Below are 53,514 nucleotides of genomic sequence, written 5' to 3'. Positions count from 1 at the left end.
TAAAGACGGGCAAACTAAATCCCACCCTTAAAAGCGGTGGGCTTTGTTTGCAGATATCTGTAAACCTGAGTTCGGAGTTAGGAATTCAGTCTTGAAATTTTCTTATATCGAACTCAGGTTGTAAAGTTTTATCATTAGTTAAAAGAAAAATTTAGGCAACCTAACCTAACATAGTTTGAACAAGCTGTAAAGCTGGTTTAACTAATTTCATTTCCTCATCTTTTAATTGTTTACTCATTACTTGACCCATCATTTTATAAGTAAAATTAGATGGATTTTCATCTTGGAAAGCTCTCATTATTATGCTTTGCCACAAAAGGGTGCCACGTAACTTATCTTGTTCGTTGAATAACATAGCTGTGGCTAAAAAACGCATCGTATGTTTTCGATCTCGTTCGCAAATAGATGAGAAATCTTTTCCGCATTTATGAAATACGTCCGGGTTTTCAGACTTAAGTTGAACGTCTATTTGTTCGGTAATTTCCTTCTCATTGTCTCGTATGGTACTGTACGCATCAATACGACTATCAATTTCTTCTAGATAGTCTTTCAGAAATTCTAATTCTGCATCATTAGCGTAGCGTCCTTCGCATTCTTGAGCAAGTTTTGTCAGTTGAGTTAACATTGTTCTAACCATAGGTTACGGGAGGTTATCTCTATCTTTCCCAAATTCCTAATATTCTTAGACATTTTCGGTTAATAAATTTAATTAACTGTTGACCACGTTGTATAAGGATGTTTAGTTAAGTTAACATTATAGTATCTCGAATCATGGCTAACTTCTTCGCCAACCCAGGTAGGAATATTGATGATTTGATTTTCATTTTGTAATTCTACCTCTGCCATAATTAGTCCTTGATTTTCCCCTTGAAATTCATCAATCTCCCAAACTAAATTATCATAGTTTACTTTATAACGAATTTTCTCAATTAAAGGGCGATCGCATAAAGTATCCACCATAATTTGAGCGTCTTCTAAAGGGATAGGATACTCAAATTCATTGCGACTAATTCCTTCGCTTTTACTTTTAATCGTTAAATAAGCTTCATGGCCAACAATTCTGACTCGGATGGTTGTCATTCTATCTGCTGCTGCGATGTAACCTTGTTTATACACCTTTCCTGTTCCTAAACAACGCCAATCATCATTAATTACTAAGAATTTACGCTCAATTTCAATCGCCATAATTGTCAACTAAAAGTAAAGAATATTAATAGTTTAAACTTTCTGCAACCGATTTAATCTAATATACAGCTAAGCCCTCAACTAATATTATCTCAATGTTTACCGATTTTCAAAACCTAACGGTAGAAACATCAGACCTTAAAATCAATCTACTTAAAGGAGGAGAAGGATACCCAATTTTATTGCTACATGGTTATCCTCAAAATCGTATGATGTGGCATAAAATTGCTCCAAGATTAGCCAAATATTTTGCTGTCATTATACCTGATCTAAGAGGTTATGGAGACAGCGACAAACCATCAGGAATGCCCAATCATTATAATTACTCTAAACGGGTGATGGCACAAGATCAAATAGAAGTTATGGAGCAATTGGGATACAAAGAATTTTACCTAGTGGGACACGATCGCGGCGGAAGGGTTGCTCATCGTTTAACCTTGGATTATCCTCATAAAGTTAAAAAGTTAGCTTTATTAGATATTGCCCCAACATATCAAATGTACAGCGAAACCGATCAAGAATTTGCTACTGCTTACTATCACTGGTTTTTTCTTATTCAACCTTTTCCTTTTCCTGAAACTTTAATTAATAACAATTCTGACTTTTTTTTGACCCATTGTTTACGCAGTTGGAGTAAAACTGAATCGGCGTTTACTCCAGAAGCAATGGCGGACTATTTAAGATGTTTTCGTGATCCTCGAACCGTTCACGGAACCTGCGAAGATTATCGAGCCTCTGCTACCATTGATTTAGAACACGATCGCCAAGATCAAGAAAAAAAAATAGAATGTCCCCTATTAATATTATGGGGAAATAAAGGAGTTATGGAAAAAAAATACGATGTTGTGAAAAGTTGGCAAAAAAAAGCTGTCAATGTTCGAGGAAAAGCACTAAACTGTGGACATTTTTTACCTGAAGAATCCCCAGAAGAAACCTATAAATCTCTGGACAAATTTTTAAGAATAGATTAATAATCTGAATATTGAAAGAGACGCTATAGTTAGCGTCTCTGGTAAAGTGTCATGGTATATAGACTAGAGATACAAGCTTTTAGAAGCCCATACCCATGCCGCCCATGCCGCCCATGCCACCCATGCCGCCCATGCCACCCATGCCGCCCATGCCGCCCATATCGGGGGCTGCAGGGGGTTCTGGTTCAGGTTTTTCTACCACTAAAGCTTCTGTGGTTAAGACCATACCAGCAATAGAAGCCGCATTTTGTAAAGCAGAACGAACCACCTTAGCCGGGTCAATAATACCACCTGCTATCATGTCTTCAAACTCGCCGGTTAGGGCATTGTAGCCGATGTTAAAGTCCGTTTCTCTGACTCGTTCGACAATGACAGAACCCTCTAAACCAGCGTTATTAGCCAATTGACGCAAGGGTGCTTCTAAAGCCTTCCCTACTAAATCAGCAGCTACTTTTTCCTCAGCATTAGTGAGGCTATTTTTGTATTCGGCTACTTTAGAAGCTAAGTAAATTAAGGTAGTACCACCCCCAGGAACGATCCCTTCGTCTACCGCTGCTTTAGTAGCATTGAGGGCATCCTCGATGCGTAGTTTACGATCCTTTAACTCGGTTTCTGTGGCAGCACCCACTTTAATCACAGCAACCCCACCGGCTAACTTAGCGATACGTTTTTGTAGTTGTTCGGTGTCAAAACTAGAGTCTGTGGCGGCCAGTTCTTTACGAAGTTGATCAGTGCGTTTTTGTACCGCAGCTTTGATTCTTTCATCGGTACTGGCAACGATAGTGGTGTTATCCTTATCAATGTTAATTTTGGTGGCTTGTCCCAACATATCCAAGTCCACGGTATCTAGACTTAAGCCTACTTCTTCGGAGATAACGCTACCACCTGTCAGAATGGCAATATCTTGTAAGACTGCTTTACGTCTTTGCCCAAAAGAAGGGGCTTTGATAGCAGCCACGTTTAATACCCCTCTGGCCTTGTTGACAACTAGGGTGGCTAAAGCTTCCCCTTCTATGTCTTCAGCGATGATTAATAGGGGTTTACCCGCCCGAGCAACATTTTCTAAAATGGGAACTAAATCGGCGATCGCACTAATTTTTTTATCGGTGATCAAGATTAAAGCATCTTCAAATTCCACTTGCTGCCGTTCTTGATCGGTGATGAAATAGGGGGAGAGATAGCCGCGATCGATCTGCATCCCTTCCACTACATCCAACTCTGTACTCAGAGACTTGGATTCTTCTACGGTGATCACCCCATCTTTGGTGACTTTATCCATAGCCAAAGCGATCATGTCGCCTACTTCTTGATCGTTACCAGCAGAAACACTAGCTACTTGGGCGATGGCTTCCCCTTCTACGGGTTTAGCAATATTTTCGATTTCTTTGACCAAATAAGCCATGGTTTTTTCCATACCACGACGTAGGGCTACAGGGTTAGCCCCTGCGATAACGTTTTTCAACCCTTCTTTGATCAAAGCTTGACCAATAACTGTAGCGGTGGTTGTTCCGTCGCCGGCAACTTCTTTGGTTTTCGAGGCAATTTCTTGGATTAATCTTGCCCCTGTATTTTCTAGGGGATCTTCTAGTTCAATTTCTTTGGCAACGGTGATCCCGTCGTTAACAATTTGGGGTGCGCCAAATTTTTTCTCCAATAATACGTTACGGCCTTTGGGACCGAGGGTAATTTTTACGGCATCAGCTAGGGAGTTAACCCCTTGTTCTAATGCGCGTCTCGATTCATCACTAAATGAGACAATTTTTGCCATCTTTGTCTAGTTACTCCTATAACGCCTTCTAATGGGACTTCTGGCAATGATTCAGACCAGGGTTGCTTTTTTCCCACTTATGTTAATTTAGCACTCTTATGTTATGAGTGCTAAGGGTCTAGGTCAAAGAATGGGAAAGTTTTTCTTAAGGAATGGAGGTAAGGTGTGGAAGTTTAGGTAATTAAGGTGAGGATATCTAGAAACCTGAGTTAGGTGTGCGGCGATTTCCGGCCAAAAGGAGGTTAAAATCCAGGTGAAAAGCGGGAGTGCATTCCACACTCTTCATAATTTCACTCAAAGATAAACTTTTCGCTGGTTGACCAGTTTGAGGAGCATGAGAAATTAACTGTTTGTGCTATTGGGGTTCAGATATTTGGCAAAAATCATCTAAGTGGCAAAACAAAGCATCTATACTCAACATAGGCAGGATTTAGTGACACTCCTCCCGACGCTGATCCAGTGGGTACAGCGCGGGGCTTCTCGCAGGGAAGCTAAATCATTTAGTTATTTTCAGCTTACTACTACTTACTTTTCTTATACCAAACTCAGGTTCTAGCTAATTAACCAGATTTGATATGATGAGTTTACTTATAGTGTTAATAGCTGAAAAATCATGAATAAACCGAGTTTTTTTATTGTCGGAGCCCCTAAGTGTGGTACTACTTCCCTATGTAAATACTTAGAACAACATCCAGATATTTTTATTCCTTCTATTAAAGAATTGTATTATTTCTGCACAGATTCAACTGGAAAAAAAAGAGCGAATACCCTTGAAGAATACTTGAGTTTTTTTGAGGGTGGAAAAGGAAAATTATGTGGCGAAGGTAGTGTTTGGTATCTCTTTTCTAAGGAAGCCGCCTCAGAAATATATAAGTTCAACCCAGAAGCTAAAATCATCATCATGCTCAGGGAACCTGTGTCTCTAATGTATTCCTTACACAGTATGCACCTAGCCAACGGTTCTAATGAAGATATCTTAGACTTTAAACTTGCCCTGGAAGCAGAAGAGGATAGAAAGCAAGGTAAAAGAATCCCAGAAAAGTGTTTTCGCCTAGAAGAACTATTGTATCGGGAAGTAGTTAAATTCACAGATCAAGTCAAAAGATACTTTGATACTTTCGGTCGGAATCGGATACATGTAATCATTTTTGATGATTTCCAAGTTGATACAGCGAAGGCATATAGGGAGACTCTTGAATTCCTTGATGTTGAACCTGATTTTGTCCCTAACTTAACTCCCAGAAATACTAACAGACAAGTGCGTAACGCCTTTTTGCAACAGCTTACTATCAAGCCACCTACAAATGTTCTGGAAATTGGCAAGTATTTTCTCCCTTTTCCTCGTTCTGTGCGTCGGAATCTACTTAAGAAGTTCAAAAAGTCTATAAGACGTTCCAATATCCAGAAAGCATCTCGTCCACCTTTAGATCCAAAACTACGCCAGAGTTTGCAACAAGAATTTGCCGCAGAAATAGAAAGGCTTAGTGCTTTGCTGGGGCGCGACTTAACTTACTGGAGCAAGGATTAAGGATTAAAAAGAATTGTTTTCGGTAACTTGACTTGACTTTTTTTGAATAATTTAAAATTGCTGTCTCATTGTGGAGATCGCTGTTTTATGAAGCTTTCCTGGCTGAAGATCGGGAGATTTATATTGTCACTCATTACCATAACTTCTACCTCGCCATTGTTTGGGGGTTTGTAAAGAGGATAAAAAGATTCTCAATACAGCGAAGGGATCGGCTAAAGGCGATAACCAAAATAATAATGATTTAACAGATAAAGACTTATCTTTGTAATAGGAAGGAAAGACAGCAAACAGTAAGGAAAAACGAATAATAACTAAGAGAAGATTTAATGCGATCGCTAATTCTAAACTGAGGAAATGATAACCCACCAACCAAAAACTAAGGAAAATAACTAACAAAAATAAAGGTAACCCTTGAGTTAATGATAATAAAGCTACATCACCCCAAACTTGAGGAGTGGAAGCTGCATCTTTGAGATCCAGCGATCGCCCCCATTCTTTCCAGGTTTCTTTAATCCCTTCGTACATCCTCACCCGGATCAGGTTTTTCCCGTCCAAAAAACCCACCTTAAATCCCTGTTTAGCTGCCTCACGGGCTAAAGTAACGTCATCGCAGAAAGAACCCGCAGCGCAGGTATAACCGTCTAATGCGGCTAAAACAGAACGACGAGAAAGAAAACATTGACCATTGGCCATTACCCTTTCTGGTTTTTGGTTTCTCACCCCGGCCGAATCAAAACGATACAATAATGTCATCAATAAAGCCGGTTGTAACCACCATTCCCCTGCATCTTTGAGGATAAACTGAGGGGATAAGGAGACAAGATCGTAACCCTCTTCCTCCGCAGCTTTGACTAAACTAGCCACTAACCCCCGTTGGGGTTGGGTATCGGCATCGATGCCTAATACCCATTCGCTACGGGGAGAACTGTACAAAAATCCATTATGTAATGCCCAAGGGCGGCCAACCCATCCTGAAGGCAAAGGATCATCGGTGATCAGACGAAAACGAGGATCTTTCACTCCTGCGTTTTTTACTAGTTCTTGGGTGCCATCTTGAGAATGACTATCGACAACGATAATTTCTCGCACTTCATAAGTTTGTTGTCCTAACCCCTCTAAACAGGGTGAAATACGTTCTACTTCGTTGAGAGTAGGAACCACCACACTTACTTTGCCCAGCATTTCAGGATTGGCTGGTTGGGGTTTTAGGGGTGGACGACGTATAGCTCCTTTGAGCAAACGGGACAATAAAATTAAGGTTGCTGTTCCCTGGAACAGTAATACAAGCAAGGAAATAACGCCGATAACCGTATCATTCAACAAAATAGAAGACTCCATGATCCATAATCTATTGTCAATTATCCGTTATTGAATGACACCTTTACCAAATTTTCTGGGATAGTGTCTGTTTGCTTATCCGCAATACGGTACAGTACCACAACAGGAAGTAAACCGACGATCAACCCCAACAAAACAGGGATGTAGATGCCGGCTGCTAAACTCATGATCATGGCAAAGGCAAAATTGCTAACATATATGGCTAGGGGTAGTCCTAGGTTGCTTTGAGGGAAATTAAAGGGTTTGACTTTCCAAATTAAAGTAGCAACGCTCATAAACACTGCACCAGTACCGAACCAACCGGCAAAGTTTTGGTAGGGCATACCAAAAAATGCTCCAGGTTGTTCCCAGATCCAGAAGGGCATGGTAGTTTGACTCATGGCTGGATCTAAAACAAAATCCCAAGCAGTCAAGAAAATAGCACCGAGGATAATGGAAGCCAATAGCTTCAACCAATTTTGAGAAATTTTATTATTTAATCCTGCTCTAGCGATTAAATAAGCACTAAATCCTAAATAAAACCAAGATAAGGGGATTGTGAAAGGAACTAAACCGGCAATTTTGTACCCTAGCCCCGTTAAATATCGATATTCACCAAAGGGAAATCCTGTACTGGTTCCGAGTAATTCGCTGGTGAGGGAAATACCTAGGGCTGGCAACATAAAGCCTAAGAAATGCCAAGTCCCAAGGGTACGATAGGCATACACGGCAACTGCCGACATTCCCAATAACATATACATTACGCCACCGCCAGCCATAGACCAAGCAAAGGCAGTTTTGCCAATAGGCGGTAAACTAGCAATAAAATCAGGATTGGGTAACACTAACAATAATCCGGCTAAACCAAAGGCCATAGATAAAATGTGGCCTATTGCAAGGGTGCGTTCTACGCGGGTAAGGGTAGTCATGAGTTTTCTATGAATGTCTATGAGCTAAACTCTAGTTTACAAAACTTTACGAAAAAAAGATAATACCTAATAGTTCAGTTGGGATGAGATTAACTGCGATGCGCAAGAAACTGAGTTAGGTGTTGGGAGTTTGCAGTTAAATCTTTTTCAAGGAGAGAATCAGTGTTTGATACTCCTGAACTTAAGAAGAGACTCTGGGGAGGAAACCTCGGCGACAGATTTTCTCTAAATCTTCTCATATCGAACCCAGGTATTCAATAGTTATTCCATTTGAAATAGTCTACTTTTTTGGCTTCTCTAAAAATAGACCAAACCTAATAATCGTCGTAATAATTATCCTCATAATCATTCTGATACCTCTGTTTCGTATTTTGACGATTTTGGATTTTTTCTTTGATAATTCTCCAGAGTTTCTTAAGGCGCAAATCTAGGGAAAATCCTCGTTTTGTTTGGACAACAATGGTGTTACTAACTCGATCGTGTAAGGTTTGATTATATTCTTCGTCTCCGATGGCAAATCCAAAATTCATAATTAAAGGGGTGATAAATATTAACATAGATAAGCCATTTTTAAAGTTAATGTTTAATCCTACCATGGCCAACATGGCAGCAAAACCGACAATGGCTTCTCGTTTGGTTAATTCTTTTAAGCCAGGAACTCGGAAAAATCTCAGATCAATTACTTTAATATCAAAACACCAACTTCCTAAACTTTGTCCTTTATTTTTTTCTACAATAATCACCCTCAAAATTAACCAAACAACAAAAAAAACGAGGTCTTTAATCAATCCTTTAAAGAAAGAACTCAAAAACCATACTGTTACAAAGTCGAGTAAAAAAGCATAGGCACGACGATCCAAGGGAACTTTGGGAAACCTTCGATAGCTGGGTGGTAATTGATTAGAATCCATACATTTTTTGCTCAGTTAAACATCCCTTGAAAGGCTTTTACTTTTAAATCAATTCCCGTAATTGCAGTTCCTACAACAACAGAATAGGCACCATATTCTAAGGCTTTTTTGGCATCTTCGGGGGTGGAAATTCCTCCTTCTGCAATGATAGGAACGGTTAATTTTTGACTCATTTCTTCTAACAGGGAAAACCCTGGAGGGTGACAATTTTCGGTTTCTTTAGTGTATCCATAAAGGGTGGTTCCGACAAAATCTGCCCCTGCTTGGGCTGAAGCTACGGCACTTTCTATTGTATCAACATCAGCCATGACTAATTTCCCTAATTTTTGGTGAATATTGTTGATTAAATCGGCTAATTTTTCTTCTTGGGGACGCTTTCTTAATGTGCCATCAATAGCGATGATGTCTGCTCCTGCTGAGGCTATAGCTACCGCATCTTGATAACAGGGAGTTATGTAAATATCATACCCTAAATAGTCTTGTTTCCACAATCCAATAATAGGAATATTGGGCAATTCTTTTCTCACTGCTTTAACATGCTCGGGGGTATTTATTCTTACTCCTTTTGCTCCTTGATTGATGGAAGCTTTGGCCATAGCGGCAATAATTTTGGGTTCAAATAATGGAGAGTAAATGGGTGCTTGACAGGAAACAATTAAACTAGATTTTGGGATAATCATAAGGTCAAATAAATAACTAATAATTAATAATTAATTTTCTGATTCATTATTACTAAAAACTAGAGCATTAACTCGTTTTAATAATAAACTGGGTTGAATGGGTTTAATTAGGTAGTCGTCGATGCCCATTCTAGAAATTTCTGTCCATTCTTTTGATGTTATTTCTTCCCTGAGAACTAACATTTTTGTATCTTTGGTTTTGGGGGATTGTTTTAAGGATTCATTAATTTTTAGTACCTCTGATAAATGCTGATCTAAAATGAGTACTGATGGTTCGAGGAGTTCAATTTTTTGAATTACTTTTGACCCATCCATCAACCAGATAAAATGGTAGTTAGCGGCGGTTAATAACTCGCCGATTAAAGTGGCAATTTCTTCGTTACTTTCTACTAAGACAATGGTTTTATTTTTGGTAAATAAGGCTTGATTATGGTTTAAATGATTGATTAATTTGCCTTTACTTTGAATCTGGTTAGGGATTCTCACGGTGAAGGTAGAACCGAGATTGATGATAGATTCTACTTCGATGGTTCCCCCGTGAAGTTCTACTAATTGTTTAGTTAATGCTAACCCTAAACCTGTTCCTCCATAAACCCGTTTACGAGAATTTTCTAGTTGTTGAAATGATTCAAATAGTAAGGGAATTTGTTCTTCTTTTATTCCTATTCCTGTGTCTTCTACTTGAAGGGCAACTTGATTCTTTTCTCGCCACACTCTTAGGGTTACAGTTCCATTTTCTGGGGTAAATTTTAGAGCATTATTGAGTAAATGGTAGAGGATTTGTTGTACCCTTTCGGGATCAGCAGAAAAATCATCTTGTTGGGCTCTAATTTGGATATCAAGTTCTAGATTTATACGGCGATGTTCTGCTTCATCACTTACTCTTTGCATCACATTTCTAGAAACTTTTGTCAAGGAAAATTCTCGAATAGCTAAGACATATTTACCTGATTGTAAATTGGAATATTCTAGAATTTCGTTGATCATATCTAGTAAATGTTTCCCGCTATTTTGAATAGTTTGTAAATACTTTTTCTGTTTATCTATGGATAGATTTAAACCTTCTTGTGACCAATGTAATAAAGTTCCCGATAAACCAATGATACAGGTTAAAGGAGTCCGTAATTCATGACTCATATTTCCTAAAAATTCGCTTTTAGAATGATTAGCTGCTTGAGAAGCGAGTAAGGTGTCACGAAGTTCTTGAGTTCTTTCAATTACCCGTTGTTCAAAAGTATTTTTTTGTTCTTGCACTTGAGCATATAATTGCGCTTGATAAATAGCAACAGCTAAATGTTGTCCTATTTGTCCTAAAAATGCTTTTTCGCTTTCTAACCATTGTCTTTTCTTAAAGCATTGATGGGCTATTAATAATCCCCATAATTGACCATCTACTACAATAGGAGCAATTAATTTAGATAGTACCCAATATTTTTCGAGAAATTGACTCAAGCAGATAGAAAATGAGTATTTTCTTTCTACATCGTTGATGGCAACAATTTCCCCTTGATGATATTTATGTTTGTATTCAGGAATAGTAGCAAAACAAGTGTCTTCTGCTGTTATATTTAACAGGGAGGGAATACTTCCAGAAACCCTTGATTCGTAAATCACTAAACCTCCGTTTTCTTGAGAATTTCCCGAAGCAGAAGTTGAAACATTTTTTTCTTTAAATTCGTAGATAACTAAACGATCAACCTGTAAAAAACTGCGTAATTGTCTAACTGCTGTTTGTAAAATAACTGACAGTTCTAAACTTTGACGAATTTGACCAATAACTTGGTTTAATAACCTTTCTTGAGCAACTTGTTGATGCAGTGCTTCTTCTACGGGTTCACAAGTTCTCAGTCCTTCGTACATAACTTCCGATGTTTCTGAAAACTCAGGTACTAAAATGTCCCACAGACGACCGTTAAAATAGGATTCTAGGGGGTTTGATTCGGGAAAATGAGGTTCAAGATATAAAGTCAAGTGATCGCACCAAGGAGAACCTTTTTTGAGGTGTTGCTGTAAAGTCTGAGTAAATTCTGCGATCGCTTGGGGGTCACAGGTAATGCTAACTTGATAGGATAAGGATGAAGCATTGAGTGTACCTTGCAATAAGGCACACAACTGGGATGATAACAGCAGGTGAAAATTTTTTGCACCTAAAATCTCAGAAATATTGCTTATTTCTGGATCAATTAGGGAATCGTCTAGTAATATTGCCGTAGAACCTTCCATTTCCACTAGCTCTCGCCAAAGAGAACACAGTTTTTCAAATATACTTATAGGTAAAGTTCGACGTAAAATAGATTTTGAAACAGAATTCATCACATTGGACAAGGCTATAGGAAAAGAGGCGTAATTCTTAGGTAGAATCTCTCCATTTTCCTATCCTATCCTGAAAGTTCGTTTTCTTTAAATGTTAAGGAGTTGTAATGCACCGCATAGCTGCTACCCCTGGAGGTTGGAATGCTGATCAAGACGGGGTTATCTTTATTGAACAAAACTCAGCACCCATTGTCTTTTTAAGCGCAGCGGATACGGATATTCAAAGTTTAGCGTCTTGTTTGCCTTCTCTACCTAGTAATTTTCCGGCAATACGTGCTACAAATATTCTTCAATTACAACAACAATTAAGTATTGATGCTTATGCTGAGACGGTATTATCGGAAGCTAAAGTTATTATTTTAAGATTATTGGGGGGTCAATCTTATTGGTCTTACGGGTTAGAAATTATCAAAGAAGTTGCTGAATTAAATCAGATTACTCTCTTTATCTTACCAGGGGACGATCGTTTAGATGAAACCTTAATTAGTCATTCTACTGTTACTTTTTCTCATAGTCATAAATTATGGAGTTATTTAACCCAAGGTGGTCATAAGAATTGGCTCAATGCTTTAAAATTTATTGCTGATATTTGTTTTGAAACTAATTATAATCCCGACAGTCCTAATATTGTTCCTGAGTTTGGTATTTATGAAAAATATCTAGAAAATAATGTTGATTTTGATAACGCTGTTATACTTTTTTATCGTTCCCACTATTTAGCAGGAAATTTACAACCAATTAATGCTTTATGTGAAAGTTTGTTAAACAAGCAAATTAACCCCATTCCTATTTTTGTTTCTTCTTTACGGGATCTAGATATTCAAAGTCAATTGGTTGATTATTTTCAATCTTTATCTGCTCATCCTATCCGTTTAGTTTTGAATACAACCAGTTTTTCTTTGAGCAAAATAGAGGATAATTCTTGTAGTAGTTTATGGCAAACTCTAGACATTCCTATCTTACAAGTTATATTTAGTAGTGGCACAAAAGAACAGTGGGAAAATAGCTTTCAAGGTTTAAATCCTAGAGATGTGGCTATGAATGTCGCTTTGCCGGAAGTGGATGGTAAAATAATCACTCGTGCTATTTCATTTAAGTCTGTAAAAACCTGGAATCAACAGTTAGAGACAGATGTTATTATTTATGAATCTGTGCAAGATAGAATTGATTTTGTGACTGAACTTTCTGCTAATCTTATCAAGCTTAAAAATACGCAGAATAATGACAAAAAAATTGCTGTAATTTTAGCCAACTATCCCAATAAAGATGGTAGAATCGCCAATGGAGTTGGTTTAGATACCCCTGCTAGTTGCATCAAAATTTTACAAGCATTAAAACAAGAAGGATACAATATTAAAGACATACCAAAAACAGGAGATGAACTCATCCAAAGATTAACAAGAGGTATCACCAATGATCCTGAAAGTAAAGAGTTACGTCCTATTAATCAATCCGTTCCTTATCAAGAATATGAACAATATTTTCAAACTTTACCCCTAGAAGTCCAACAACAAATTACACAGCGTTGGCATAATATTCCTGAAGTTAATAACGTTGAATCTTATCCCGTTTCTGGTATTCAATTAGGTAACATTTTTATTGGTATTCAACCCTCTAGAGGTTACGATTTTGATCCTAGTTTAAACTACCATGCACCAGACTTAGAACCAACACCCCATTATTTAGCTTATTATTATTGGCTAAAACATTATTTTCAAGCAGTTGCCATAATTCATGTCGGTAAACATGGCAACTTAGAATGGCTACCGGGTAAAAGTTTAGCTTTATCATCGAATTGTTACCCAGAAATTGCCTTAAATACTATTCCTAACTTTTATCCTTTTATTGTTAATGATCCAGGGGAAGGTTCCCAAGCAAAACGCCGCTCTCACGCAACAATTATAGACCATTTAACACCTCCTTTAACCCGTGCAGAATTATACGGCGATTTGGAACAGTTGGAAACTTTAATAGATGAATATTACGAAGCACAAACTTTAGATCCTAAACGTTTAAAAATAATTAGCGATCGCATCACAAATTTGGTGCGACAAACCAATCTAAATCAAGATTTAGGAGCAAGTAGTATAGATAATGATAATCTGGCTCAATTTTTAACTCTTGCAGACGGTTATTTATGTGAACTAAAAGAAGCGCAAATAAGAGATGGTTTACACATCTTAGGAACTTGTCCCCAAGCAACACAGTTGAGAGATTTGGTTATCTCTATCACTCGTTATCCTAGTTTAGATAGAATGGGATTAATTACAGCGATCGCTAAGGATTTTAATTTAGATATTAATCCCTTAACTACTAACTTATCTGAACCATTTTCTTTTTCAAAATTCTCTAACAATATACCTCAAGACACCTGTATTAAATTAAAACAATGTCGTATCATTGGGGATGTTATAGATGTCTTAGAAAGCTACGCTCAAATCTTAGTAGATACTTTGATTCATACTGACTCTATAGAAGGATTTAGTGACTTAACCTGCACAACAAAAGAATTAAATTGGATCAAAAATTTTTTGCTACCAAAACTATACGAAACACCTCAAGAAATCACCAACTTATTGAGAGGTTTAAAAGGAAAATATGTTCCTAGTGGTGCATCCGGCGCACCCACCAGAGGTAGATCAGAAGTATTACCCACCGGACGTAACTTTTATTCTGTGGACATCCGCGCCATACCTACCCAAACAGCTTGGGATGTGGGGAGAAAAGCGGCAGAAGCCCTCATTGAGCGTTATACTCAAGATAACGGAGAATACCCCCAAACTCTTGCGATTTCTATCTGGGGAACTTCTACCATGCGAACCGGAGGGGATGATATTGCCCAGGTATTGGCTTTATTAGGGGTGCAACCCATTTGGGATGGGTTATCCCGTCGCATTGTGGACTATGAAATACTTAAACCTTCTGTGTTAGGACGACCCCGTGTGGATGTAACGGTACGGGTATCAGGGTTTTTTAGAGACGGTTTTCCTAACTTACTATCCTTATTGTATAAAGTGATCAAAGATGTGTCAAGTTTACCAGAATCAAAAAGTATCAATCCTTTAGCAGCAAAAGTACAGGAAGAACAGGCATTTTTGCAGCTACAGGGACTGAGTGAAGAAGAAGCAAAATTGAAGTCAGGTTATCGAATTTTTGGCTCAAAACCTGGAGCTTATGGTGCCGGTTTACAGGGATTAATTGAGGCACAAAATTGGCAAAACGAGCAAGATTTAGCTAATGCTTACATTAACTGGAGTTGTTATGCCTATGATCAAAATGGAATTGGTCATGGGGTTCCAGAAGTATTTAAAAGACGATTAGAACAGCTACAAATTGTCTTACATAACCAAGATAATCGAGAACATGATCTCTTAGATTCTGACGATTACTATCAGTTTCAAGGTGGTTTAACCGTTGCTGTAAAAGCGTTAACAGGGAAGCATCCTGAAACTTATTTTGGAGATAATGCAATTGCTACTAATCCGAAAGTGAGACGATTAAAAGAAGAAATAGCTAGGGTATATCGTTCTCGTGTAATTAACCCGAAATGGATTAAAGGTGTCATGAGACATGGTTATAAAGGTGCGTTTGAGATGTCAGCAACTGTAGATTATTTATTTGCTTATGATGCAACAGCAAACTGTGTAGAAGATTTTATGTATCAAGGAGTAGCAGATGCTTACTTATTTGATGAAACGGTGCAACAATTTATTCAAGATAAAAATCCTTGGGCCTTGCGAGATATGGCTGAAAGATTATTAGAAGCAAATCAAAGAGGATTATGGCAAGATGTTGATAGTAATACCCTAGATAATTTAAGAAATATTGTGCATTATGCAGAAAGAAAAATTGAAGAAAATTGATGATTTTGGTAAACTTTTAATTCATAGGTTACTGAAGGAGTATAGTTATCTTCCCTATAGATATTAGAGAGCTACTTTTATTCACAATACAAATTTATAAATAAATTCTTACTTTTACATTACAGTTTCATTAAAGTAATTGCAATGTTTCCTGAGAAACAAACATCAACATCTGTTCCTGGCGATCGCTGCCTTTTGGCGTATTCTCCCTGATAATACAATAAGTCTCCTTCTACCCGATAATCAACTGGTAAAGGATCGGTACTATGTTCACAAAAAACAATTTCTGGATCTGGAGAATTGATTTCTAAATGAGGTAAATTAACATTCCAGAAACTGCCTTTTTCTAATGGTTTATCCCAAAGAAGATTCAAAACTTTTGCTGTCCATTTACTTGCTAATTCCCAGTTAATTGTTAATGGCCGTTTGATCCAATGGGAAATAGCAATACCAGGAATACCGTGTATAGCTGCTTCTCTAACTGCCGCCACAGTTCCAGAAATATAGATATCTACTCCTAAGTTTCCCCCTGCATTGATACCAGAAAGAACCCATTTAGTCTCTTTTTCAAGATGTTTTACAGCAATTCTGGTACAATCTGCTGGTGTCCCATCTACTGAATATTCCGTCGAGGAACGCTTTTCTAAATGAATGGGTTTATAGGTAGTTACACGATGTCCACAACCAGAATGGGGTTCTTTTGGTGCAACAATTATTCCTTCTCCTCCTAATGCTTTTGATAAGGCACGAATTCCAGGTGCATCAATCCCATCGTCGTTGGTTAAAATAATTGTCATAATGGTAATTTACTGGTTATTTTTTCGGGTAAATAAATAAACGTCGTCTTTTTCATAGGTTAGATCAAATTGAGAATTTTGTCCAACTTTATTTTTAATAGTTTCAATCAATTCTGGTGAACTTTCTCGACCTGGATGTCGTTGATTTAGTAAGATATAATCGAATTCATTAAAATCAAAAGATTCTGCTCCATCTTCTGCCAATTTTACCATAGAACGTTGACTTAAATGGGGAGCTATGTAAGTAGAGGTTAAGACATTTCCTTTACGATAAATCTTGCTAATTGCTTCGTTGTTTGCTTTCCAAGTATCTATAGACTCTAAATAACGAGAGGTAAAATAACCGTATTTAGCTAAAGCTAAAAACCCAATTAATGACCAAATTATAATGTATTTATTTTGACGAAACCAGCTTTTTTTTGCCGCTACAGTCATAATCACAACAAGCATTAGGAAAGGAATAACCGGTAAAGAATATTGATGGAGTAAATCTTTTTGTAGTCCATTTTGAGATAATAGATTCATTGCTAAAGTAGGAAATGCACCAATTAAGGGTGCAAGATATTGCCAGGATAATCCCCAGATAATAGGAATCAATAATAGTAGTAAATACTCCAAATTAGGTAAATTAAATAATCCTTGAAATAATAACCAAGGTTTAAAAATTAAGTTTTGAGCAATTTCTAAGAAAGAATTACCTAAATAATTAAATCTTTCTAGATGACGATTAATATTAGCAGTATTCTCACTAAAAATAGGGATGATTAACCTGGTACTAATAACAAACCAACTTATACTAAAGACTATAGAAATAGCTCCTAATTTATATTTCTTCTGGAAAAAGAATAGCCATAATCCCATGAAAAGTATGGTTAAAGACAAAACACTTTTACAACTCAAAGTAATTATAATCGCAATAATAAACAATCCTAAGTTATTCCAAAAAGCAGCTAAAATTGACCATAAAATAGAGTCCACAGCAATAACATCAGGGTGAAAATCAAATAAATTAATATTGAATATCAAAGGATATAGTAAATAGACTAAACTCAGGGTTAATGATTTGGATTGAGTTAAACCATGATATTGACTTAAATAGTAGACAGGTAATGCACCAAAACACAAAACAAATGCTTGTATTAATAATAGCCAATAAACAGAGGGATGAATTTTATAAAATAAGGATAGAGGATAAAAAATAAATGCAGCATGATCTCCCAAAATATGGATATTTAGAAAAGAAGAAATAGGTATTTTTCCCTGACTGATTAAATACACTGCTTGATCGAAAATTGCTAAATCCCAAGCTGTTGATTGAAATAGAATATGTTTTAAACTACTACATATAAAAAGTATGACAGAACTAATCCCAATGATAAATAAGATTGGATTGGATTCTAAAAAAAATAATTTGATTGCTTTTTTATACATAAAATATTCTAGATGCTATGGGAATTATCCATTCTTTGAGAAGGTGGATAAGCTGTTTTGATGGGGAAAGGAATTTCAATACCCTCTGCTTTATATCGCTTATGGAGTTCTTTTAAAAATTGATGTTTTACTTCTAAATGTTCAAAAAACTCTTGTTCATATATTTTTAAATAAATGGTTAGATTAATACTGAAGTAATCAAAATTATTGTAAAGTATAGATGGTTTAATAATATTCTCTTCCTCAGATTCTTCTAGAGATTTATCTTCTACTGTTTTCTCTTTTAGTAGATTATTAGCTACTTCGAGAGTAACTTTTTCCACGGTTTCTAGATCACTATCGTAAGCTACATCTAGGGTGACAGGAAGAACAAAAACCTTATCAGGTAAACTAAAATTTTTAAAACTACCTGAAATAATTTTAGAGTTAGGAATGACCAATAAATTATCGGTTATTTCCTTTAAAACAGTGTACTTTAATTCTACATCTACAACGTAACCGCTTTCCCCACTTGCTAAGCTAATATAGTTCCCTGGTTGTACCTTACCTGACATAACAATACTTACCCCAGATATCAGGTTTGCTAAGGGGGTTTGCAATGCTAAACCAATAGAAACACCACCCACTCCCAATGCAGTTAATAAAGGAGTTATTCTAATACCAATGGATTGTAATATGATTAAAACACCCAGACTATAAATAACAATTTTCGTAAGCAACTAAAACAAAGAAGTTAATGGAGAAATTCCCTGTTCATTGGTGGTGTAAGCTTTCAATAAACCCACCAATAAACGAGAAATAACTAGGGTTGCTGAAGCAAGAAAAGTAGCAATGAGGGATTTGTTAATCAAAACCTCAATTGCTTTAGGGATAGGATAAACATAGTTAGCAATAGCTATTCCTCCCAAAGAAAACCAGAGAATACTAAAACCCTGTATAGAATCAATAATTATTTTGTCATATTTCCAGTTAGTTTGGGCAGCTAGTTTCCTAATGTTCTTGATAACTCGCTTTTCAAATACAATTCCTAAAATAAAACCACATAGGATAGCCAATAAGGGACTAACCATTTTAATAACATCTTGTATAGTAATATCAAAAGGGAGATTCATGATTTCATATAAGTTAACTCCCCAGAAATTATAATACTGATTTTATAATTTATCAAGTTAATCCTTATAAACTATATTGGCCATTATTCTTAAGTTTGATATTTTACTAATAAAAGCTAACAAATTCATTAATCGAATTTCGGTAGTTTTAAGCGTTTAGATCTTGTACCAACACAATCATCTTTTAGTTTGGGGGGCAAAACTTGTCCATATTTACGAAAATGAAAAGAAAATGGTTGAGAATGCGGTTTAGGTTCGGGGAGTTGTAAATTAGAATGTTTGCTATTTATTCTCTCTGCAAATTCTAGATCAAAAGTGTAACTATCTTTTGTTTCAGTATCCATTAGTTCAATGGTACAGTTTATGGAATGATAATAGTTAGTTATAATAGTGAAAGAAGAATGGTTTATCGGGTATCCCGTAGCGGTTTCTATAATTAACTCCCCCACAATAAAATCCTCATCAATATCATCAGGAATGACTAAAGTATGATTAAATCGATAAGGTAACTTTTCTTCCGATAAAGGGTAGTCAACCTTGAGTAAAGTTTCCTCCGTTTCAGGGTGGATTAATTCGTAAATTAGCTTAGCATTTAAAGCAATGTCACTTTGCCCATTAACTGTATCTATCTTCCCTGATAAATCAATTCTTTCCCCTGTATTGATCAGAAACTCGTCTTGTTCTAAACTAAGGTCAATTAAAGATTCTATTCCCAAAGGATGATAATTAATATTTTTTGGCTTTTCTGCTGTACTGTTGCTGAAACAGGGTTTTATTTTTTCTTTTAAAAGTTGTTGTATTTGCTGCAAATATCCTTGTGCTTTCTTACAGTTATTCACAGGAGTTTGTCTGGGAGGAAAAGAATTCTTTGATGGATTCTGTTTAGTAACTGATAAGACTCTAATAGTGAGACTTTCAGTCCATCTTTCCCCCAAAAACTCCGAGAAAACATCTCCATGACAACATATATGCCAAGAACTTTCTGGAGTCAATTCCGTAAAAGGAAGAATCATCACCAACCCTTGGGAATTAGTGCGACGTTGATAACACTTTTTGTCTTGATTCGGGGGACTAATACCCACATCAACCGCACTATTAAAACGACTCGATTTGGCTAATATTCGGTATTTTCCAGGCTCTAATTCTAGAGTAGAAGAAGTAGCAGGATACCATTTGATGTCGTCGTCTTTTTGTACTAAAAATTCCCAAGATGTCATGATCTTTCTTGTGTGGAGTTGTTTACAGCAGTTTTGACTTAGTGTGGTACAAGAAGTTAAGGCTTGAGGCAGGAGGCAGAAGGCAGGAGGCAGAAGTAAAATGTACTTTAATAACTCGCAAAGTGCTGTAGATAGATTCTTGCACCTATGAGGTAAACCTACTAACCTGAGTTCGGTGTTAGGAGTTTGTAATTAAGTCTTATATCGAACTCAGGTTACTAATTAATCTGTAACTCCGAACCCTCACCACTAATAAATTCCATACCTCATAAGTACAGAAAAGGATCTATTGTTTTCTATGTCTGCCTAGTTGTTCCCTAAGTTCCCCAACTTGGTTGAATAATTCTGTTTGTGTCATTGTTTGCTGTTCTTTTGTTTGCAACCATTTCAGTTGTACTGTTTGATTAACCGCTTCTTCCTCACCCAAAATGAGACAAGCGATCGCCCCACTACGATCAGCGCGCTTGAACTGCTTCCCAAAAGCACTCCCACTCATGTCTAATTCCACCGTTAAGCCCTCTGCGCGCAACTTTTGGGCTAAAATCAACCCCTGTGCCTCTGCAGCCTCTCCTCGAGAAACTAGGTAGATATCAGGAACCCTTACAGGAGAAGATTGTAATTGCTTCAAGAGAATAATTAATCTCTCCATACCGATGGCCCAACCCACAGCAGGGGTTGAGTTTCCTCCCAACTCCTCTACTAACCCGTCGTAGCGGCCTCCACCGCATACCGTTGCTTGGGCCCCCAAATCATCGGATATTATTTCAAAAGCGGTATGGGTGTAGTAATCTAAACCCCTCACCAAACAAGGGTTGATGTTGTATTCAATACCGAGATCCCCCAGCAGTTGCTGTACTTGTTCAAAGTGTATTTGGGAATTATCTCCCAAATACTGCAAAATATTGGGAGCATTTTGATTTATTTCCTTAGTGCGCTCATTTTTACTGTCAAGTATGCGCAACGGGTTTCTTTCGAGACGATCTTGAGAGTCTGGATCTAACTCCTCTTTGTAGGGGAGAAAATATTCCACTAACGCTTCTCTATATCGTTGTCGATCACTTCGATCGCCCACGGAATTAATGTCTAGTTTCAGACTCCGTAATCCTAAACTTTTCAGGATATTACTAGCTAGAGCAATCGCTTCTACATCCCCTCTAGGATCCCCTGTACCGACCAATTCTAACCCAATTTGATGAAATTGTCGTTGACGACCCGCTTGGGGTCTTTCGTAGCGAAACATGGGGCCACAATACCAGAGACGTTGTACCCCACCGGCTGCATAGAGGTTGTTTTGTAGATAAGCACGGACAACCCCTGCAGTTCCTTCCGGACGTAGGGTTAACGAGCGATCGCCGCGATCGGTAAAAGTATACATTTCTTTGCCCACAACATCAGTCGCTTCTCCTATCCCTCTCTCAAATAAAGAGGTTTGCTCAAAGATAGGGGGACGTATTTCCTGATACATAGCACGACTGAGGATTTGTGTCGCTATATTTTCTACATATTGCCAGTAACCGATTTCTTCTGGCAGAATATCTCTTGTTCCTGGTGGTGTTTGAATAGTACCCATTGGGGTGTGTTTCGCCTAAAAATTTCCTAAGCTAGATGATAACTTGTTTTGTACTAAAAAATTAACTGCTCACTGCTAACTGGTAACTGGTAACTGCTAACTGTTCACTACTTGAATAATAGCCCAATTCCTGCTATGGCCACACACACTCCCAAAAAAGCTCTTAAAGATATTTTTTGTCCCATTGCCAAAGCAAAAGGTAAGACAAATAAAGGACTTGTTGCCAACAAAGTTTGAGCGATGGCCGTAGGAGAAAATTTGAGTGCTGTTTGCTGTAGCCAAATCCCTAAATAGGTACTCCCAAATGCGGTTAAACTAATAAATCCCATGAGTTTTAAAGATAACCGAGGATATTTTTTTTCCTTTTTCTTGTTGGTAGTTAATAATAAACTAATCACAATTATTAATCCTCCCATTAATCTAATTAATGCACTCTCTAAAGGAGATAAATCTGATTCCACAAAAGCAAAACGAGCTAAAATCGCCCCTATTGCTTGAGACAATGAAGCCAAACCACCCCAGAATATTCCTTTCTTAAAGTTGTTATAACTAATCACTGTATCGGGTGTTCTTTCTGTAATCACCCATGCTATTCCCAACAGAGTTAAAATAATCCCTAAACAGGATATTAATGCTAAATTTTCTGATAAAAAAATGAAAGCTAAAATAGCTGAAGTTGGAGTTGATAGAGTTTCCGTTAATAAAGTTCGTCTAGCTCCCAAATAATTTAAAGTATTAAAATAAGCCGTATCTCCTATCCCTATACCGATCATGCCACTCAACAGTAAAATTCCTGTGGGTAGCAAAGGTAAGTCAGGAATTGCATCACGGGTCAGCAATAAAGTGATAATAATCAAAAATATTGCTACAATTCCTTTAAATAAATTAAGTTTCAAAGGAGAAATTTTTTGTCCTAGTATTTGATAAATAACCGATGAGGCTGCCCATAAAAAGGCTCCGCCTAACGCGGCTATTTCTCCTACATATTGATTTGTTATCATTGTTGAAAATAACCTAGTAAGCTGCTGTGCATTTAAAACACTTATTGGGCATTTTAGTACAAACCCTCAAAGCTTTTCTCCTTCCACGTTCCCCTGCGACCTCAAGTGGAACTCACATCTTAATAAAAACCTTAACGATTCACTATCGACCAGAAAACCGTGCTATGTTGGGAAGGTATTTGGACACGTAGCTCAGTGGATAGAGCACCAGGTTCCGGTCCTGGGTGTCGGGGGTTCAAATCCCTCCGTGTTCGTGTCAAGTAGTACATTGTTTGTTATATTTACCCATTAGCTTCTTAGCTTTCGGGTTATATTCGTGCGTAAAAGTAAATATTCAAAGCTTTTATCACCCCTTCGGGGCAAGGAGTTCCTGACTCCTGACTCCTGTATTCTGACTCCTTTTTCAAGACAGTTTCATCCCTTGCTTTGAGGTTTATAAACCCCTATCCTGTTTGCAGCTATCCCTTTTTGTGTGAAAATAATGGGAAATTCAGCCATTATCTTTATTGAATCATTTGCCATGAAACCCATAAAATACCTTATAGGATTCCTATGTTGTTTGGCGATCGCTCTGACTACAGCTATCGCTCCTGCCGTTGCTACTGGGGTCTATGACCTCCCTATGTTAACTCAAGGGGCAGATACTTGGGTAGTAGATCAAGCCGATGCCATTAGTTTTGCCAACGAAAACCGTCTAGGTGGTAAGTTAAAGCAATTAGCCAATGAAAATGGTACCGAAGTTAGATTAGTTGCTGTGCGTCGCTTGGATTACGGGGTGACAATGGAGGGGTTAGCTGATGATATTTTCAGTAAATGGTATCCCTCTCCCGAAGAACAAGCTAACCAAGTGATTCTGGTGGTAGATACTTTCACCAATAAAACGGCACTCCGTCAGGGAGAAGATACCAAGTCATTATTAACCGATGATATTGCTACAAGCGTCCTCAAGGAGACAGTTGCGGTTCCTTTACGTCAGGGAGCAAAGTATAACGAAGCTTTTCTTGAAGCTGGCGATCGCTTGGTTGCTGTCTTGTCTGGGAACCCCGATCCCGGTCCACCCCAAGTTCAGCAGCTAAATATCGAAAGTACCTTCACCAGTGCAGAAGATACGGACGATACCAGCGCAACTATTTGGGTTGTGGTTCTTATGGTTTTAGCAACGGTTATTCCTATGGCCACTTATTTCTGGTATGTAGGCATTCCTGGACGTTAAAACCTCATAAACTTTCCATTCCAACTAGGGGTTAACAGTTGTTGACCCCTAGTTAATTTATATTCATATAATCTAAATCTTGAAAAAGGAGTCAGGAGTCAGGAGTCAGGAGTCAGGAGTCAGGAGAGAAATAGAATGAGGATTCAAACCCCAATCTATTTCTAAGCAACTTGTAGAATATGGGGTATTAAAACGCCAGTTGCTCCACTTGGGGTGATCAATCCCTATCATCTACTGTGAGTAAGATTAAAGGAATGCTGAACGCTGTGCGATAGCGCCGGAACGGAGTGAGGAACTGCTGACTAATTTAACTTTATTTTTACAGGTAATTTTAAACTATCCCAGAAAATTCAAGAGGTAAAAAGTAAATGACTAAATTAGTATTATTTGATCACGATGGTGCAATCGATGATTTTTTAGCAACTTTATTATTGATGACTATGCCGGAAATGGAAGTGCTGGGAATTATTGTTACTCCTGCTGATTGTTACATCAAGGCAGCTTTAAATGTGACTAGAAAACTCCTGGATTTTATGGGATGTGATCATATTCCCGTAGCAGAAAGTACAGTAAGAGGTATTAACCCATTTCCAGCTTTATACCGTCGTGATTGTTTGATCATCGATAATTTTCCTATTCTTAATCAAACAGATACCATCAAAACCCCGCTAGTTTCCCAAAGCGGACAACAGTTTATGGTGGAAACTTTACAAGGTGCGTCTGAAGCAGTTACCCTGATGGTAACAGGTCCATTGACTACCGTTGCGGCCGCTTTAGAGCGCGATCGCAGCATAGAAAGCAAAATTAAAGAAATTGTTTGGATGGGGGGTGCCTTAAACGTTTCGGGGAACGTAGAGAAAGAGTTTGCTCCCGAACACGATGGCAGCGCAGAATGGAACGCTTATTGGGATGCGATCGCAGTGCATAGGGTTTGGCAAAGTAATATTCCTCTAGTTATTTGTCCTTTGGATATTACTAACACCGTCCCCGTTACCCCTCAATTTATCCGTAAGTTAGCCCAACAAAGGCAGTATCAACTGTCAGATTTAGCAGGATTGTGTTACGCTTTGGCAATTCCCCAAGACTATTATTGTTGGGATGTTTTAGCTACTGCTTATTTACATTGTTCCGATTTATTTTCCCTTAAATCTTGGTCAACAGAGGTAATAATAACAGGAAGTTCTCAAGGCAGAATTAAGGTGGTTGAAAAGGGACGCAACATCTTGGCCATGGATAGAATTGATAAAGACCAATTTTATAAATATATTCTCAAACAATGGTCACAGTTTTAGAGAAAAACTATCTCAGGTTTGTGGAAACCGAAGTGTCTCACACAAGAATTAGTTTTCTTCTTAACTTATCCAAAGCGGTACAACTGCTTAAGTAGCGAATAATATCCCGACTGCGATCGCCAAAAGTACACTCAATACTCTCCACTTTATCACTGGGACCGGCTATTCCTATATAAACCAAACCCACAGGTTTAAGATCAGTTCCCCCACCAGGCCCAGCTATCCCGGTAATACCAATACCCCAATCAACCCCTAAACGTTTTTTGATTCCTAAAGCCATCTGTTGCGCCACAATATCGCATACTGCCCCTCTTTCTTCCAAAACCTCCCCACTTACCTCTAAAAGAGACATTTTCACCCGATTATCATAAGCAATCACCCCACCCCAAAAATATTCCGAACTACCGGCAATATCCGTTAACATCGCGCCTAAACCACCACCGGTACAAGATTCAGCTACCCCAACGCTTTCCCCTCTCTTGCGCAATAATTCCCCTACCGTTTTGGGTAAGGTATCATCATCCTGACCAAAATAGTCATCTCCAGCAATTTTAATAATCTCCTGCGCTACCGGTTCGATGATAGCGTTGGCCTCGGTTTCCGAGGTAGTTTTAGTGGAGATGCGTAAACGAACTTCTCCCATAGAAGCGTAGGGAGCAACTGTTGGGTTCGTCAAGTCAAACAGATGGTTTACTTTGGTGGCCAAAGCTGATTCACCAATGCCCCTAAAACGCAACATTCTACTAAAAATGATTTCTTTGCCCCAACCTTGGCTTTTGAGGTGAGGAACTGCCGTTTCTATCCACATCCGCCTCATTTCAGAAGGGACTCCAGGGAATGTCATAATGGTTAAATTGGTTTTTGGCTGCCAAATCATCCCTGGAGCGGTTCCGGTGGGGTTAGGAAGAATATCTGCAGTTTCGGGAATTAGAGCTTGTTTCCGGTTATTGTCGCTCATTAAACTCCCCCTGAGTTGAAATTTGGCCTGAATGTCTTCAACAATTTCTGGTTTTTCTATTAGGGGGGTATTAAAATGTTGGGCGATGGTTTCGGTGGTGAGGTCATCGGGAGTGGGTCCGAGTCCCCCAGTGAATAGCAGAATAGAAGCTCGTTGACTGGCAATATTAATCACTTCTTTGAGACGAGTGGGATTATCTCCTACGACGGTTTGATAGTAATGGGGAATACCCAAAATAGCTAATTCTTTGGCTAAAAATTGAACATTGGTGTTAACAATGTCCCCTAGTAAAAGTTCTGTCCCAACGCAAATAATTTCTGCACTCATTCTCTATTTAGTAGTAAGGCCATTTAACAATTCTACGGCATCGCGGCCATCGGTTTCTTGTAAATAAACCCTGATTTGTTCATTGGAAGAGGTGGGTAATTTTTTGCCGGTAAAATCTGGATGAATGGGTAATTCTCGATGTCCGCGATCCACTAATACTAACAAGCGGATCATTTTCGGTCTTCCATACTCGGTTACTGCGTTTAGAGCAGCGCGAATGGTTCTTCCTTTATAGATTACATCGTCTACTAAAATTACGGTTTTTCCTGTTAAATCAAAAGGTACTTTTGTTTTGGCTGGAGTTCGAGTTTTGATGCGATCTAAATCATCCCGATAAAAAGTTACATCCACAGCTCCCACTGGGACTTTTATGTTTTCTAATAATTCGATTTGTTGCGCCAACATATACGCTAAAGGGACTCCTCTTGTATGAATTCCCAATAAAATAATATCTGATAAGTTTCCAGATTTTTCGATAACTTGAGATGCTAAACGAGTTATTACCCGTCGTATTTTTTCTGATGAAAGTATTTTTTTAACCATTCTCGTGCTAATCCTATCATTATTTTATTATTCTACAAGCCATAACCTTATATACGAATGAAAATTGCGACAGTAACTCACCCGATGGGATCACCCTTTTGGGTGAAGATTTCAAGAATGGATTATCCTTCAATGGGGTATAAGTTGCTAAAATTAAAAAGGATAGAACTTGAAGAGTCCAACAGCAATCAGGCAATCGCCAGAAAATCAGATAAAACCTGTTTGTCTTTATGCTAAGCATTGTCCTTCTCTTCAGGCGATGAAGGAGAAAGAGGATACTGACAGGTTATTGAGTGAAAAGTCCCATCAAGAAACGAGTTTCGTGCAGGATTTTTTGAGTTATCTTGCTTTGTCTGCTCTCTGTATTGTTTTGGGGCTTTTGATTGGGGTTGTGGGTTATCATTGTACAGCCCATCTTAGTTGGCTGGATGCCACGGTTGAAGCTTCCATGATTCTTAGTGGTATGGGGCCAGTTAACCCTTTACTGACCAATAGTGCTAAATTATTTGCATCCCTTTATGCCCTATTTAGCGGTCTAGTTTTTGTCTTGGCTATGGGTGTAGTTTTATCTCCTCTAATTTACAGTTTGACCAAACAGTTACGCCTTAACCGGTGCTACAAAGATTAAATGGTCAGCAATGCTTCGTATCTCGTTTCTACTTGAGCGATTAATTCTCTTAAACTGCGATCGTTCTCTAATCTTTCCCATACCTGAAATATATAATCATCGGATACTTCTTCTAACCGACAGTTTCGCTGCGGTAGTAGAGATAAATATTGTTCTAATAAAACAGTTGTCCCTAATAACCACTGTCCTTTTTCCTCATCTTCTATAGTTTGATATAATTTTTTGCCATTTTTTAAAGCAGTTTCGATACGAGTTAGTTTTATTTTTTCTTGTTCAATCATCCACTGTTGCATATCAGCTGGATATTGTTTAAATTTCTCTTGGATTTTCATATCTAAAGTGATAAATTAATAGCTAATTGTTTCATCCACTGATGTTAACTTCTATTTTAGTCAATAAGAATAAAACATCAGGAATAATTAAGCTTTAAAAACTTGTAATCATTAGACTACAGTTAAGTGTTGCAAGTATATTAATAAAATGATTATAAGCAAAACCTTTATTCATTATCTTCACTTCTTTTTTTAGGGTTTTTCTAATCTGAAAATTTATTAAGTATAGGTTATGAAACCTATTGTAATCTATGATTTATTCTCATTGTTTTGGGTTCTTCATATAACTTTATAAAAAATATCTTTTGGCTGATTTTCCTCATATTTGCCTTAAAATCAAATCTTGAAGTTATGTAAATTTTCTAGATGTGTTACTATACAGTAAGATAGGATAGCTATATGCAAAAACAAAACTAAATTTCTTGTAACCCTATATTTTTGGTACTTTGAGTCCCAAAATAACGGAAAAAATGAAGCAAAAGAAATAATTAATACATAGTAACTATAATTAATTTTTGTAAACTTATATTGACTAATATCGAAAGAAGTATTAGAGAGATTTAGGGATTAAAATTTTCTAAAAAACATCTACCCAAACAAAAAATACCGATTCAATAGAAGCAGATATAATCAACTTATTCTATGCACGAACTTGGTATTACTCAAAACATTGTTGCTATTGTCTGTGAAGAAGCGAAAGGGGCGCACGTTAAGCGTGTTACCTTAGAAATCGGGAAACTATCGGCTATTATGCCAGAAGCTATTCGTTTTTGTTTTGATATTTGTTGTGAAAATACGGTTTTACAAGGAGCAACTTTAGAGATTATCGAAACAGAAGGAAAGGGACAATGTCGTCATTGTGGACACAAAATCAACCTCTCTCAACCCTTCGGAAAATGCGATCGCTGCGATAGTTTTGAGTTAGATATTATTCAAGGACAGGAATTACAAATTAAAGAAATGGAGGTAGAGGAATTATGTGTGTAACCTGCGGTTGTTCTGATAGTAGTAGTGTTACTTTAACCAACATTGAAACAGGAAAAACTACTGCAATTAATGGTCATCATAGCCATACTTTAGCAGATGGAAGAGTGATTAATCATTCTCACGAAGATGATTATCAAGAGCATAAACATCATCATAACAATGCTTCAGAGATTCACGCTAAGATGCACGGTACTACTATAACCTTAGAAGAGAAGATACTGCAAAAAAACGATTTAATTGCGGCTGAAAATAGAGGTTATTTTAAAGGTCGTAATATTTTAGCCTTAAACTTAGTGAGTTCCCCCGGTTCAGGAAAAACCACCCTATTAACACGGACTATTAATGAGTTAAAAAGTAAGCTAAAAATCAATGTAATTGAGGGAGATCAAGAAACAGCTAATGATGCTCAAAGAATTAAAGAAACAGGTTGCAAAGTAGTTCAAATTAACACAGGTACAGGATGTCATTTAGAAGCATCAATGGTCAAAAAGGGATATACAGAATTACACCCTGAACCCAACTCAATTTTAATGATTGAAAATGTAGGTAATCTAGTTTGCCCTGCCTTATTTGACCTGGGGGAAGCCGCAAAAGTAGCCATTCTTTCTGTAACAGAAGGAGAAGATAAACCCATCAAATATCCCCATATGTTTCGCAAAAGTAAGGTCATGATTTTGACTAAAATCGATTTACTTCCCCATGTCTCTTTTAATGTAGAAAAGTGTCTTGAATATGCTAAACAGGTTAATCCATCTCTCCAAGTATTTCAAGTTTCTTCGGTAACAGGGGAAGGGTTATCTTCCTGGTACGATTGGTTAGAAATGAATGTAAGTACCTAGGAAAAATAAACGTTACAGTTGAGAAGAGGCAGAGGGCAGGAGGCAGAAGGCAGGAGTAGGGTTGCAGCTATGCTTACTTATTCATTCAATAAAGCTTCGACAAATTCATAACTAGAAAAAGGTCGTAAATCTTCAATTCCTTCCCCAACGCCGATAAAACGAATAGGTAAGTCTAATTGTTGGGCAACTGCTAAAGCCACACCACCTTTTGCGGTTCCATCTAATTTTGTTAAAACCACCCCACTTAAGTTAGCGGCTTCCGAGAAAACTTTTGCTTGACGTAAGCCATTTTGCCCTAAAGTTGCATCCAAAACTAACAAAGATTCCACTTGAGCATTATCTGCTTTCTTATCAATAATGCGACGAATTTTTGCTAATTCTGCCATCAAATTCTTTTTATTTTGTAGCCTTCCTGCCGTATCTACTAATAATAAATCAGCGTGACGGGCTTGGGCTGCGGAAATACCGTCAAACACCACTGCCGCCGGGTCGGTATTTTTGCCAGGGTTAGCAATAACAGTAGTGTTAGTTCTTTCCCCCCAAACCTGCACTTGTTGAACCGCAGCCGCCCTAAAAGTATCCGCAGCCGCAATAATACAGTTGTAGCCAGATTGTTGTGCTAGATGGGACAATTTACCGATGGTGGTGGTTTTTCCTGCACCATTGACCCCTGTTAATAGCCATACGTTTAAAACACCTTTTTCTGGGGCAAAACCAGGATTAATTACTTTTTTTAAAGGACGGTCCAATATCTCCCGTAAAATGCTTTTCAGATATTCCAATGCTTGTTCTGGGGGCAAAGCCTCTTCTAAAAGTTTATTTTGTAGGGTAGAAATGATGTAATCTGTGGCTTCGATGCCGGTATCTGCTTGTAATAAGATGGCTTCGATTTCCATTACAGCATCTTCGTTTAGAGGCCCCTGGCCAACAATAGATTTTAGTTGGTTGACTAAACCGCGCCGGCTTTTTCCTAACCCTTGACGCAGACGTTTTAACCAGTTAATTTCTTCTTGAGAAACATCGTCCGGGGCGCGACCTTGGGCTGCTAATACTTTAGCAGACCAGACAAACTCTTCGTCGAAGGTTAAGGGGGTTGTGTCTTCAACTGTGGCCTTTTCCATAGCCGTTTCTTTGAGAGCTTCTAGGCGATTAGATTTTTGCATCCACGCCGGCACTTTTTCCGCTTCAGTCTCTGTGGAAGGGGGTTCAGCAACTTCCTGGGGTTCTGGTTCAACATCCGCGGTAACGTCCTCTGGAGGGCTTTCTGGAGGGGTTTCTGTTGATGGTTTATTTTGTTGAATATTTTTATAAGCAGTTTTTGCCCAAGCTAAATAATCTTCTTGGGTAGTTTCTTGAGTAGGAGTCTCGGTTTCAGTTTCAGTTTCAGTCTCGGTTACTTGTTCGGTGGGTTCTGAAACGGGTTCAGCATCGGTTTTATTAATCTTACGGCGAAACCAATTAAACATAGGAATATAAATTAGTGCTATTTATAATATTTTAAGACACAACGTACAAGTACGTATTGATCCATAAGTCTCTTTGGAAGAAGGAGTCAGAATACAGGAGTAAGGAGTCAGGAGAGAAATAGAATGGGTATTCACATCCCAATCTATTTCTAGCAACTTATAGAAGTTCGGGTATTAAACCTATAATTAAAGAGATGTCCTCCAGCAGTAACTAGAGGACAAAAAAAACTTAATCTATTACAAGTGTAACTCATTATCAGTTATCATTGCTCACTGTTGACTTTTCCTTGTTCCCAGTTACCTTATACTGATATCTTGCACCGGTATAGAAAAACTTAAATTAGTCAGCAGTAAGCAGTCAGCCTTCAGCATTCGTTTAATATTACTCAAAGTAGATGATAGGAATTGATATTTTTCAGCTGATAGCTGATAGCTGAACGCTTACAAACTAGCCATTTTTATCGAAGGTGCAAGACCTGAGTTATATCTCAAACTTAATTCTTTTTCTAATCGAGATTAAATTGTAATGCCTAAAAAGGTGATAATTTGAGGTAGGATACTTTGACAAGCTTTATATAATTTAGTGGCAGGTTCTAAACCTTTGGCTATGGTTTCTAATAATTTGACAGCACGAGTTGCTTTTTTTTGTAATCCTTGATCATCAGGTTTTTGAGTAGCTTCAGCAATAGTTTTGACTTTATTAGCGGCTTCTGCTTTTTCATCTTCGTCTAGTTCATTTTCTGTTTCAATGGCTTGCGTTAATTCTTTTAGTAAGGTTTTTAATTGTTCATTTTCATTGTTATCACTCTCGGAAATTTTATCGATGGTATTGTTCACATCTTCTATAATTTTTCCTATGTTTAAGTTTCCAGAGTTATTAATATCACCAGTAGTAATTTTTGTACTATTATCGGGACTGTTATTCATGGCGTTTGTCTCTATATTAATGGGACGACTGGCTAAAGTTTTTGTTATTTCCATCATATCAATACTTTGTTGCCGATAGATAGTTATTTCAGTTTCTTTTGCTTCTAGTTGGGCTTTATATTTGGCTTCTACTGCTTCGAGTTTTAGCTGATAAGTGTCATTAACATCTTGATGTATCTTTTCTTTGTTAGCATCGGGAGGAACTTTAACTTTAACCACAAAAACCCCATCCCCTTTATTTTCAATACTGGAAACTTCTAAGGGTGTATCTTCATTTTCTACTTGCACCGTTTTCATAGTTTCAATAAACGCTTTCCAGTCAATACCATTCTCAAAAATTAGATTAACAGTATCAAATACTTCCTCAAATAATTTAGTAAATTCTCCTGCTTGAAACTCTCCGCTACTGGGTTGACGTTCTTTTTCATTGTTTAAAAGATAAACATATTGACAATCAATTTTATCGAGGATAGTTGTAGCATCAATATTCCAGTTTTCTAAACAAGCACCGGTTAAATAAGCACTATTAAAATTAGTGTAAACTGCATTGACTTCTGTTAAATTAGCATCAGATAAATTTGCATACTCAAAGGTTGCTCCACTAATATCTGCATTTTTTAAATTAGCTCTTTGTAAGTTAGCTTCTTTTAGATATGCTCCCCTTAAGTTAGCTTTGCTTAAATCTTTTTCCTCTCCACTACTAGGGTTAATTAATAAATCTCTAACTATTGGTTTTTCTAATAAGGTATTTCCTGGACGAGCTAAGTCTAATTTAACAGTATCTTTGAAACAAGTTCGAGTCAATATAGCTCGGTTGAAATTGACATTTTTTAGGGTTGCTCCGGTGAAGTCAGCATCAGTTACTGTTGCGCTATAGAAAGATGTACCACCCATAGCAGCAAAAGCAATGACAATCTTTCGTAACCAAGGATCTCTGGTTTCATCTTTGAGGGTACAATAACCCAGATAACAGGCAAATAGGGTTAACGCTACGGCTCCGGCTACGGCTACGGCTACGGCTCCGGCTACGGCTACGGCTCCGGCTACGGCTACGGCTCCGGCTCTGGCTACGGCTACGGCTCTGGCTCCGGCTACGGCTCTGGCTACGGCTACAGCTCCGGCTACGGCTACGGCGAAGGCTCCGGCTACAGCTCCGGCTACGGCTACGGCGAAGGCTCCGGCTACGGCTACGGCTACGGCTCCGGCTAAAAATATTACCCCTCCCCCCAGATTTTTACGAAAACTAATAATACAAAAGATAATTATAGTAATTAAACCTGTCCATCCTGATACTTTACTTTCAAGATCAGACTCGAAGCTCAAAGCAACGATATATCCTAATAAAGCTAAGAAAAAACTAGATATTATAATTAATACCAAAACAACTAATAATAAAAGAATCAACCATCTTTTTTGTAGTCCAGCTTTTGCTCCAATAAACTTGGTATTTGTGAGGTTTGCTTGACTAAAATTTGTACTTTGTAGCTGACAGTAACTAAAATCTGCACCAGATAAATCTTGTCCCTTAAAATTTGCTCCTCGTAGGTTTAACCGTTGGAAGTTTCGTTCTCCGTTTTTGTATGCTTTAATTACATCAGCAGCTTTCATAATGACTGACAGGGAGAGTTTAATATCTTGATTATATTTTACAAAACAATTACATTAACATCGAGAGCAAAAAGCTAATCTTAAGATTCTCTCATTTTAATCAAAAATGCTACACTATAAATATTCTTACCAAAATCAACAGAATTATTCAAGTAATCATCATGAAATTAAAAGTTACAGAAAAAGGTGTATTTATTCCTAAAGAATTATTAGGAGATAGTCAAGAAGTAGAAGTTACCCAAGAAGATGAAAAAATTATTATTACTGTGGTAAAAAATAGACCTTCTATTTGGGATTTAGGGAAAAACCCTGTAAAATGTGATGTCGATGATGTTGCTATTAATCATGATATTTATCTATATTAATTTATGAAAAATTTCTATTTTTCATAAGTTTTAACCTTAGATAATCATTTCGTTCAAGCTGGTTTTCAATGCTTCCCTTAACTGAGTATCTAACTTTTCAACACTTCTTGAATCATAAAATTAGCCTGAGAACCGTAACCGCCACCAAATAAATTAAAGTGGTTTAAAATATGATAAAGATTATACAAAGTTTTGCGTTTTTTGTACCCTTTATCTAAAGGAAATACCTCATTATATCCCCGATAAAAAGCCGCTGGAAACCCTCCAAAAAGTTCCGTCATAGCGATATCAACCTCACGATCGCCGTAATATGTTGCAGGATCTAAAATAACTGGTTCTCCTGCGTCTGTAACTGCTACATTTCCTGACCATAAATCACCGTGAATTAAGGAAGGTTGAGGCTCTATACCTGATAAAATTTGTCTGACTTTTTCAACAACTTGATTATAATTACCGAAATTTCCTCCCTTTCTGTTAGCTAATTTTAATTGAAAGCCAATACGATGATCGGCAAAAAAATTAGACCATTTTTCAGTCCAGTTATTAACTTGTGGTGTAGAACCAATGGTATTATTTTGATGCCAACCAAACTTATTTTCTCCTTGATATTTGTGCATCTTGGCTAAATTTATCCCCATTTCTTCCCAAGCAGTATTATTAGAGCTTCCAAATTCTAACCATTCTAAAACAATATAACTAGAACTATCTGTTGCTCCCCAACAGATCGGCTTAGGAACTCGAATAGTTTTAGTTTGTGCCATTTCTTTTAATCCCAATGCTTCGGCTGCAAACATTTCTACTTGAGATGCACTGTTAATTTTCACGAAGTATTTAATATCAGAGCCAATTAAACAATAACCTTGATTAATACAGCCACCACTAACGGATTTTTGCTTTTCAACTGTAAAGGATTTTCCTGTTGTTTGACTGATATGCTCACAAATTTGTGTCCACATTATTTTTGACCTTAAATGATTAACGGATTGATAGTTGAGAATGATAGACAAATTATCGCCAGTTGATGAATTTATAACCTAAGTTTTTGTCAATAAATTGATGTAAGGCTGGCAAACTATACAAGTTATTAACTCTGATAAAATGAGTTCCATATAAGCAAATTTATACAGAACTTTCTCAAACCATCGGAACAAAAGAATTAACTCTGAACTCCTAATTTTTATTGGTAACAACCGTTATCCCATAAGCAGCCGTATCAAGATATTTTTGAGCCGCCTTTTGAATATCGTCAACCGTTAAAGATTGGATAACCTTGGGGTAAGATAAAGCAGGATTTAGAGATTCCATTTGAGAATAATAATAGCCATAAAGATTGGTGCGATCGCTTGGTCTTTCGCTACTAAAGATAAAGCGATTTACAGCTTGTCTTTTAATGCGTTTTAACTCTTCTTCTTTGATAGATTCTTTTTGAATGGTTTGTAAATGTTCAACAATTGCCTTTTCAACTTCTGAAACATTTTCTTTTTCTAGCTTAGCAACAATATAAAACATTCCTTGTACTGTTTGGGTCATATTACTGGCACTAATATGAGACACTAAACTTCTATTTTCTCGTAAGTCTTGAAATAAACGAGATGTCTTCCCTCTTCCTAAAATAGAAGCCAAAACATCTAAGCCATAAGTCTCATTTATATCCAATAAACCAGGAACCTTCCACATCATAATTAAGCGTGCTTGTTGCAGTTGTTCATCTTCATATTCGCAACGAATAATCTTGGGAAAAGGTGACTCAGGAGAGACGGGAAAACTCAAAGGTTGTAAAGACTCTGTAGGCGTTTTTTGGTGATAATAAGTCTTCTCAAAACTATCACTAACAATATTAATTAATTGTTCAACCGGCAGATTTCCCACTGCAACTGCGGTGACTGAGTTAGGTTGATAACAACTACTATGAAACTGGCGCATTTGTTGAGGTTTTAACCCTTCTATTACCTCAGATGGTCCCAACACCGGACGACGATAGGGTAAAATATCAAAACAGGTTTCCATCGCTTTATAAAATGTGCGACGATTAGGGTTATCATGGGAACGGCGAATCTCCTCTAGAACCACTAATTTTTCCCTGCCAAACGCATCATCTTCGATAATAGGGTTAAATATCACATCCAACTGTAACGGCACTAAGTCTGCAAAATCGTCCGGCGCGCTGGTAATATAAAAATGGGTGTACTCTTGAGATGTGGCTGCGTTGGTAACTGCTCCTCTTTGTTCGATGCGTTGTTCAAATTCTCCATTTTTCAAGGTAGGAGTCCCTTTAAAGACCATGTGTTCCAGGAAATGAGCCATTCCGTTGATTTCATTGGGTTCTAATGCAGATCCCACTTTTAGCCAAACATTGAGGTTAACTGCCTCCACAGGCATTTGCTCAGCGATAATGGTTAACCCATTGGCTAGGTTGACAATGGTGGGTGTATGGGTAGCCGATGAGTCTGGTACGGAGGATAACATAGAGATGGTGCTGTTGATTAAACTTGTTAGTTATATGTTAGTAAAGTGCGTCGGGTTTAATCAAATTTACAGTTATTTTTTGTTATTCTAATAGTACATAAATATTTAATCCATTTTACTTATGCCGCATTCGTCCAATTTACCGCTTTTACTTCTTATTGATGGTCATTCTTTAGCTTTTCGTGCCTATTATGCCTTTGCCAAAGCGAGAAGGGGACCATTAAGAACATCTACGGGTATTCCTACTAGTATTTGTTTCGGGTTTCTTAATTCTTTAATTCAGGTTATCAAGTTAGAAAAGCCCGAATATATTGCCATTGCTTTCGATACTGCTCAACCCACGTTTCGCCACGAAGCTGATGCTAATTATAAGGCAGATAGGAAAGAAACACCAGAGGATTTTATCCCCGATATTCAGAACTTACAAAGATTACTAGAAGCGTTGAATATAACTATTATAAAAGCCCCAGGATACGAAGCCGATGATATTTTAGGAACCGTGGCAACCCAAGGAACTGAAAAGGGTTATCGAGTAAAAATTGTTAGTGGCGATCGGGATTTGTTTCAACTGGTTGATGATGAGAAGAAAATCAGTGTTTTATATTTAGAAAGAAATGCAGTTAAAAGTTCATCAGGGGAAGGTTATACGGAGTTTGACATCCCTGGTGTGACAGAAAAAATAGGCATCAAACCTACACAAGTAATTGATTATAAAGCCTTGTGCGGTGATAAATCAGATAACATTCCTGGGGTTAGGGGAATAGGGGAAAAGACGGCAGTTAAGTTGTTAAATGAGTACGGAACTTTAGAAGAAGTTTACAATAACATTGAAAAAATTAAAGGGGCTAATCAAAAGAAACTGAAAGAAGGAAAAAAAGAAGCAGAACACTCTCAGTTTTTAGCTACAATAATCACCGATGTTCCGTTTGAATTTAAAGCAGAAGAGTGTGAATTAAAAGGATTTAATTTTGATGCAGTAAAACCTGTTCTAGAAGAATTAGAACTTAAAAAGTTTATCAAAGAAATCAATCAACTTCAAGAGGATTTAGGGGGAAATATTACCCTAGAATTTGAAGAGAAAGTAAATAAAAATGAAACACATCAACTGTCGCTCTTTGATAACACTTCTAAACAAGAAGAAACTGTTAACGAAACTGATGAAGATGAGAAAGAATCTTTAATTAAACCTCAAATTATTACAGAAACAGAACAACTAGAAGAATTAGTCCATAAACTTTCAACCTTTACTAATGCAGAAATTCCTATTGCTTGGGATACAGAAACAACAGACTTAAACCCTCGACAAGCTGAGTTAGTTGGTATTGGTTGTTGTTGGGGAAATAAACCCACAGACATTGCCTATATTCCCATTGCACATACACAAGGAAAACAACTGCCAAAAGAAAAAGTTTTAAACACATTGCGAGCTATTTTAGAAGATAGTCACTATCCTAAAGTTTTCCAGAATACTAAATTTGATCGTCTGATTTTTAAACACCAGGGAATCAATTTAAATGGTGTAGTTTTTGATACCATGTTAGCTAGTTATGTTTTGCATCCCGAGAAAAGCCATAAATTAAGTGAGTTATGCGAACAATATTTGCATGGTATTACTTCCAAAAACTACAGTGAATTAGGAATAGGCAAAAAACAAACCATCGCCGACTTAGATATTGAAACAGTAGCCGAATATTGTGGCATGGATGCTTATGGAACATTCTTGTTAGTAGAACCCATCAAACAGGAACTAAAAGCAGTTTCTACCCTGGAAAAACTACTATTAGAAGTAGAACAACCCTTAGAAGCTGTCCTATCCATTATGGAAGACACAGGAATTGTAATTGACACAGAATACTTAGGCAAACTCTCAAAAGAACTCGAAGGAAACTTATTAACCTTAGAAGAAAAAGCATATCAAGCAGCCGGGGAAACATTTAACTTAGGATCACCCAAACAACTAGGAGAAATATTATTTGATAAATTAGAACTAAACCGTAAAAAATCAAGGAAAACAAAAACAGGATATTCTACAGATCATGCTACCCTTGAAAAACTAAAAGGAGATCACCCCATCATTGATTATATTTTAGAATATCGTACCCTATCTAAACTAAAATCAACCTATATTGATGCTCTGCCAGAATTAGTCGATAAACAAACAAAACGAATACATACCAATTTTAATCAATCTGTAACCACCACAGGTAGACTGTCTTCTTCTAACCCTAACTTACAAAATATTCCCATTAGAACTGAATTTTCCCGTCAAATAAGACAAGCATTTATACCTGAAGAAAAGTGGTCATTAGTTTCCGCCGATTATTCGCAAATTGAGCTAAGAATATTAGCCCATCTAAGTCAAGAACCCGTTTTATTAAACGCTTACCAAAACGCTCAAGATGTGCATAGTGTCACAGCAAAACTATTATTTGATAAAGAAAAAATTACTCCCCAAGAAAGAACCCTCGGTAAAACTATTAACTTTGGGGTAATCTATGGTATGGGTTCCCAAAGATTTGCTAGAGAAGCAGGGGTTAGCCCGGCAGAAGGAAAAGAATTTATCAATAAATATCGTCAACGTTACGCAAAAGTTTTTCAGTATTTAGAGAGTATGAAAAAAGAAGCGATCGCCAATGGATATGTAACCACAATTTTAGGAAGAAGACGTTATTTTAACTTTTTTGACGATAACTTATATCGTTTTCGTGGTCACGATCCTCAAACAATCGATCTCAACAAAATAAACATAAACTATAATGACTCTCAATTATTAAGAGCTGCAGCCAATGCACCCATACAAGGATCAAGCGCAGACATTATTAAAATTGCAATGGTAAAAATACAAGAAATTCTCAACAACTATCGAGCAAATTTACTGCTACAAGTTCATGACGAATTAGTATTTGAAATTCCAGCCAAAGAATGGGAAGAATTAGAAACTAAAATTAAAACCACTATGGAAAGTGCTGTCACATTAACAGTTCCTCTAATTGTCGACATCCATGCTGGTAAAAATTGGATGGAAGCTAAATAAACTGAGTTAGGAGTTCGGAGGGTGTCTGCTTGTAAGCTATTAAGCATTTAAATTGCTCCCTGCTCCCTGCTCCCCGCTTGAGAGAGAAAAAATCCTTAACCGAGTAGTATTGCAACACCTTATTGTTATCTTTCGTTACAATGAGAAAGCTTTGAAACCCAAAATCCCATTCTTTTGCTAAATTCTAAGAGACCTTAGAAACATCAGTCCCATGAAACCCCCAACACGATCTCAACAATGGCTAGGAAGCGCGCTAATAGTTTCTTTGTTAGCAGTAGGTTGCGCCTCAAACGAACCCTCTGCTACAGGTCCCCAGGCTGTTGAAGTGGAGCTAAAAACCCTGGAAACCGCTACCCTTGTTGACAGTGGCACTTATGTAGGAACCCTCGAGGCTAGACAACGGGTAGAATTAGCCCCCAGTCGAACCGATGGGAGAATTAAACAAATCTTTGTCCGTGAAGGGGATCCGGTTCGTCAGGGACAAAAATTGATCGAAATTGAACCCCAACAGCAACAGCAAGACTTAGTGGCTGCCACCGGTAACCTCAAAGTAGCTATGGCTGATCTCAAAGTAGCAGAAGCCGAACATCGCCAACGAGAAGCAGAAAGAGATCGCGCCATAGCCGATGTAGAGAATGCAAAGGCTCAGTTAGCTAGTACAGAGGCTAATGTAGAAGAAGTAAAAGCACAACTAATATTAGCTGAGAAAGATTACAAACGGGCGGTGTTTCTTGAGTCAGAAGGAGTAGTCCCTACACAAGAACTTGATGAAGCAACCAGTACATTAGATACTACTAGAGCAGAGTTGCAATCAACCATTAAAACCCGTGATGCTTCTCAACAAGCTCTCAACGCACAACAAAATAACTTACGAGCAGCGGAAAAACGGGTAGATCAAGCCTTAGCAACCATAGATAGTCGTCAATCTGCGATCGTTCAAGCACAGGGACAACAGGGTTCTACTGCTGCCACCTTAGATTACAATTTCTTGTTATCCCCTATCACTGGAGTGATGGGTGAGTTTAATGATAAAAAAATTGGTGATAGTGTCACCGTCGGGGAAAGAATCACCACCATTACTGATAATCAAGTCTTTTATCTCAACGTCAATATCCCCACAGAAAACCGCAACCGTCTTCGTAAAGGACTTCGAGTTGAGCTAATTAACACAGAAGGTGAGCCGGGGATTGAAGGAAGAGTTACCTATATCGCCCCTTTAGTAGATCAAAACGCTCAATCTATCCTCGTAAAAATGGAGTTTCCTAACGATGGCAGTCTGAGGGATAGGCAATATGTGCGAGCAAGGGTAATTTGGGAAACTCAGCCGGGGGTTTTGGTTCCCACCAGTGCGGTGAGCAGTCTTGGAGGACAGAAATTCGTCTTTATAGCCGAAGCGGGTGAGTCTGAGGATAACTTAGTAGCCAAGCAGATTCCAGTGAAAGTGGGAGCTATTCAGGGTCAATCATATCAGGTTATCTCTGGCATTAAACCAGGCGATCGCATCGCTGTTAGTCGCATTCTTGACTTAAAAGATGGTCGTACCATTAAAGAAGCTTCTGAAACGATTCAGTGATTCTCTACGGTTAAGCTGTTAAGCATTTAACTCATAACTTGTGTCAAATGCACAACAGCTTATGGGTTGTGGTTAACTGTCCAGCATTTAATCGGGAACATTAACAACAGAGGGAAAGTCGATGCAGGGGAAGAATAAATGCTTTTTTCATAAAAATAGCTGAAAAATATCGGGAATAAAGTAATGTCCAACCCTTCATTAGAAGCAATAATATCAAAAAATAATCTAATCAGAGATGAACTCAGTTCACTCATCAGTGGACAGACAACCACCACCCAAAAAGATCCATCTCTCCCCGATATCCCCCTCAAAAACCCCGATGTTATCCTAACCCCTAACGAAGTTAATCTACGCCACGGAACCGGTGTAATCGTTAGAAACATTTTTTCTGATAGTGATAATATTCTTTCGATTCGATTTCATAACTACTACGACGGCAAACAGGATTTTGGTGATGTTAAATTCTGTTTTTGTATCGATGGATTGTCTCGTGCAGAAGCTTTTACAAAACTCACTCAACTGTTCCAAGGAATTCAACCAAAACGTATTTTATGCGTTGTCTATTCACCACAAGAAGTTATCGCAGCCATCGCCCTAAAAGAAATCTTTAACGCCCCATTATGTACTTACATAATGGACGACAATAATTTATACACCTCCGATGATAATACTATTTCTTCGGATTTGATGGAGGAATTACTACAAAAATCTTCTCTACGCCTAGCAATTTCCCCGGAATTACGAGTTGCCTACGAGCAAAGATATGGGCTAAAGTTTTGGTTATTACCCCCGATAATTGCCCCTAATTTAATCACCGAAGAAATCCCCAATATTGCCACAGAAACCTCATCTGAAAAAAGAGGAATTTTAATCGGCAATATTTGGAGTCAACAGTATTTAGACTATTTACGAGATGCTATTAGAGACACCAGCGTTCAAGTAGATTGGTACTTTAATAATTACTATAACCCTGCATGGTTAACTATTGATGAAGAAGAATTTGCTAAGGAAGGGATTTTTGTCCATCCTCCCCTAGCAGAAAGCGATTTACGCCAAACTCTTAAAAAGTATAAATTTGCAATTATTCCCTCTGGAAAACTAGATACAACGGATAATATTCAAAACATTGCTCGTTTAAGTTTACCAACTAGAATACCTTTTATTTTAGCAACTTCTAATACCCCTTTATTGGTTTTAGGTAGTAAGTCAACCGCTGCCGCAAGATTCGTTGCACGCTTTGAAGTGGGAATGGTTTGTGATTACAACCCAGAAGCAGTAGAGGAAGCTGTTAGTTTTATGGACAGTACAGAAACACAGCAAACCATGCGTCAAAAAGCTGTATCTCTTGCCAAGAAATTTTCTTCTGAAGGTATTGCTAAATGGTTGTGGGATTCTCTAGAAAAAGGAGAACCCAGTGATGATAAGTTTGAAAACTTGATGCCTTTGTTACCAAAAGATTTTGCTTATTATATCGAAGATCCCACACCTAAATCTATTTGGCGAGATTTTGCTCCTGTTTATCAATCTTTAAAAAGGCTCAGAAAACAAGGATTTAACCCTAACTTTGTGATTGACGTAGGAGCATCAACAGGTATTTGGTCTGATACAGTAAACTATGTCTTTCCTGATGCCAAATATATTTTAGTTGATCCCTTGTTTTCTAAATACGATTCTTCAGCCATTGATTACTATATTAGGAATCATAAGAACTTTGAAATGGTGGAAGCTATGGTTTCTAATAAAACCGGTGAGGGAACCATTACAGTTACAGAAGATTTATACAATAGCTCGGCTTATGATGTTAATAATGCTGAGGTTGTCGAAACAATAACCTCCCCAATTATTACCTTAGACCAGTTATTAGAAGAAAAGTCCTTAACAGGAAGAGGACTGTTGAAATTAGACGTACAATTTGCTGAACATTTAGCAATAGAAGGGGGGCATAAATTATTAGAACTTGTTGATGTTTGTATTATAGAACTTTCTCTCTGGAAGACCAACGAAGATACAAAATCCATAGTGGAAATGATAGATATAATGGCTGAGTTAGGATTTCGTTTTTATGATGAAGTTGGTTATTGGAGAATGCCCCAAACAGGAACTTTATTTCAAAAAGATATCGTCTTTGTCAAAAACCCTCTATATTTAGAACCAGATCAACTTCTTTAGATATTAACAGTTATTTTAATTGCGGAGAAAATTCAGATGTTTGGAAAATTAAATCGGATTAAAGTCATTAAAGACTTGGTTGTGGAAAAGCTAGATGAAGTCCTATCTAAGCTGACTTCTCTAGATTTTATTGAACGAGGAGTTAATCATTTAGTAGAAAATCAGTATGTTATTTTTACATCTTTGATTCATGTTACTAATCTACTAAAAGATATCCTTAATAGAATGGGGGGCGAGTTTCAAAAAAATGAGCAAGTTATCAAGCAAACAGAAGTTAGCTTAAAGAATTTCTTTACTGTTTCCTTGGGAGAAACCATAAGCCAACAAGCACAAGAAAGAGAACAAGGTTTCATAAATGTTATTAAGAAACTAGAGGAAAACCAGAATACAATTCTCAGAAAGTTAGACAAAACAGATGACACAATTATTAAAAAATTAGAGGAAAATGATGAGGTAATTATTAAGAAATTAGAGGAAAACGATGATGCAATTCTTAAAAAATTAGAAGAAAATGATGCCATTACAATTGACTTAATTTCTGAACATAAAGAAAGTTCAAAATCTGAACCTGATGTGTTACTGATGGGTTTTTTATACTCCTTCTTACCTTATCGAGTTGCCATTGATGTTGGTGCTAACATTGGCAATGTTTCAGAAATGTTACTAAGATCAGGTTACGAAGTTTATGCTTTTGAACCTTATGTACCAACCTTTGCGAAGTTAACGTCGAGATTAAATAATCATCAAGACTTTTACCCTATGGACGTTGCTATTGGTGCTGACGATGGTGAAATAGATTTGTACATTGCAACAGACACCAGTGGACAAAATTTCTACCAGGAGACTTCTTTATATAACACTTTATCACCCCATTCTATGCCTCCAGGATTAGAATTTACGGATAAGGTTTCTGTAACAGTTAGAAGTTTAAAAAGTTTACAAGAAGATGGCAAAATACCTCAAGAAATTGGACTATTAAAAGTTGACGCTGAAGGATACGATTTAGAGGTTATTCGTGGAGCCACTAACACTTCTATCCCCGTCATCGTAACAGAGTTTTGGGATAAAAATCATGCTTTCGCTAAATTTGATGCTTTCAATAGTCTCAAGGTATTAGTACAAGAAATGCACCTGAGAAAGTATTACTGGTATATTGTTGTTGCTCGCAAGGAAAATAAGAATTCGTCAGATTTTGTTTATGATGTTTTTTATTATTGTAACTTCCCAGAAACCTTAAACAACTCATGGGGTAATGTGTTTTTCTTTAACGAATATGAACTATTTAGAAAAGCACTAGACTGGTGTTCTACTATGCTACCCATGTGCTATTTTAAATAGGAAACTTTTAGTCAAATTAGAGGAGCTTGGCATAACTATTTCCTTCCAAGCTCTACGACAATTTAGATTAATGATTTAATGTCTTAAATCAATCCATTTGAGGATAATACCAGGGTTTAACAAAATCTAGTTCTAAATCTGTAAAGGATTGGACATTAATAAAAACACAATCAATAGAACCTAACACCTGATCAGAATTACGAAAGCTACCAACAATATCCCACAACCGAAAATTATAGGGAAGTAACCACTGAATCAGTTCATTAAATAATGGTGTATTCTCACCATACCCACGATAAAGCCAAGATTCGAGCAGTAATACATCAACCTTACCTAATATACTAGAAGCTCCTTTTAAGATAGACAATTCACAACCTTGAGTATCCATTTTAATCACTTGGGGAATAGGGAGAGATAATTCAGTCATCGCATCATCTAAAGACCACATCTTAACAGGAACTTTAACAATGTCGGGGTTTTCAGAAGATATTTCTAAAGCGGTACTTCCGAATTTATTAGCAAAAGCATTCATCTGGATTTCACCACTTTTTTCCCCTAGCGCACATTGATGAAAAGTAAAATTGGGATTTTTTTCTAAAATCTTATCCATCAAGGACTTATAGTCCTCAAAATGATCCACCAAAGGTTCAAATAAATAGTAATTTGCATCAGAATAAACTTGAGATATATTGTAAGACCAAGTTCCATTAGATGCACCGACATCAAAAATAACTTTTGGTTGATATCCAAAGTTTTTTAATAGTGTAAACAAGTCTTGATCAAGTTGAGCAAAATTCTTTGTAAGGCTCTCCATATCTTGTTTTTAAAAATTATAGTTTAGCTACATTAGTATAGCATTACCTACAGAAAATTAATCATAATTTTAGTATATAATATTTACTATATGAGAAACTTTTAGTTTCCCAACTGTTTAATAATCCTAAATCATAGTTTGAGTCATGCTAGTATAAATTACAGGCTTGAAACTTATGAACTTTTAATTACTTATGAGTATTTCGTCACAGACTCTACATACTGATGCTTTACAATCTCTACACTTTTTACATATACCTAAAACGGCAGGGACTAGCATTAGAAGCTGGTTAATGGATCTTTACACCGAGAAAGATTGGCTACCTTGTCATTTTCTTGAAGAGCTTGAACAACGTTCAGATCAAGAAATAAAAAAGTATCATTTTTTCAGCGGCCATTTGGGAATAAATTGGTACGCTAATTTAGGGCATACTCCTCACACTTTTACTTGGTTACGCAATCCTTTAGACAGGGAAATGTCCCAATACTATTATGTCAAAAACACCATAGATGTTATTTTAAGTTTATCCCTTAGTCCTTTAGAAGCCAATTATTTTAACGCGGTCAACAATTTATCCATGAGTGAACTTTATCAGTCATCTGCTTATATAGGTTTTTATGATAATCTACAAGTAAGATTTTTAGCAGGAATTTTTCCAATAAAGCAACAGGAACCTATTTATTGTAATGATGATATTTTAAATCTAGCTAAAGAGAACCTGCTGAAGTTATTTTTCTGGGGAATTTGTGAATTAATGGAGGATTCAGTAGTTCTATTTAACTATTCGTTAGGAATTCCTCCTAGACAGTTAAACCTATCTTTAAATAAGAGAAAAAAAGCAGCTGTTGATCATCAATCTTCAGAAGAAGAGCGTAAAATTATTCAGAAAATTAATTATTATGACCAACAACTTTACTCTTTTGCTAAGTCAGTTTTTCAGGAAAGATTTAAAAATTTTACTGAAGAAATAAACCTTGATTTTCAAACATATCCTCAAAAATTAAGAAAAAATAACCAAAAAATTATTGAGTATTTGAGAAGTAATTTTCAAGAAAAGCAGAGATCAGTATCCAAACTAACCCAAATTGATTTTGATTTTTCTGAAGCGATCTTTATCGAGAATTGGTATCCTCGATTTTACTATCATCCCATCAATAAATGGTTAAGATGGGCCGGTCCAGAAAACACATCCTATATATATGTACCTCTAGCAGAAAACAATAAGTATCAAATTAGTTTTACGATCTTCTATACCATGTCTAGAGATATTTTAGAGTCATTATCTTTATGGATAGGAGAAACAAAGATTGAATTGGATGTGCAAGAAAATAATAAAAATGAAAGGTTAATTACTTATCAGTTTAAGGGAATAATTGGAGAAAACTTAATTAGTTCAACTACTCCTTATACTCCATTAAAATTTGTTGTTCCTAGAACAATACCTCTAGAAATTCCTAATCATGATGGGGATGTTGTAGAAACAAGTTATGTCAGCTTTGCAACAGATGGTTTAACTATTCAACCTTGTGATTAAAGTGCAATAGTTAGACATATATTTCTCAATATAGTAAACAAGTTTACCTTGATTTACCCTCCATAAAAACTGAAGTTTTAACTTCTTTACCTTATATTTAGAACTTACGTTGCTTGATAGTCTTCTAGTATTTTCGGTAACTCATCATAACCATCAACTCCAATTAATTTAATAATTTGTGGTCTATTTTGTTCGAGTAATATTTTAAATTCTGTATCGGTTATTTTCCCTTTTATGATGATTAATAAACCCGCAGGTTGTCGATATTCAGCAGAATCAATCTGATTTAATAGATACATTCCCAAACCCCCGTAATAGATAGTTTTAGACATATCTTCTAAGCTATAATAAGCTTCGGCCAAGTAGCTAAAATTTAGACCTTGTAAATAAGTATTCCCAGAATTCAAAGCCATTTTTATCCCTTTTTCTAGGGAAGTAATAGCAGCAGAAGGTTGAGATAAAATTACATAGGCAATCCCCAAACTATTATAAGCAAGTGCTTGACTTTGATAGTCTTCTAATCTTTCTGCTAAAACAGCCCCTTGTTCTAAATAATTAATAGCAGATTCATAGATTTCTGGGGTCATTTGTTCCACTTCTTTGGCCCTAAATACCTCGCTGTAGCCTACATTAATTAATCCGTTCGCTTCCCCTAATTTATCTCCCACTTGACGGGCAAACATTAACGCTCTTTGACTATAATTAATCGCTTGATCATAATCTTTTTCGGCAATAGAAATACGGCTCAAATGATTAAAGTTAGCAATTTCGCAAGGCTTATCTAATGCTTCCTGGGCAATTTCTAAGGCTTCTAAATGAAATTTTCTTGCTTGTTGGTAATTTCCTAGAGTCAGTTGAGAATAGGCCAGTAGGGTTAATATCCTTGCCTTCTCTTGGGTTCTTTCAACCTCTTTTAAAGGGTCATCAAAATAAGTTAAAGTATCTCTTAAATTTTCTCCTGAAAAAGAAGCAAAAATACCGCCGTATAACGGGAAATCTTTCCGCTTAGTTAACTGGCGTAATGATTGTAACATCATCAGAAAATATCCTTCTCTTAAGTTACTATTTTTGCCTGTAAATCCTTGAGAAAGCTGAGCAAAAATAACAGAAAATATCAGCAGAGTGCTGTAGGATAAACGTTGACCAAACTTAGCATTATAAGGTTGTTCATCAAACCATTTTACTAAACCCTTTTCTAGAAAATGTAATACTAAAATTAATTCAACCCACGCCCTTAACTCTACCTGATAACTTTTATTAGATAAATCCGCAATCGATTCGTTATTAGCTAAACTTTTGAACAACATTTGCCCTAAAGGTAAATTAGTTTTTTTCTCCCACCAAGGCCAAGGCCCCTGCTTTTCAGCACCGAATCCTAAACCGCTTTGATTTTGTTCATAAATCCAAGCAATTAAATCGGGTTCCAAACGCAAAAATTCTGTTAATCCATCCTTAATACCGTTTGCTAACTCTAAGACATCTAAACCTTCACTGGAGTCCTTAAGAAGTTGAGAAAGTTTTTGTAATTGTTCTCTATTTAAACTATTGTTATTACTTTGATCCAAACAGGGCAAGAAAGCCGCTAATAAATGTTGAGCATCAGCATTTTTAATTTGCTCTGTGGCTAAAGTAATCGTTTGTTCATTTTGGTTTTCTTTTTGCCACCGTTCCCACTCCCCTTGAACAGTTTGTAAAGCCCTTAAAATACGGGTAGCTTTTAATTTTTTTTCTAATTGTGCGGTAGTTTTTTGAATATTCTCATCAAGTATACGTTCAAAAATTTCTCCTGTCCCTGATTCAATCTCTTTTACCAACATTCTATAAACTTGTTCTTTCGATCTAATTTTTCCTTGTAAGGTAATCTCCACAATAGAATCAATCAGTTGTTGGTAACGGTTCGATAAAGAATTAGATTCAGACATCGTTTAAGTAATCAGTAATGTAATCTTCAACTATCCTCACTTTAAACGAAAATAGTGCAACCTGAGTTCAGTTTTACAGCAATTTTCATTTGCATAGATTACAGAGTAAAAGAAAAATACTCCCCACACTTCCCACCCCTCCCTATTACTGAGCGAAGTCGAAGTACACTCCCCATAAATTTGCTTATAGCTTTTATCGGACTCATGAGGTACACTTAACTCCTGCCTCCTGCCTCAAAGCGATCACCTCTGTACCTCACAAGTATGAGAAATGCTATATATCGAACCCAGGTTACTTTGTTCGCGAAGCCCTAAGCAAACTGTTACGCTATAAGATAATCATAGTGTCTCGGACATGGTGGCCAATAACAATGGGACTCAAAAACAACTCTCGCTTTTTACGTCTTCCTCCTCTCGGCAGTCTAATCTTAATGGGAGTTGGGGTAGTTTTTCTCATCTACCTCATCTATCACTACACCAACCGTTCCAATAGTGAAGTCCCTATCGAACCCTACAGCGAATTCTTAGAGAGAGTAGAAGACGACGAGGTGGCCAGAGTCAAAATAGGCAACCGTTTAATTCTCTATCAACTGAAGTCTTTAGCCTTGCTTTCCCCTTCTGAAGACCTATTACCCTTACCAGAAAGCCCCCTCAACAACTCGCAAAACTCCCGTAACCCCCTCCACGGTTCAACTGCTTCGACACCCCTCAGAGGTGAATCCTCAAAGGATATGGTACAAGTTTTAGCCACCATTCCCATCGATGATCCCAATTTACCCACCTTACTGAGAGAAAAAGGTATCATCTTTGAGGCGGCCCCACCTCCTCAAAGTAGTTGGATCAGTACCCTTTTAGCTTGGGTTATTCCCCCTCTAATCCTGGTATTAGCCATGCAATTTCTGCTCTATCGTAACGAAGATCGAGGATCTTTGGCTTTTAGTAAAAGTAAGGCTAAAGTTTACGTAGAAGGAGAAGCCGCTAGAATTACCTTTGCCGATGTTGCAGGGGCCGAAGAAGCAAAAACCGAGTTAGTGGAAATTGTCGAATTCCTCAAAAACCCCGATCGCTTCAGTCGTATTGGTGCCAGAATACCCAAAGGGGTGTTATTAGTGGGGCCTCCAGGGACAGGTAAAACCCTCCTAGCCAAAGCCGTAGCAGGGGAAGCGGATGTCACCTTTTTTAGCATCTCTGCGTCGGAATTTGTGGAATTATTCGTGGGAACTGGAGCTGCCAGGGTCAGAGATTTATTCGATCAGGCCAAAAAACAAGCCCCTTGTATCATTTTTATCGATGAATTAGATGCGATCGGTAAATCACGTAGTGGGGGTAACGGTATCAGTGGTAGCAACGACGAACGAGAACAAACCCTAAATCAACTGTTAACAGAGATGGACGGCTTTGCAGTAGGGGATGCCACAGTCATAGTTTTAGCCGCCACCAACCGCCCAGAAACCCTCGATCCTGCCTTGTTACGACCAGGGCGTTTTGACCGTCAAGTATTAGTTGATCGCCCGGATCTTGCAGGAAGGCTGGCTATTTTAGAAATTTACGCCCAACGGGTAGAAATTGACCCAGATATTAACCTTAAGGATATTGCCACCCATACTCCAGGCTTTGCCGGGGCTGATCTAGCAAATTTGGTCAACGAAGCGGCTTTACTAGCTGCAAGAAATCAACGGGAATACGTTGCTCAAGGGGACTTTAAGGAAGCCATAGAAAGGGTTTTAGCCGGCTTGGAGAAGAAAAGCCGAGTTTTGGCGGATCAAGAGAAAAAAATTGTTGCTTACCACGAAGTTGGTCACGCTTTAATTGGGGCGGTGATGCCAGGGGGAGGTAAAGTTGCAAAGATTTCTATTGTGCCACGGGGATTATCTGCGTTAGGTTACACCTTGAAAATGCCCACCGAAGACCGTTTTTTGATGAGTGACCACGAATTTCGTCAACAAATTGCCATGTTATTAGGAGGAAGGGCGGCAGAAGAAATCGTCTTTGGTAGTGTTACTAATGGGGCTTCAGATGATTTACAACGGGCTACAGACATTGCTGAACGCATGGTAACCACCTATGGTATGAGTAAAATATTAGGGCCCTTGGCTTACGACAAACGACAACAGGGTAATTTTTTGGGGGGAAATGGCCTTAACCCTCGTCGTTTAGTGAGTGAAGAAACAGCCAAAGCAATTGACGAAGAAGTGAAGCAAATTGTTGATTCTGGGTATCAACAAGCTTTATCTATTCTCAATCATAACCGCGATCTTCTAGAAAGAATCACTCAACAACTATTAGCAATTGAGGTAATAGAAGGAGAAGAATTAAGCCAATTACTTAATCAAGTTGAGAACATTACTGAGCAATAAACAGTTATATAGAAGTTCTCATACTTGTGAGGTACAGAGGTTATCACTTTGAGGCAGGGGACAGGTGTGAAATGTACTTTAGTAACTCGCAAAGTGCCGTAGGTGTACCTTATTAGTCCGAGAAACGTTATACCTTACTAAATTTCATTGTTAATTTTCCAAATTTCCCAAGCCTGATTAGCTTCCCAAAAAGTATAAATTGATAATATGGCTAACATGGTATAGAAAGAAAAACGAACCACTTGATCCGATAATTTCGGTAAAAATCGGGTACTTATTTGTACACCGATTAACCCTCCAAAACCTAAAATAATCCCCGCCCACCAAACAACATTATTGTTTAAAGCATGACCAAAACAAGCAGAAATAGAAGTAATTACGATCACCCCTAAACTGGTTTGCACAGCAACTTTTATTTTTTCTTGTAGCAATAACATTTGTAGAGGAACCATAATAACTCCTCCCCCAATACCAAATAAACCAGCTAAAAATCCTCCTATTGCTCCCGTGAATAAACAAGCGAATTTTTCAGATAATCTCTTCTCAGATGATTGATGAGATGTTGTTGCTAAATGACGGCGCAAGTTACTTAAAAATATATTAATAATTAAGAGAAAACCAAAAGCTATTAATAAAACAAATTCAGGAATAAGATTGGCAACAATAACCCCAACTTGGGCAGTTATAACTGCAGGAATTCCTAACAATATTACCCGCCGAAAGTTCAAATATCCCATGCGCCAATTTTGAATAGTTCCCGAGGAGGAAGTAATAACAATAGCTAAACTACTGGTAGCAATAGCTTGTAAAGATGGATAATTTAGAGTGAGCAAAAGAGGAACTAAAAATGCTCCTCCCCCAATTCCTAAAATTCCTGCTAGCAGTCCGGAACCCAAACCACTAATAATTAAAATTGCGATCTCTTGTAACATAATATATTCATCATAAATTTTCCTCTGATATTTTAGTTATTTCCTTCATTAAACGGTTCAACTTCGATGGGAATTCCTACATAACCCTCGTTTCCAGGAGGAACAGTATTGTACAAATCTACATCGGGTTGTTCAGCAGGAATGCGCGAAAGTTCTTCAACAGAAATAAATTTACTATCAGATTCTAATGTTTCTTTTGCAGGAGTGTTTTGATTTTCATTTTGAAGCTTTTTAGGGGATAAACTATCAGAAGGTTTAGCATTAAAGGTAGATTTCGTTTCTACTGCTTCGTGATGATGAGACTCACTATTTCTGGTAACTTCTTGATTCGAGATAGATTCATCGTTTTCAGTGGGTGATGTTGAATTAATTTCTGATGGGTTACAAGCGGCAGAAACCAAACCCAAATAACACCTAAATTCCTCTCTCGCAAGAGAAATTCCTATCCCTGTAACAGATATCATTAATGCTGTCATAGAAAGAAAATATTTAAACACGATCGCTAAATCTCCTCACCAAAATCAAGGCCATCTTTACCTATGTTATCTTAACGCAACAAGCAACTTTTTTTGACTATGCCATATACAACCCATTGGGGATCTATAAAATTAGATCGTTCCTTGATTATCCCCTAACTCCCAATTTATCTCACCATTCTCATCCTCAATAGCAATCACTTCATAAATTGCTACTCCATGTAAAAATCTTTCTGTTGGGTTTCACTTCGTTTAACTCAACTTACGAGATCGCCGATCGCACTCCATCTGCTTAACCCGAACTCACGTTAAATTAATTCTGCTTCTTTCAACAATTTTTCAGCAATTTCTTGTCCATAAACATAAGTTAATAAACCAGGTAACCAGTCTAAAGTGAGACTGATCCCATCAGCTTCCATATATTTATAATTGCTCAAAAAATCCTTAACTTGTTGATCTAGATTCTGACAAACTTGTTTAAAGGTGGCTATAAACTCTGACGATCCTCCCAATAAGCCATAATATTCATGAGAGACTAATAATACCCATTTAGCACTTCCTGGATAAAGAACAAATTCTGAACCGTAATTGAATTGAAGATCAACAAGTCTAGCTTTTTCCGAAGAGCAAGTATAAAACTCAAGTAATTCAGACAGGGGAATATAACAATGACTTCCATATTGATCAGGTTCCCACAATTGTGACAAATAACAGTCAATATCTCCAACAATAGATGCTGCTTTTACTAAAGCATCAACTACTTTTGTTTCCAGGGTAAGCTCATCTAAAATGGTATAAAATGTACTTGACTAAGAAAGCAA

The 53,514-nt window shown here is 37.3% G+C and carries 42 protein-coding genes and 1 tRNA gene; 16 read left to right on the top strand and 27 right to left on the bottom strand.

Going from position 1 to position 53,514, the window contains the following annotated elements:
* Nucleotides 1-160: 160 nt before the first annotated feature.
* A complete protein-coding gene (locus tag P9B04_RS25090) occupies nucleotides 161-637 on the bottom strand; it encodes an allophycocyanin (protein WP_342057683.1) in 477 nt (158 codons plus the stop codon).
* A gap of 68 nt (nucleotides 638-705) precedes the next feature.
* A complete protein-coding gene (locus P9B04_RS25085; protein ID WP_342057682.1) occupies nucleotides 706-1,185 on the bottom strand; it encodes a CYTH domain-containing protein in 480 nt (159 codons plus the stop codon).
* Nucleotides 1,186-1,280: 95 nt separating this feature from the next.
* Here P9B04_RS25085 and P9B04_RS25080 point away from each other — a divergent pair, with 95 nt between their 5' ends.
* The gene (locus tag P9B04_RS25080) at nucleotides 1,281-2,156 is read left to right on the top strand and encodes an alpha/beta fold hydrolase (RefSeq protein ID WP_342057681.1); all 876 of its coding nucleotides are present in this window, start codon (nucleotides 1,281-1,283) and stop codon (nucleotides 2,154-2,156) included.
* A 79-nt stretch (nucleotides 2,157-2,235) separates the two neighbouring features.
* Here the strand turns inward: P9B04_RS25080 and groL are convergent, their stop codons facing one another.
* Entirely contained in the window at nucleotides 2,236-3,924 is a 1,689-nt protein-coding gene (gene groL, locus P9B04_RS25075; RefSeq protein WP_342057680.1) for a chaperonin GroEL, read from the bottom strand.
* A gap of 613 nt (nucleotides 3,925-4,537) precedes the next feature.
* Here groL and P9B04_RS25070 point away from each other — a divergent pair.
* On the top strand, nucleotides 4,538-5,452 hold the full coding sequence (locus P9B04_RS25070; RefSeq protein WP_342057679.1) for a sulfotransferase family protein: 915 nt from the start codon (nucleotides 4,538-4,540) through the stop codon (nucleotides 5,450-5,452).
* Between the two features lie 126 nt (nucleotides 5,453-5,578).
* Here the strand turns inward: P9B04_RS25070 and cruG are convergent, their stop codons facing one another.
* From cruG to P9B04_RS25045, 5 genes are all read right to left on the bottom strand, one after another.
* Nucleotides 5,579-6,790, bottom strand: a complete 1,212-nt coding sequence (cruG, locus tag P9B04_RS25065; RefSeq protein ID WP_342057678.1) for a 2'-O-glycosyltransferase CruG — start codon at nucleotides 6,788-6,790, stop codon at nucleotides 5,579-5,581.
* Nucleotides 6,791-6,810: 20 nt separating this feature from the next.
* Nucleotides 6,811-7,698, bottom strand: coding sequence for a gamma-carotene 1'-hydroxylase CruF (cruF, locus tag P9B04_RS25060; protein WP_342057677.1), 888 nt, complete (start codon nucleotides 7,696-7,698; stop codon nucleotides 6,811-6,813).
* A 314-nt stretch (nucleotides 7,699-8,012) separates the two neighbouring features.
* Nucleotides 8,013-8,609, bottom strand: a complete 597-nt coding sequence (locus P9B04_RS25055; RefSeq protein WP_342057676.1) for an RDD family protein — start codon at nucleotides 8,607-8,609, stop codon at nucleotides 8,013-8,015.
* 11 nt (nucleotides 8,610-8,620) lie between these two features.
* Nucleotides 8,621-9,289, bottom strand: coding sequence for an N-acetylmannosamine-6-phosphate 2-epimerase (locus P9B04_RS25050; RefSeq protein ID WP_342057675.1), 669 nt, complete (start codon nucleotides 9,287-9,289; stop codon nucleotides 8,621-8,623).
* 30 nt (nucleotides 9,290-9,319) lie between these two features.
* On the bottom strand, nucleotides 9,320-11,602 hold the full coding sequence (locus P9B04_RS25045; protein WP_342057674.1) for a hybrid sensor histidine kinase/response regulator: 2,283 nt from the start codon (nucleotides 11,600-11,602) through the stop codon (nucleotides 9,320-9,322).
* A gap of 107 nt (nucleotides 11,603-11,709) precedes the next feature.
* Between P9B04_RS25045 and cobN the strand changes: the two genes are divergently transcribed.
* The gene (gene cobN, locus P9B04_RS25040; RefSeq protein ID WP_342057673.1) at nucleotides 11,710-15,465 is read left to right on the top strand and encodes a cobaltochelatase subunit CobN; all 3,756 of its coding nucleotides are present in this window, start codon (nucleotides 11,710-11,712) and stop codon (nucleotides 15,463-15,465) included.
* 119 nt (nucleotides 15,466-15,584) lie between these two features.
* On the opposite strand, the gene surE is transcribed toward cobN, so the two are convergent.
* The 7 genes from surE to P9B04_RS25005 form a co-directional block, all read right to left on the bottom strand.
* Entirely contained in the window at nucleotides 15,585-16,262 is a 678-nt protein-coding gene (gene surE, locus P9B04_RS25035; RefSeq protein ID WP_342057672.1) for a 5'/3'-nucleotidase SurE, read from the bottom strand.
* A gap of 9 nt (nucleotides 16,263-16,271) precedes the next feature.
* A complete protein-coding gene (locus tag P9B04_RS25030) occupies nucleotides 16,272-17,693 on the bottom strand; it encodes a DUF2079 domain-containing protein (protein ID WP_342057671.1) in 1,422 nt (473 codons plus the stop codon).
* 8 nt (nucleotides 17,694-17,701) lie between these two features.
* A complete protein-coding gene (locus P9B04_RS25025) occupies nucleotides 17,702-18,412 on the bottom strand; it encodes a mechanosensitive ion channel family protein (protein WP_342057670.1) in 711 nt (236 codons plus the stop codon).
* Nucleotides 18,413-18,805, bottom strand: a complete 393-nt coding sequence (locus P9B04_RS25020; RefSeq protein WP_342057669.1) for a hypothetical protein — start codon at nucleotides 18,803-18,805, stop codon at nucleotides 18,413-18,415.
* Between the two features lie 128 nt (nucleotides 18,806-18,933).
* Entirely contained in the window at nucleotides 18,934-20,022 is a 1,089-nt protein-coding gene (locus P9B04_RS25015) for a hypothetical protein (RefSeq protein ID WP_342057668.1), read from the bottom strand.
* Nucleotides 20,023-20,308: 286 nt separating this feature from the next.
* The gene (gene hisS, locus P9B04_RS25010; protein ID WP_342057667.1) at nucleotides 20,309-21,592 is read right to left on the bottom strand and encodes a histidine--tRNA ligase; all 1,284 of its coding nucleotides are present in this window, start codon (nucleotides 21,590-21,592) and stop codon (nucleotides 20,309-20,311) included.
* A 107-nt stretch (nucleotides 21,593-21,699) separates the two neighbouring features.
* Complete coding sequence (locus P9B04_RS25005; protein WP_342057666.1) at nucleotides 21,700-22,593, bottom strand: DMT family transporter; 894 nt, start codon at nucleotides 22,591-22,593, stop codon at nucleotides 21,700-21,702.
* 181 nt (nucleotides 22,594-22,774) lie between these two features.
* Here P9B04_RS25005 and P9B04_RS25000 point away from each other — a divergent pair.
* From P9B04_RS25000 to P9B04_RS24990, 3 genes are all read left to right on the top strand, one after another.
* Nucleotides 22,775-22,847: transfer RNA gene (locus tag P9B04_RS25000), tRNA-Arg, on the top strand.
* 266 nt (nucleotides 22,848-23,113) lie between these two features.
* The gene (gene psb32 / locus P9B04_RS24995; RefSeq protein ID WP_342057684.1) at nucleotides 23,114-23,806 is read left to right on the top strand and encodes a photosystem II repair protein Psb32; all 693 of its coding nucleotides are present in this window, start codon (nucleotides 23,114-23,116) and stop codon (nucleotides 23,804-23,806) included.
* Between the two features lie 368 nt (nucleotides 23,807-24,174).
* On the top strand, nucleotides 24,175-25,098 hold the full coding sequence (locus tag P9B04_RS24990) for a nucleoside hydrolase (protein ID WP_342057665.1): 924 nt from the start codon (nucleotides 24,175-24,177) through the stop codon (nucleotides 25,096-25,098).
* 37 nt (nucleotides 25,099-25,135) lie between these two features.
* On the opposite strand, the gene P9B04_RS24985 is transcribed toward P9B04_RS24990, so the two are convergent.
* Nucleotides 25,136-26,383, bottom strand: a complete 1,248-nt coding sequence (locus P9B04_RS24985) for a competence/damage-inducible protein A (protein ID WP_342057664.1) — start codon at nucleotides 26,381-26,383, stop codon at nucleotides 25,136-25,138.
* Nucleotides 26,384-26,386: 3 nt separating this feature from the next.
* Entirely contained in the window at nucleotides 26,387-26,926 is a 540-nt protein-coding gene (gene pyrR, locus P9B04_RS24980) for a bifunctional pyr operon transcriptional regulator/uracil phosphoribosyltransferase PyrR (protein ID WP_342057663.1), read from the bottom strand.
* 169 nt (nucleotides 26,927-27,095) lie between these two features.
* Here pyrR and P9B04_RS24975 point away from each other — a divergent pair, with 169 nt between their 5' ends.
* The gene (locus P9B04_RS24975; RefSeq protein ID WP_342057662.1) at nucleotides 27,096-27,554 is read left to right on the top strand and encodes a two pore domain potassium channel family protein; all 459 of its coding nucleotides are present in this window, start codon (nucleotides 27,096-27,098) and stop codon (nucleotides 27,552-27,554) included.
* Here P9B04_RS24975 and P9B04_RS24970 read toward each other — a convergent pair.
* The gene (locus P9B04_RS24970) at nucleotides 27,551-27,886 is read right to left on the bottom strand and encodes a hypothetical protein (RefSeq protein WP_342057661.1); all 336 of its coding nucleotides are present in this window, start codon (nucleotides 27,884-27,886) and stop codon (nucleotides 27,551-27,553) included. The genes P9B04_RS24975 and P9B04_RS24970 overlap by 4 nt on opposite strands.
* A 642-nt stretch (nucleotides 27,887-28,528) precedes the next feature.
* On the opposite strand from P9B04_RS24970, the gene hypA reads away from it, so the two are divergent.
* Together hypA and hypB are read left to right on the top strand one after the other, a co-directional pair.
* Nucleotides 28,529-28,873: a hydrogenase maturation nickel metallochaperone HypA gene (gene hypA / locus P9B04_RS24965; RefSeq protein WP_342057660.1), complete on the top strand. Its 345-nt coding sequence runs from the start codon at nucleotides 28,529-28,531 to the stop codon at nucleotides 28,871-28,873.
* On the top strand, nucleotides 28,864-29,712 hold the full coding sequence (hypB, locus tag P9B04_RS24960) for a hydrogenase nickel incorporation protein HypB (RefSeq protein WP_342057659.1): 849 nt from the start codon (nucleotides 28,864-28,866) through the stop codon (nucleotides 29,710-29,712). Before hypA ends, hypB begins: the two co-directional genes overlap by 10 nt.
* A gap of 77 nt (nucleotides 29,713-29,789) precedes the next feature.
* Here the strand turns inward: hypB and ftsY are convergent, their stop codons facing one another.
* Both ftsY and P9B04_RS24950 read right to left on the bottom strand, forming a co-directional pair.
* Nucleotides 29,790-31,178, bottom strand: coding sequence for a signal recognition particle-docking protein FtsY (ftsY, locus tag P9B04_RS24955; protein WP_342057658.1), 1,389 nt, complete (start codon nucleotides 31,176-31,178; stop codon nucleotides 29,790-29,792).
* Nucleotides 31,179-31,694: 516 nt separating this feature from the next.
* Nucleotides 31,695-33,713, bottom strand: coding sequence for a pentapeptide repeat-containing protein (locus P9B04_RS24950; protein ID WP_342057657.1), 2,019 nt, complete (start codon nucleotides 33,711-33,713; stop codon nucleotides 31,695-31,697).
* 161 nt (nucleotides 33,714-33,874) lie between these two features.
* Between P9B04_RS24950 and P9B04_RS24945 the strand changes: the two genes are divergently transcribed.
* Nucleotides 33,875-34,078, top strand: coding sequence for a hypothetical protein (locus P9B04_RS24945; protein ID WP_342057656.1), 204 nt, complete (start codon nucleotides 33,875-33,877; stop codon nucleotides 34,076-34,078).
* A gap of 89 nt (nucleotides 34,079-34,167) precedes the next feature.
* On the opposite strand, the gene P9B04_RS24940 is transcribed toward P9B04_RS24945, so the two are convergent.
* Together P9B04_RS24940 and P9B04_RS24935 are read right to left on the bottom strand one after the other, a co-directional pair.
* Complete coding sequence (locus P9B04_RS24940; RefSeq protein WP_342057655.1) at nucleotides 34,168-35,034, bottom strand: fructosamine kinase family protein; 867 nt, start codon at nucleotides 35,032-35,034, stop codon at nucleotides 34,168-34,170.
* Between the two features lie 214 nt (nucleotides 35,035-35,248).
* Nucleotides 35,249-36,544 (bottom strand): M16 family metallopeptidase, encoded by a 1,296-nt coding sequence (locus tag P9B04_RS24935; protein ID WP_342057654.1) that lies wholly within the window; start codon nucleotides 36,542-36,544, stop codon nucleotides 35,249-35,251.
* 121 nt (nucleotides 36,545-36,665) lie between these two features.
* On the opposite strand from P9B04_RS24935, the gene polA reads away from it, so the two are divergent.
* From polA to P9B04_RS24915, 4 genes are all read left to right on the top strand, one after another.
* The gene (gene polA / locus P9B04_RS24930) at nucleotides 36,666-39,578 is read left to right on the top strand and encodes a DNA polymerase I (protein WP_342057653.1); all 2,913 of its coding nucleotides are present in this window, start codon (nucleotides 36,666-36,668) and stop codon (nucleotides 39,576-39,578) included.
* Between the two features lie 211 nt (nucleotides 39,579-39,789).
* Entirely contained in the window at nucleotides 39,790-41,151 is a 1,362-nt protein-coding gene (locus P9B04_RS24925; protein WP_342057652.1) for an efflux RND transporter periplasmic adaptor subunit, read from the top strand.
* A gap of 183 nt (nucleotides 41,152-41,334) precedes the next feature.
* Nucleotides 41,335-43,320: an FkbM family methyltransferase gene (locus P9B04_RS24920; RefSeq protein WP_342057651.1), complete on the top strand. Its 1,986-nt coding sequence runs from the start codon at nucleotides 41,335-41,337 to the stop codon at nucleotides 43,318-43,320.
* Nucleotides 43,321-43,356: 36 nt separating this feature from the next.
* Nucleotides 43,357-44,658, top strand: a complete 1,302-nt coding sequence (locus P9B04_RS24915; RefSeq protein ID WP_342057650.1) for an FkbM family methyltransferase — start codon at nucleotides 43,357-43,359, stop codon at nucleotides 44,656-44,658.
* Nucleotides 44,659-44,746: 88 nt separating this feature from the next.
* Here the strand turns inward: P9B04_RS24915 and P9B04_RS24910 are convergent, their stop codons facing one another.
* Entirely contained in the window at nucleotides 44,747-45,472 is a 726-nt protein-coding gene (locus P9B04_RS24910; RefSeq protein WP_342057649.1) for an FkbM family methyltransferase, read from the bottom strand.
* 193 nt (nucleotides 45,473-45,665) lie between these two features.
* On the opposite strand from P9B04_RS24910, the gene P9B04_RS24905 reads away from it, so the two are divergent.
* Nucleotides 45,666-47,006: a sulfotransferase family 2 domain-containing protein gene (locus P9B04_RS24905; RefSeq protein WP_342057648.1), complete on the top strand. Its 1,341-nt coding sequence runs from the start codon at nucleotides 45,666-45,668 to the stop codon at nucleotides 47,004-47,006.
* 104 nt (nucleotides 47,007-47,110) lie between these two features.
* Here P9B04_RS24905 and P9B04_RS24900 read toward each other — a convergent pair whose 3' ends face one another.
* Complete coding sequence (locus tag P9B04_RS24900) at nucleotides 47,111-48,928, bottom strand: tetratricopeptide repeat protein (RefSeq protein ID WP_342057647.1); 1,818 nt, start codon at nucleotides 48,926-48,928, stop codon at nucleotides 47,111-47,113.
* Between the two features lie 371 nt (nucleotides 48,929-49,299).
* Between P9B04_RS24900 and ftsH the strand changes: the two genes are divergently transcribed.
* Nucleotides 49,300-51,285: an ATP-dependent zinc metalloprotease FtsH gene (gene ftsH / locus P9B04_RS24895; protein WP_342057646.1), complete on the top strand. Its 1,986-nt coding sequence runs from the start codon at nucleotides 49,300-49,302 to the stop codon at nucleotides 51,283-51,285.
* A gap of 137 nt (nucleotides 51,286-51,422) precedes the next feature.
* Here ftsH and P9B04_RS24890 read toward each other — a convergent pair whose 3' ends face one another.
* From P9B04_RS24890 to P9B04_RS24880, 3 genes are all read right to left on the bottom strand, one after another.
* Entirely contained in the window at nucleotides 51,423-52,217 is a 795-nt protein-coding gene (locus P9B04_RS24890; RefSeq protein ID WP_342057645.1) for a sulfite exporter TauE/SafE family protein, read from the bottom strand.
* Nucleotides 52,218-52,249: 32 nt separating this feature from the next.
* Complete coding sequence (locus P9B04_RS24885) at nucleotides 52,250-52,693, bottom strand: hypothetical protein (RefSeq protein WP_446718046.1); 444 nt, start codon at nucleotides 52,691-52,693, stop codon at nucleotides 52,250-52,252.
* 308 nt (nucleotides 52,694-53,001) lie between these two features.
* Nucleotides 53,002-53,400: a hypothetical protein gene (locus tag P9B04_RS24880; protein WP_342057643.1), complete on the bottom strand. Its 399-nt coding sequence runs from the start codon at nucleotides 53,398-53,400 to the stop codon at nucleotides 53,002-53,004.
* Nucleotides 53,401-53,514 lie beyond the last annotated feature (114 nt).

This window comes from Crocosphaera sp. Alani8 (assembly GCF_038442745.1).
Taxonomy (GTDB): Bacteria; Cyanobacteriota; Cyanobacteriia; order Cyanobacteriales; family Microcystaceae; genus Crocosphaera.
Note: the sequence above shows the minus strand (reverse complement) of the source record. Positions and strands in the feature narration are given on the sequence as shown.

Bases quoted from the DNA above. Each gene is read 5' to 3' on its own strand.
- P9B04_RS25090 (WP_342057683.1), bottom strand. From the start codon at position 637: ATGGTTAGAACAATGTTAACTCAACTGACAAAACTTGCTCAAGAATGC.
- P9B04_RS25085 (WP_342057682.1), bottom strand. From the start codon at position 1,185: ATGGCGATTGAAATTGAGCGTAAATTCTTAGTAATTAATGATGATTGG.
- P9B04_RS25080 (WP_342057681.1), top strand. From the start codon at position 1,281: ATGTTTACCGATTTTCAAAACCTAACGGTAGAAACATCAGACCTTAAA.
- groL (WP_342057680.1), bottom strand. From the start codon at position 3,924: ATGGCAAAAATTGTCTCATTTAGTGATGAATCGAGACGCGCATTAGAA.
- P9B04_RS25070 (WP_342057679.1), top strand. From the start codon at position 4,538: ATGAATAAACCGAGTTTTTTTATTGTCGGAGCCCCTAAGTGTGGTACT.
- cruG (WP_342057678.1), bottom strand. From the start codon at position 6,790: ATGGAGTCTTCTATTTTGTTGAATGATACGGTTATCGGCGTTATTTCC.
- cruF (WP_342057677.1), bottom strand. From the start codon at position 7,698: ATGACTACCCTTACCCGCGTAGAACGCACCCTTGCAATAGGCCACATT.
- P9B04_RS25055 (WP_342057676.1), bottom strand. From the start codon at position 8,609: ATGGATTCTAATCAATTACCACCCAGCTATCGAAGGTTTCCCAAAGTT.
- P9B04_RS25050 (WP_342057675.1), bottom strand. From the start codon at position 9,289: ATGATTATCCCAAAATCTAGTTTAATTGTTTCCTGTCAAGCACCCATT.
- P9B04_RS25045 (WP_342057674.1), bottom strand. From the start codon at position 11,602: ATGAATTCTGTTTCAAAATCTATTTTACGTCGAACTTTACCTATAAGT.
- cobN (WP_342057673.1), top strand. From the start codon at position 11,710: ATGCACCGCATAGCTGCTACCCCTGGAGGTTGGAATGCTGATCAAGAC.
- surE (WP_342057672.1), bottom strand. From the start codon at position 16,262: ATGACAATTATTTTAACCAACGACGATGGGATTGATGCACCTGGAATT.
- P9B04_RS25030 (WP_342057671.1), bottom strand. From the start codon at position 17,693: ATGTATAAAAAAGCAATCAAATTATTTTTTTTAGAATCCAATCCAATC.
- P9B04_RS25020 (WP_342057669.1), bottom strand. From the start codon at position 18,805: ATGAATCTCCCTTTTGATATTACTATACAAGATGTTATTAAAATGGTT.
- P9B04_RS25015 (WP_342057668.1), bottom strand. From the start codon at position 20,022: ATGACATCTTGGGAATTTTTAGTACAAAAAGACGACGACATCAAATGG.
- hisS (WP_342057667.1), bottom strand. From the start codon at position 21,592: ATGGGTACTATTCAAACACCACCAGGAACAAGAGATATTCTGCCAGAA.
- P9B04_RS25005 (WP_342057666.1), bottom strand. From the start codon at position 22,593: ATGATAACAAATCAATATGTAGGAGAAATAGCCGCGTTAGGCGGAGCC.
- psb32 (WP_342057684.1), top strand. From the start codon at position 23,114: ATGAAACCCATAAAATACCTTATAGGATTCCTATGTTGTTTGGCGATC.
- P9B04_RS24990 (WP_342057665.1), top strand. From the start codon at position 24,175: ATGACTAAATTAGTATTATTTGATCACGATGGTGCAATCGATGATTTT.
- P9B04_RS24985 (WP_342057664.1), bottom strand. From the start codon at position 26,383: ATGAGTGCAGAAATTATTTGCGTTGGGACAGAACTTTTACTAGGGGAC.
- pyrR (WP_342057663.1), bottom strand. From the start codon at position 26,926: ATGGTTAAAAAAATACTTTCATCAGAAAAAATACGACGGGTAATAACT.
- P9B04_RS24970 (WP_342057661.1), bottom strand. From the start codon at position 27,886: ATGAAAATCCAAGAGAAATTTAAACAATATCCAGCTGATATGCAACAG.
- hypA (WP_342057660.1), top strand. From the start codon at position 28,529: ATGCACGAACTTGGTATTACTCAAAACATTGTTGCTATTGTCTGTGAA.
- hypB (WP_342057659.1), top strand. From the start codon at position 28,864: ATGTGTGTAACCTGCGGTTGTTCTGATAGTAGTAGTGTTACTTTAACC.
- ftsY (WP_342057658.1), bottom strand. From the start codon at position 31,178: ATGTTTAATTGGTTTCGCCGTAAGATTAATAAAACCGATGCTGAACCC.
- P9B04_RS24950 (WP_342057657.1), bottom strand. From the start codon at position 33,713: ATGAAAGCTGCTGATGTAATTAAAGCATACAAAAACGGAGAACGAAAC.
- P9B04_RS24945 (WP_342057656.1), top strand. From the start codon at position 33,875: ATGAAATTAAAAGTTACAGAAAAAGGTGTATTTATTCCTAAAGAATTA.
- P9B04_RS24940 (WP_342057655.1), bottom strand. From the start codon at position 35,034: ATGTGGACACAAATTTGTGAGCATATCAGTCAAACAACAGGAAAATCC.
- P9B04_RS24935 (WP_342057654.1), bottom strand. From the start codon at position 36,544: ATGTTATCCTCCGTACCAGACTCATCGGCTACCCATACACCCACCATT.
- polA (WP_342057653.1), top strand. From the start codon at position 36,666: ATGCCGCATTCGTCCAATTTACCGCTTTTACTTCTTATTGATGGTCAT.
- P9B04_RS24925 (WP_342057652.1), top strand. From the start codon at position 39,790: ATGAAACCCCCAACACGATCTCAACAATGGCTAGGAAGCGCGCTAATA.
- P9B04_RS24920 (WP_342057651.1), top strand. From the start codon at position 41,335: ATGTCCAACCCTTCATTAGAAGCAATAATATCAAAAAATAATCTAATC.
- P9B04_RS24915 (WP_342057650.1), top strand. From the start codon at position 43,357: ATGTTTGGAAAATTAAATCGGATTAAAGTCATTAAAGACTTGGTTGTG.
- P9B04_RS24910 (WP_342057649.1), bottom strand. From the start codon at position 45,472: ATGGAGAGCCTTACAAAGAATTTTGCTCAACTTGATCAAGACTTGTTT.
- P9B04_RS24905 (WP_342057648.1), top strand. From the start codon at position 45,666: ATGAGTATTTCGTCACAGACTCTACATACTGATGCTTTACAATCTCTA.
- P9B04_RS24900 (WP_342057647.1), bottom strand. From the start codon at position 48,928: ATGTCTGAATCTAATTCTTTATCGAACCGTTACCAACAACTGATTGAT.
- ftsH (WP_342057646.1), top strand. From the start codon at position 49,300: ATGGGACTCAAAAACAACTCTCGCTTTTTACGTCTTCCTCCTCTCGGC.
- P9B04_RS24890 (WP_342057645.1), bottom strand. From the start codon at position 52,217: ATGTTACAAGAGATCGCAATTTTAATTATTAGTGGTTTGGGTTCCGGA.
- P9B04_RS24885 (WP_446718046.1), bottom strand. From the start codon at position 52,693: ATGACAGCATTAATGATATCTGTTACAGGGATAGGAATTTCTCTTGCG.